The 57671-nt window shown below is 59.6% G+C and carries 51 protein-coding genes (2 of these 51 running past the window's edge); 27 read left to right on the top strand and 24 right to left on the bottom strand.

Going from position 1 to position 57671, the window contains the following annotated elements:
* The 5 genes from leuS to K1567_RS19920 all read left to right on the top strand — a co-directional run.
* Positions 1-792, top strand: the 3' end of a protein-coding gene (gene leuS / locus K1567_RS19940; RefSeq protein ID WP_034139416.1) for a leucine--tRNA ligase. 1815 nt of this gene lie to the left of the window's left edge; the window shows 792 of its 2607 coding nt (coding positions 1816-2607); its start codon lies off the left edge, out of view; it ends in the stop codon at positions 790-792.
* Positions 793-880: 88 nt separating this feature from the next.
* Positions 881-1492 carry an LPS assembly lipoprotein LptE gene (gene lptE, locus K1567_RS19935; RefSeq protein ID WP_034100904.1) on the top strand — a complete coding sequence of 204 codons (612 nt, stop codon included), beginning with the start codon at positions 881-883 and terminating at the stop codon, positions 1490-1492.
* 39 nt (positions 1493-1531) lie between these two features.
* A complete protein-coding gene (gene holA / locus K1567_RS19930) occupies positions 1532-2569 on the top strand; it encodes a DNA polymerase III subunit delta (RefSeq protein ID WP_220698792.1) in 1038 nt (345 codons plus the stop codon).
* Between the two features lie 112 nt (positions 2570-2681).
* Complete coding sequence (arfA, locus tag K1567_RS19925) at positions 2682-2846, top strand: alternative ribosome rescue factor ArfA (RefSeq protein ID WP_003176285.1); 165 nt, start codon at positions 2682-2684, stop codon at positions 2844-2846.
* Between the two features lie 61 nt (positions 2847-2907).
* Entirely contained in the window at positions 2908-4233 is a 1326-nt protein-coding gene (locus K1567_RS19920; protein ID WP_220698791.1) for a lytic murein transglycosylase, read from the top strand.
* Between the two features lie 129 nt (positions 4234-4362).
* Here K1567_RS19920 and K1567_RS19915 read toward each other — a convergent pair whose 3' ends face one another.
* The 13 genes from K1567_RS19915 to K1567_RS19855 all read right to left on the bottom strand — a co-directional run bounded on the left by K1567_RS19915 (position 4363) and on the right by K1567_RS19855 (position 16839).
* Complete coding sequence (locus tag K1567_RS19915) at positions 4363-5283, bottom strand: LD-carboxypeptidase (RefSeq protein ID WP_220698790.1); 921 nt, start codon at positions 5281-5283, stop codon at positions 4363-4365.
* A gap of 152 nt (positions 5284-5435) precedes the next feature.
* Positions 5436-6437, bottom strand: coding sequence for a lipoyl synthase (gene lipA / locus K1567_RS19910; RefSeq protein WP_181079878.1), 1002 nt, complete (start codon positions 6435-6437; stop codon positions 5436-5438).
* A gap of 26 nt (positions 6438-6463) precedes the next feature.
* Positions 6464-7111, bottom strand: a complete 648-nt coding sequence (lipB, locus tag K1567_RS19905; RefSeq protein WP_034100909.1) for a lipoyl(octanoyl) transferase LipB — start codon at positions 7109-7111, stop codon at positions 6464-6466.
* Positions 7111-7386, bottom strand: a complete 276-nt coding sequence (locus tag K1567_RS19900; protein WP_034100910.1) for a DUF493 domain-containing protein — start codon at positions 7384-7386, stop codon at positions 7111-7113. Before K1567_RS19900 ends, lipB begins: the two co-directional genes overlap by 1 nt.
* An 84-nt stretch (positions 7387-7470) precedes the next feature.
* Positions 7471-8628 (bottom strand): D-alanyl-D-alanine carboxypeptidase family protein, encoded by a 1158-nt coding sequence (locus K1567_RS19895; protein ID WP_034100911.1) that lies wholly within the window; start codon positions 8626-8628, stop codon positions 7471-7473.
* A gap of 185 nt (positions 8629-8813) precedes the next feature.
* Positions 8814-9812: a septal ring lytic transglycosylase RlpA family protein gene (locus K1567_RS19890; protein WP_034100912.1), complete on the bottom strand. Its 999-nt coding sequence runs from the start codon at positions 9810-9812 to the stop codon at positions 8814-8816.
* Positions 9812-10822, bottom strand: coding sequence for a lytic murein transglycosylase B (gene mltB, locus K1567_RS19885; RefSeq protein ID WP_034100913.1), 1011 nt, complete (start codon positions 10820-10822; stop codon positions 9812-9814). The genes K1567_RS19890 and mltB overlap by 1 nt, the downstream gene beginning before the upstream one ends.
* Before the next feature lie 17 nt (positions 10823-10839).
* A complete protein-coding gene (rodA, locus tag K1567_RS19880) occupies positions 10840-11943 on the bottom strand; it encodes a rod shape-determining protein RodA (protein ID WP_015886065.1) in 1104 nt (367 codons plus the stop codon).
* A 31-nt stretch (positions 11944-11974) separates the two neighbouring features.
* Entirely contained in the window at positions 11975-13873 is a 1899-nt protein-coding gene (mrdA, locus tag K1567_RS19875; RefSeq protein WP_034100915.1) for a penicillin-binding protein 2, read from the bottom strand.
* A 15-nt stretch (positions 13874-13888) separates the two neighbouring features.
* Positions 13889-14356 carry a 23S rRNA (pseudouridine(1915)-N(3))-methyltransferase RlmH gene (rlmH, locus tag K1567_RS19870; RefSeq protein ID WP_003176297.1) on the bottom strand — a complete coding sequence of 156 codons (468 nt, stop codon included), beginning with the start codon at positions 14354-14356 and terminating at the stop codon, positions 13889-13891.
* Positions 14357-14365: 9 nt separating this feature from the next.
* On the bottom strand, positions 14366-14860 hold the full coding sequence (rsfS, locus tag K1567_RS19865) for a ribosome silencing factor (RefSeq protein ID WP_034100916.1): 495 nt from the start codon (positions 14858-14860) through the stop codon (positions 14366-14368).
* Positions 14861-14929: 69 nt separating this feature from the next.
* Positions 14930-15574 carry a nicotinate-nucleotide adenylyltransferase gene (nadD, locus tag K1567_RS19860; RefSeq protein ID WP_034115210.1) on the bottom strand — a complete coding sequence of 215 codons (645 nt, stop codon included), beginning with the start codon at positions 15572-15574 and terminating at the stop codon, positions 14930-14932.
* Positions 15574-16839: a glutamate-5-semialdehyde dehydrogenase gene (locus tag K1567_RS19855; protein ID WP_034100918.1), complete on the bottom strand. Its 1266-nt coding sequence runs from the start codon at positions 16837-16839 to the stop codon at positions 15574-15576. Before K1567_RS19855 ends, nadD begins: the two co-directional genes overlap by 1 nt.
* Positions 16840-17013: 174 nt before the next feature.
* Between K1567_RS19855 and K1567_RS19850 the strand changes: the two genes are divergently transcribed.
* The gene (locus tag K1567_RS19850) at positions 17014-17697 is read left to right on the top strand and encodes a DNA-3-methyladenine glycosylase (RefSeq protein WP_034100919.1); all 684 of its coding nucleotides are present in this window, start codon (positions 17014-17016) and stop codon (positions 17695-17697) included.
* 30 nt (positions 17698-17727) lie between these two features.
* On the top strand, positions 17728-19044 hold the full coding sequence (locus K1567_RS19845; RefSeq protein WP_047882936.1) for a bifunctional DedA family/phosphatase PAP2 family protein: 1317 nt from the start codon (positions 17728-17730) through the stop codon (positions 19042-19044).
* Here the strand turns inward: K1567_RS19845 and K1567_RS19840 are convergent.
* Genes K1567_RS19840 through K1567_RS19830 form a run of 3 tightly spaced genes read right to left on the bottom strand, consistent with a single transcriptional unit; the run spans position 19041 to position 20728 of the window.
* Positions 19041-19631: an LON peptidase substrate-binding domain-containing protein gene (locus K1567_RS19840; protein WP_034100921.1), complete on the bottom strand. Its 591-nt coding sequence runs from the start codon at positions 19629-19631 to the stop codon at positions 19041-19043. The two genes, K1567_RS19845 and K1567_RS19840, sit on opposite strands and share 4 nt — an antisense overlap.
* A gap of 21 nt (positions 19632-19652) precedes the next feature.
* Complete coding sequence (locus K1567_RS19835; protein WP_034100922.1) at positions 19653-20369, bottom strand: LrgB family protein; 717 nt, start codon at positions 20367-20369, stop codon at positions 19653-19655.
* A complete protein-coding gene (locus K1567_RS19830; RefSeq protein WP_034100923.1) occupies positions 20366-20728 on the bottom strand; it encodes a CidA/LrgA family protein in 363 nt (120 codons plus the stop codon). The genes K1567_RS19835 and K1567_RS19830 overlap by 4 nt, the downstream gene beginning before the upstream one ends.
* A gap of 202 nt (positions 20729-20930) precedes the next feature.
* Between K1567_RS19830 and K1567_RS19825 the strand changes: the two genes are divergently transcribed.
* From K1567_RS19825 to K1567_RS19815, 3 genes are all read left to right on the top strand, one after another.
* Positions 20931-21386, top strand: a complete 456-nt coding sequence (locus K1567_RS19825; protein WP_034100924.1) for a MaoC family dehydratase — start codon at positions 20931-20933, stop codon at positions 21384-21386.
* Positions 21387-21491: 105 nt separating this feature from the next.
* Positions 21492-23210 (top strand): C13 family peptidase, encoded by a 1719-nt coding sequence (locus K1567_RS19820; RefSeq protein WP_034100925.1) that lies wholly within the window; start codon positions 21492-21494, stop codon positions 23208-23210.
* A 29-nt stretch (positions 23211-23239) separates the two neighbouring features.
* Positions 23240-23881 carry an oxidoreductase gene (locus K1567_RS19815; RefSeq protein ID WP_034100926.1) on the top strand — a complete coding sequence of 214 codons (642 nt, stop codon included), beginning with the start codon at positions 23240-23242 and terminating at the stop codon, positions 23879-23881.
* Between the two features lie 63 nt (positions 23882-23944).
* Here the strand turns inward: K1567_RS19815 and K1567_RS19810 are convergent, their stop codons facing one another.
* The 6 genes from K1567_RS19810 to K1567_RS19785 form a co-directional block, all read right to left on the bottom strand.
* Positions 23945-24229 (bottom strand): YceK/YidQ family lipoprotein, encoded by a 285-nt coding sequence (locus K1567_RS19810; RefSeq protein ID WP_034100927.1) that lies wholly within the window; start codon positions 24227-24229, stop codon positions 23945-23947.
* Positions 24222-24851, bottom strand: coding sequence for a flavin prenyltransferase UbiX (ubiX, locus tag K1567_RS19805; RefSeq protein ID WP_034100928.1), 630 nt, complete (start codon positions 24849-24851; stop codon positions 24222-24224). Before ubiX ends, K1567_RS19810 begins: the two co-directional genes overlap by 8 nt.
* Positions 24848-26197: a UDP-N-acetylmuramate:L-alanyl-gamma-D-glutamyl-meso-diaminopimelate ligase gene (mpl, locus tag K1567_RS19800; protein ID WP_034100929.1), complete on the bottom strand. Its 1350-nt coding sequence runs from the start codon at positions 26195-26197 to the stop codon at positions 24848-24850. Before mpl ends, ubiX begins: the two co-directional genes overlap by 4 nt.
* Before the next feature lie 288 nt (positions 26198-26485).
* Positions 26486-27463, bottom strand: a complete 978-nt coding sequence (locus K1567_RS19795; RefSeq protein ID WP_144419328.1) for a hypothetical protein — start codon at positions 27461-27463, stop codon at positions 26486-26488.
* Positions 27464-27644: 181 nt separating this feature from the next.
* Entirely contained in the window at positions 27645-30869 is a 3225-nt protein-coding gene (locus tag K1567_RS19790) for a hypothetical protein (protein ID WP_169903385.1), read from the bottom strand.
* Between the two features lie 155 nt (positions 30870-31024).
* Positions 31025-32917: a sigma-54-dependent Fis family transcriptional regulator gene (locus K1567_RS19785; RefSeq protein WP_034115220.1), complete on the bottom strand. Its 1893-nt coding sequence runs from the start codon at positions 32915-32917 to the stop codon at positions 31025-31027.
* Positions 32918-33189: 272 nt separating this feature from the next.
* On the opposite strand from K1567_RS19785, the gene K1567_RS19780 reads away from it, so the two are divergent.
* The 10 genes from K1567_RS19780 to ycaC all read left to right on the top strand — a co-directional run bounded on the left by K1567_RS19780 (position 33190) and on the right by ycaC (position 43702).
* Complete coding sequence (locus K1567_RS19780) at positions 33190-34710, top strand: aldehyde dehydrogenase family protein (protein ID WP_034115221.1); 1521 nt, start codon at positions 33190-33192, stop codon at positions 34708-34710.
* A gap of 146 nt (positions 34711-34856) precedes the next feature.
* Positions 34857-36290 (top strand): ethanolamine permease, encoded by a 1434-nt coding sequence (gene eat, locus K1567_RS19775; RefSeq protein ID WP_034100934.1) that lies wholly within the window; start codon positions 34857-34859, stop codon positions 36288-36290.
* Between the two features lie 62 nt (positions 36291-36352).
* Positions 36353-37747 (top strand): ethanolamine ammonia-lyase subunit EutB, encoded by a 1395-nt coding sequence (locus K1567_RS19770; RefSeq protein WP_034100935.1) that lies wholly within the window; start codon positions 36353-36355, stop codon positions 37745-37747.
* Positions 37744-38580: an ethanolamine ammonia-lyase subunit EutC gene (eutC, locus tag K1567_RS19765; protein WP_034100936.1), complete on the top strand. Its 837-nt coding sequence runs from the start codon at positions 37744-37746 to the stop codon at positions 38578-38580. The genes K1567_RS19770 and eutC overlap by 4 nt, the downstream gene beginning before the upstream one ends.
* Positions 38581-38669: 89 nt before the next feature.
* The gene (locus K1567_RS19760) at positions 38670-39128 is read left to right on the top strand and encodes an N-acetyltransferase (protein ID WP_034100937.1); all 459 of its coding nucleotides are present in this window, start codon (positions 38670-38672) and stop codon (positions 39126-39128) included.
* A 386-nt stretch (positions 39129-39514) separates the two neighbouring features.
* Complete coding sequence (locus tag K1567_RS19755) at positions 39515-40171, top strand: DedA family protein (RefSeq protein WP_034100938.1); 657 nt, start codon at positions 39515-39517, stop codon at positions 40169-40171.
* 6 nt (positions 40172-40177) lie between these two features.
* On the top strand, positions 40178-40993 hold the full coding sequence (locus K1567_RS19750; RefSeq protein ID WP_034115223.1) for a zinc-dependent peptidase: 816 nt from the start codon (positions 40178-40180) through the stop codon (positions 40991-40993).
* Between the two features lie 109 nt (positions 40994-41102).
* Complete coding sequence (gene ppa, locus K1567_RS19745) at positions 41103-41630, top strand: inorganic diphosphatase (protein WP_003176323.1); 528 nt, start codon at positions 41103-41105, stop codon at positions 41628-41630.
* Between the two features lie 214 nt (positions 41631-41844).
* Positions 41845-42618, top strand: coding sequence for a S24 family peptidase (locus tag K1567_RS19740; RefSeq protein ID WP_034100940.1), 774 nt, complete (start codon positions 41845-41847; stop codon positions 42616-42618).
* Positions 42619-43069: 451 nt separating this feature from the next.
* Positions 43070-43702 (top strand): isochorismate family cysteine hydrolase YcaC, encoded by a 633-nt coding sequence (gene ycaC, locus K1567_RS19735; protein WP_034100941.1) that lies wholly within the window; start codon positions 43070-43072, stop codon positions 43700-43702.
* Positions 43703-43762: 60 nt separating this feature from the next.
* Here ycaC and K1567_RS19730 read toward each other — a convergent pair whose 3' ends face one another.
* Positions 43763-44794, bottom strand: coding sequence for a YhcG family protein (locus K1567_RS19730; RefSeq protein ID WP_220698789.1), 1032 nt, complete (start codon positions 44792-44794; stop codon positions 43763-43765).
* A 483-nt stretch (positions 44795-45277) separates the two neighbouring features.
* Between K1567_RS19730 and K1567_RS19725 the strand changes: the two genes are divergently transcribed.
* The 7 genes from K1567_RS19725 to K1567_RS19695 all read left to right on the top strand — a co-directional run bounded on the left by K1567_RS19725 (position 45278) and on the right by K1567_RS19695 (position 56973).
* Entirely contained in the window at positions 45278-49912 is a 4635-nt protein-coding gene (locus tag K1567_RS19725; RefSeq protein WP_220698788.1) for an RHS repeat-associated core domain-containing protein, read from the top strand.
* Positions 49909-50241 (top strand): hypothetical protein, encoded by a 333-nt coding sequence (locus K1567_RS19720; RefSeq protein WP_034115239.1) that lies wholly within the window; start codon positions 49909-49911, stop codon positions 50239-50241. Before K1567_RS19725 ends, K1567_RS19720 begins: the two co-directional genes overlap by 4 nt.
* 409 nt (positions 50242-50650) lie before the next feature.
* Positions 50651-51790, top strand: coding sequence for a Fic family protein (locus K1567_RS19715; RefSeq protein ID WP_034115240.1), 1140 nt, complete (start codon positions 50651-50653; stop codon positions 51788-51790).
* A gap of 74 nt (positions 51791-51864) precedes the next feature.
* Positions 51865-52107, top strand: coding sequence for an exodeoxyribonuclease VII small subunit (locus tag K1567_RS19710; protein WP_003194556.1), 243 nt, complete (start codon positions 51865-51867; stop codon positions 52105-52107).
* Positions 52104-52991 (top strand): (2E,6E)-farnesyl diphosphate synthase, encoded by an 888-nt coding sequence (gene ispA / locus K1567_RS19705; RefSeq protein ID WP_220698787.1) that lies wholly within the window; start codon positions 52104-52106, stop codon positions 52989-52991. The genes K1567_RS19710 and ispA overlap by 4 nt, the downstream gene beginning before the upstream one ends.
* A 111-nt stretch (positions 52992-53102) precedes the next feature.
* A complete protein-coding gene (gene dxs, locus K1567_RS19700; RefSeq protein WP_034100957.1) occupies positions 53103-55001 on the top strand; it encodes a 1-deoxy-D-xylulose-5-phosphate synthase in 1899 nt (632 codons plus the stop codon).
* 82 nt (positions 55002-55083) lie between these two features.
* On the top strand, positions 55084-56973 hold the full coding sequence (locus K1567_RS19695; RefSeq protein ID WP_220698786.1) for a TonB-dependent receptor domain-containing protein: 1890 nt from the start codon (positions 55084-55086) through the stop codon (positions 56971-56973).
* Between the two features lie 8 nt (positions 56974-56981).
* Here K1567_RS19695 and K1567_RS19690 read toward each other — a convergent pair whose 3' ends face one another.
* A protein-coding gene (locus K1567_RS19690) for a cobalamin-binding protein (RefSeq protein ID WP_047882872.1) crosses the window boundary here: on the bottom strand, positions 56982-57671 show its 3' portion. Its footprint extends 99 nt past the window's final position; only the last 690 of its 789 coding nucleotides appear in the window; the start codon falls outside the window, past its right edge; the stop codon is at positions 56982-56984.

Raw genomic sequence — 57671 nt, 5'->3', positions numbered from 1 at the left:
GCCAAAGTCATCAGCGCCAAGCTGATCGCCGACGGCCTGCCGGTGGAAATCGGCGGCACCGAGAAGATGGCCAAATCGAAGAACAACGGCGTCGACCCGCAGTCGATGATCGACCAATTCGGCGCCGATACCTGCCGTCTGTTCATGATGTTCGCCTCGCCGCCCGACATGAGCGCCGAGTGGTCCGACTCCGGCGTGGAAGGTTCGCATCGCTTCCTCAAACGCGTCTGGCGTCTGGCCCATGCCCATGTCAGCCAGGGTCTGCCGGCCAAGCTGGACGTGGCCGCGCTGAACGACGAGCAGAAAGCCATTCGCCGCAGCATCCACCTGGCCATCAAGCAAGCCAGCCAGGACGTGGGCCAGAACCACAAGTTCAACACCGCCATCGCCCAGGTGATGACGCTGATGAACGTGCTGGAAAAAGCCCCGCAGGCTACCGAGCAGGATCGCGCGCTGGTACAGGAGGGCCTGGAAACGGTCACCCTGCTGCTGGCCCCGATCACGCCGCATATCAGCCACGAACTGTGGAGCCGCCTGGGCCACAGCGACGCGGTCATCGATGCGCGCTGGCCGGTACAGGATGACAGCGCCCTGGTGCAGGACACGCTGCAACTGGTCATCCAAGTCAACGGCAAACTGCGTGGTCAGATCGACATGCCAGCCAGCGCCAGCCGCGAAGAAGTCGAAGCGGCTGCGCGCAGCAACGAGAACGTGCTGCGCTTTACCGAAGGCCTGACGATCCGCAAAGTGATCGTTGTGCCAGGCAAACTGGTCAATATCGTCGCCAGCTAATCGGATCGGGCGCAGGGCTTGAGCCCTGCGCCGAACTAAACCTTCAGGGCCGCGATAAGGCCCGCCTGGTTTCAAGGGGAGCAACAAAATGATCAAACGCAACTTGCTGGTTATGGGCCTTGCCGTGCTGCTGAGCGCTTGCGGCTTCCAGCTGCGCGGCACGGGCACCAATGACCTGTCCATCAAAGAATTGGACGTCAGCGCCCGTAACGCTTATGGCGAAACCGTGACGCAACTGCGTCAGGTCCTGGAAAACAGCGGCGTACATGTCTACACCGGCGCGCCCTACAAGCTGGTACTGGTGGACGAGAAAGAAACCCAACGTAACCTGAGCTACGCCAGCGCAGGCCGTGCATCGGACATCGAACTGAGCAGCGTGCTCAGCTTTGAGGTGCAGGGCCGTGATCACCTGCCGTTGATGGGTGACAAGATTCAGATCCAGAAGGTAGTGAGCCACGACGGTAACAACCTGGTGGGTTCGGATTCGGAAGTCATTCAAGTGCGCAAGGAAATGCGTCGCGACCTGGTTCAACGCATGATGTTGCGCCTGCAACTGCTCACACCTGAGCAGCTGGAAGTGCTGCAACGCACCGCTGACGACAAGGCCAAGGCAGAAGCCGACGCGCTTAAAGCGGCACAAGAGTACGAAGACAACACGCCGAAACAATCGCCTGTCGAAGTACCGGTACCGGTTGAGTAAGCCAAATGGGGCGCCCCAGGCGCCCCGTTCGCCCTGCCTATGAAACTCGCTCCCGCCCAACTCGCCAAACACCTGCAAGGTGGCCTCGCGCCCGTCTACATTGTCAGCAGTGACGACCCGCTGCTGTGCCAGGAAGCCGCCGACGCCATTCGCACGGCTGCCCGCCAGCAAGGTTTCGATGAGCGCCAGGTCTTCAGCGCGGATGCCAGCTTCGACTGGGGCACCTTGCTGCAAGCCAGTGCGAGCATGTCGCTGTTCGCCGAAAAACGCCTGCTGGAACTGCGCCTGCCTTCAGGCAAGCCCGGCGACAAAGGCGCTGCGGCCCTGATGGAATACTGTGCACGCCCCGCCGAGGATACGGTGTTGCTGATCAGCCTGCCCAAACTCGACGGCAGTGCGCAGAAAACCAAATGGGGCAAGGCGCTGGTGGAAGGCGCGCAGACCCAGTTCATCCAGATCTGGCCGGTGGACAGTAACCAATTGCCGCAGTGGATTCGTCAGCGCCTGTCCCAATCGGGCCTGGCGGCGACTCAAGACGCGGTCGAGCTGATCGCTGCCCGGGTTGAAGGCAACTTGCTTGCCGCCGCCCAGGAAATCGAGAAGCTCAAGCTGATGGCCGAAGACGGGCAGATCACCGTCGAAACCGTCCAGGGCGCCGTGGCCGATAGCGCGCGCTTTGATGTGTTCGGGCTGGTGGATGCGATTCTCAACGGCGAACCTGCCCATGCCCTGCGCATGCTCGAAGGGCTGCGCGGCGAGGGGGTGGAGCCGCCGGTGATTCTCTGGGCCCTGGCCCGTGAGTTGCGGGTACTGGCCAATATTTCCCTGCAATACAGCCAAGGTACGCCGCTGGACAAATGTTTCAGCCAGGCACGACCACCGGTATGGGACAAACGCAAACCCCTGATGAGCAAAGCCCTGCAACGGCACTCGGCGCAACGCTGGGCGCAGCTTCTGCTCGAAGCACAGCGCATCGATGCGCAAATCAAGGGACAAGCGGCCGGTTCGCCGTGGATGAGCCTGAGTCGTTTAGCGCTGCTGATGTCCGGGCAACGCCTGACACTCCCCGCCGAATAGCCCTCCCATCTGTTGACCGCGTTAACATTTCAAAACCCTTGTCGGGCTTTACAGCGGCCAAACTTCGGCAGATGATTTGCGCCGTTGTAACCACCTACCGAGAGTACCGACCATGAGCAAAAAGCCATCCAAGCATGGCCCCAATAAGGCCAAATCCATCATCGCCCAGCCACTGTTCCGCAGCCGTCAGGAACGCGCCGGCAAGGGCAAAGGCAGCTACCGCCGCGAAGCCTTCCAGTCTAATAGCTGGGAGGCTTCTTACTTTCTGGCTGCCTGAAGGCAAGCGCCCCTCTGGCATGATAAGGTCTGCACCTGATTTGTAATCCCTGGACCTGTGCATGCCCTCTAGCCTTTCCCGTCGTTGGCACCTGCGCCAATTGATCGCTGCCTCCAGCCTCATTCTGCTCGTCGCCTGCGCGGAAAAACCTACCGCCGCCGACGCCCAGCCCTTGCAGACGCTTCAGCCCGCCCCTGTGGTAGCGCCCGCCGTTGTGGCTCCGCTGGCCGTGGACAACCTGGATATCCAACCGACCCAGACCTTCGCCGAATGGCAGGCTGGCTTCCGTGCAGAGGCGCTAAAGGCCGGTATCACCCCCGCTGTTTTCGATACTGCCTTTGCCAACGTCACGCCTGATATGGCGGTGATTCGCGCCGACCGCAGCCAGCCGGAATTTTCTCGACCGGTGTGGGAATACCTCGACGGCGCCCTGTCGCCGGTGCGCGTGCGCAATGGCCAGGCGTTGCTGATCAAGTACGCCGATATTCTGCAACGCATCGAGCAACGCTACGGTGTCGACCGTCAGGCACTGGTCTCGGTGTGGGGCATGGAGAGCAACTTCGGCCAGTTCCAGGGTAACAACTCGGTGATCCGCTCCCTGGCGACCCTGGCCTACGAAGGCCGCCGACCGGCGTTTGCCCAGGCACAATTGCTGGCGGCCCTGCAGATCATCCAGCATGGCGATATCGCAGCCGACCAGATGAAAGGCTCCTGGGCCGGGGCCATGGGCCAGACCCAGTTCATTCCCACCACCTACAACACCCACGCCGTGGACTTCGACGGTGACGGTCGCCGGGATATCTGGAACAGCCCGGCCGACGCCCTCGCCTCCACCGCGCACTACCTGCAAAGCTCCGGATGGCAGAAAGGCCAGCCGTGGGGCTTTGAGGTCAAACAACTGCCAAGCAATTTCGATTACGCCCTGGCCGACGGCGGCACGCGCAAGACCGTTGGCGAATGGCTGAAACTGGGCCTCCAGTTGCCGCCGGGCGCCAGCATGCCGCCCAACGTCGATCAATTGTCCGCCGCCCTGCTGCTACCTGCGGGCTACCGTGGGCCGGCGTTCCTGGTGCTGGACAACTTCCGCGCCATCCTCAAGTACAACAACTCGTCGTCTTATGCACTGGCGGCTGGCCTGCTGTCCGAACGGTTCGGCGGTGGCGGTGTGATTCGTGGCGATTGGCCCAAGGATGAACTGCCCCTGAGCCGTTCACAGCGCATTGAGCTGCAAACGGTACTCAGCGCTAAAGGCTACGACGCGGGCAACCCGGACGGCATCATCGGCGCCAATACCCGCAAGGCCATTCGCGCGGCGCAACAGGCACTGGGCTGGCCGGCGGATGGGTATCCGACGGTGAAGTTGCTGGAGTCGCTGCAAAACCGCTAGATCGGCTGATGGCGGCTAATGCTATCGGGGGCAAGCCCCCTCCCACAGTTGACCGAGTTGTCATGTCGATCACTGATCAATGTGAGAGGGGGCTTGCCCCCGATGGCGGTTTAGCGAGTGATCCCAGATTCAAAGTGTAACGACCACATCCTGCTCCAACACCACCCGCTGCTCCCCCGCATCCAGCCACACCAACGCGCCCATCGGCAGGGTCAGGTTCGGATCGCAATGTCCACTGCGCCAGCCGGCCAGGACCGGAATGCACAACGGTTCAAATGTCTGTTTGAGCAGGCGCTCCAGCGCGACGTTATCCACACCCGCCACGTCCCCGACCAGCACCCCAGCTACCTGAGCCAACTTACCCGTCAAGCGCAAATGCGTGAGCAGACGATCGATGCGGTAGATCGGCTCGTTGACGTCTTCGATAAACAGGATGATGCCCTGCGCGTCGATTTCGTAAGGCGTGCCCATCACCGCCGCAATCATCGACAGGTTGCCCCCCAGCAAGCGCCCACAGGCGATGCCAGGCTCAATGGTGGTCAGCGGGTAGGCCGCAGGGTGCGTGATGAGGTTGCCCGCGCCCAGTTGACCACGCAGCAGGCTGAACAGTGAGGACTCGGTGGGTTGCTGCTTGTCGCCCAACAGGTCGGCATTGAGCATTGGCCCATGAAACGTCACGAAGCCCGCGTAGCGGTTGATGGCCAGGTGCAAGGCGGTGATGTCGCTGTAGCCGACGAAGGGTTTGGGGTTGGCGCGCAGCAGGTCGAAGTCCAGACAGTCCAACAGCCTTGGCGTGCCGTAGCCGCCCCGCAGGCAGAAGATCGCATCGATTTCAGGGTCGGCGAAGGCGGCGTGCAGGTCATGCAAGCGCACCTCATCGCTGCCGGCAAGGTAGCCGTCGCGCTCATACACCCCAGGGAAAATCCGCAGGTCGTAGCCGCGGGTGCGCATCCATCGGCCGGCCTTTTCAACATCCAGCGCGGCGGGACCGGCGGGAGCGATCAGGGCGATGGTGCCTTCAGAACGAAGGGCTGGAACGGCGGTTGTCATACACAACTCTCCCTGGTTAACGCACAACGAAATGTGGGAGGGGGCTTGGCCCGATAGCGGTGGATCAAGCAGCACATGAGTGACTGGCCTTTCGCTATCGGGGGCAAGCCCCCTCCCACATAAGCCCCTCGCATTCCGGATTTAAACCCCAATCAGGAGATCAGGCTTGCCTTGACCAGCTTGGCCTGCTCGTCGGCGTGGTACGAAGAACGCACCAGCGGGCCCGATGCCACGTTTTTGAAGCCCATCTTGTAGCCTTCCTCAGCGAACCAGGCGAAGGTGTCCGGGTGCACGAAACGCTGCACCGGCAAGTGGTTACGCGACGGTTGCAGGTACTGGCCCAAGGTCAGCATATCGATGTCGTGTTCGCGCATGCGCTGCATGACTTCGATCACTTCTTCATCGGTCTCGCCCAGGCCCAGCATCAAGCCGGATTTGGTCGGGATGTGCGGCATCATCTGCTTGAACTTCTGCAGCAGGGTCAACGACCACTGGTAGTCCGAACCGGGACGCGCGGCCTTGTACAGGCGTGGCACGGTTTCCAGGTTGTGGTTGAACACATCCGGCGGCTCGGCGGCGGTGATTTCCAACGCCACGTCCATACGGCCACGGTAGTCCGGCACCAGGGTTTCGAGCACAACGTTCGGCGACAGTTTGCGAATTTCGCGGATGCAGTCGGCAAAGTGCTGGGCACCGCCGTCACGCAAATCGTCGCGGTCCACCGAAGTGATCACCACGTACTTGAGTTTGAGGTCGGCGATGGCGATGGCCAGGCTTTCCGGCTCGTTGACGTCCAGTGGCTTCGGCCGGCCGTGGCCGACATCGCAGAACGGGCAACGGCGGGTGCAGATGTCACCCATGATCATGAACGTGGCGGTGCCGCCGGAGAAACACTCACCCAGGTTCGGGCAGGAGGCCTCTTCGCACACACTGTGCAGCTTGTGTTTGCGCAGCAGGGCTTTGATACGGTCGACTTCCGGCGAGACAGGGATGCGCACGCGGATCCAGTCAGGCTTTTTCGGCAGTTCGGTGGTCGGAATGATCTTTACCGGGATGCGTGCAACCTTCTCGGCGCCGCGCAGCTTGACGCCGGCTTCCACCTTGGCACGCGGGGCCGGGGCCGGACGCTCGGTTACGTCCAGTGTCGGGATCATGGTTTGCACTGCATCAGTAGTCATAGTCAGTCGATTCCGCCCGTAAGGGTCGTCTGCTCAGCATAGTCGAGGTGTTTGACGAGCTGCGCGCGCAGCCGGGCACTTACCTCGGCAAATTTAATCGGTGTCACATGCTCGCTCAGCTGTGTCATCGCTAACCCGGCATAACCGCACGGGTTGATGCGCCGGAAGGGCGCCAGGTCCATGTCCACGTTCAGGGCCAGGCCATGAAAGGAACAACCGTGGCGAATCCGCAGCCCCAGGGAAGCGATTTTCGCGCCATCCACATACACCCCCGGAGCATCGGGCTTGGCCGCGGCGGTGACGCCGTAACTGGCCAATAGCTCGATCAGGCACGCCTCGATGCGGCTGACCAGATCACGCACACCAAACCCCAGCTTGCGCACATCCAACAATAGGTAAGCCACAAGCTGACCGGGGCCATGGTAAGTCACTTGGCCACCCCGGTCGACCTGCACCACCGGAATCTCCCCCGGCAGCAGCAGATGTTCGGCCTTGCCGGCCTGGCCCTGGGTGAACACCGGTGGATGTTCCACCAGCCAGACCTCATCCGGCGCCGAGGTGCCGCGCTCGTTGGTGAAGCGCTGCATCGCATGCCAGACGGGCTCGTAGGCCATCTGGCCAAGTTCACGAAAGCCCAGGACCTGCGACATCACAACACCATGTGTACGAAGCCGGTGGCCCGCAGTTCACTGTTGATGTTGTAGAGCTGGTCCTGATCCGTCGCCACGATGTGCAACTGGATCGTGGTGTATTTACCGTTGGTACTGGAGCGCTCGTCCACACGGTTGTCGTTGATCGTGGCGTGTTTACGCACGATGTCGAGGATCTTGTCTTTGTTGCCAACACCGGTATCGCTGATCACCTTGACGGGATAATCCGTCACCGGGAACTCGATCTTAGGCGCCTTCACTTCTTTATCGGTCATGGCAGAACGGCCTCGTAAGCGGTAAGCCGTGGCGACGGCAAAGCCCCGCGTCGGTTCAACGCGGGGCTTTGCAGGTGCACACAATCAGTTGAACAAGCCGTAGAAGAATAGACGGATGCTATCCCACACGCGGCGGAAGATACCACCTTCGTCGACGGCGTCCAGCGCGATCAGGTCGGCGCTGTGCACCACCTTGTCGTCCAGTTTCACTTCGACTTTACCGATCACATCGCCCTTGGCGATTGGCGCGACCAATTGCGGATTCATGGTCATGCTGGCAGCGAGCTTTTTCAGCTGGCCTTTAGGCATGGTCAGGGTCAGGTCTTCGGCCAGGCCGGCCTTGACTTGGGAAGCCGCGCCTTTCCACACCGGGGCGGTCGCAAGCTCAGCACCCTTCTGGTAGAAGGTCTGGGTTTCGAAGAAACGGAAACCGTAGGTCAGCAGCTTTTGCGTCTCGGCCGCACGGGCCTGCTCGCTGTTGGTACCGAACACCACGGCGATCAGGCGTTGGCCGTCACGTACCGCCGAGGACACCATGCAGTAGCCGGCCTCTTCGGTGTGACCGGTTTTCAGACCGTCGACGGTCTTGTCGCGCCACAGCAGCAGGTTGCGGTTAGGCTGTTTGATGTTGTTCCAGAAGAACTCCTTCTGGGAATAGATCGCGTAGTGCACCGGGTCGACGCGGATGATCGCGCGCGCCAGGATCGCCATGTCATGGGCCGACGAGTAGTGCTCTGGGTTCGGCAGACCGGTCGGGTTCATGAAGTGGCTGTTGGTCATGCCCAGATCGGCCACGGTTTTGTTCATCATGTCGGCGAACGCGTCTTCGCTGCCGGCGATGTGCTCGGCCAGGGCGACGCTGGCGTCGTTACCGGACTGGATGATGATGCCGTGCAGCAGGTCGCTGACGGTGACTTGGGAGCCCACCTTGATGAACATCCGCGAACCGCCGGTACGCCAGGCGTTTTCGCTGACGGTCACTGGGTCGTTTTCGCCGATCTGGCCGCGACGGATTTCCAGGGTCGCGATATAGGCGGTCATCAGCTTGGTCAGGCTGGCCGGCGGCAGGCGCTGGTCACCGTTGTTCTCGACCAGCACGTTGCCGCTGGCGGCATCCATGAGCACCCAGGCCTTGGCGGCCAGTTGCGGTGAAGCCGGCACCATTTCAACCGCCCAGGCGGCCGGGGTGATGATCAGCGAGATAAGCAGGCACGTGCGTTTGGCTAAGGTGGTGATGTTCATCCGTCTCTCGAAATTGCTTATGGAAACTTGCCCTCGCGGGCAAAACTTATTCAGACAGCCCGCTACCAGACTGTCGCGTGTTCGGTTGCCCGCTCACCCCTTGCTCCCGGGTTTTTATTGTTCAAACGAGCCAACAACCAAAGTTCAAGCCCGCGTACGTGCCTGAACTATCAATCCGTTACTGCTTACTCGGCGGTGACCACACTGGGTTGCCCCAGGTTGGCCAGACGCACACTGTTCTGCACTTGCGCCACCTCGCTCGGCGAGCCAATCGGGCCCATCCGCACGCGGTGCAAGGTTTGCTGGTTGCGCACGATGGAACTGATGAAGACCGGCGCATTGACCATGCTGCTGAGTTTGGACCTTAACAGTTCCGCCGCATCCGGGTTGGCGAAAGCGCCGACCTGCAGGTACTGCCCGCCCGCCAGGGAAGCACCCGGCGCGGCCTGGGGCACGGCCACGGTGTCTGGGGCGTGCTGTTGCGGTGGCGGCGTCCACTGTTCGACCTTACCGGCCGATGCGGTGATCTGCGGTTGCGGGGTCTGCGGCTCGTTGAGCATCAACGGCGCCGGCTTGCCACGCTGAGCCCAATACTGCGCCGGATCGATGCCTTCGACCTTGACCCGCGCAGTGCCGGTTTCGGCGTAGCCAAGCTTTTTGGCGGCGGCGTAGGACAAGTCGATGATACGGTCCGAGTAGAACGGCCCACGGTCATTGACCCGCAGGATCACCGTGCGGTGGTTGTCCAGGTTGGTCACGCGTACATAGCTGGGCAACGGCAAGGTCTTGTGGGCCGCGCTCATGCCGTACAGGTCATACACTTCGCCATTGGCGGTGTTCTGGCCATGGAACTTGGTGCCATACCAGGAGGCTGTGCCGGACTGCACGTAGGTCTTGGACTCTTGCAGCGGAAAGTAGGTCTTGCCCAGTACGGTGTACGGGTTGGCCTTGTAGGCGCCGGTGTGCAGGGTCGGCGTGGCGTCCGGGATTTTCGAGACATCCACGTCCCACCACGGCGCGCCGTCTTTGTGTGCGCGGTTGATGTCCAGGCCCGGTTGGGACCGAACCACCGCGCCGCCGGACTTCTGCGTCGGCGCGCGGCTGGTGGAACAACTGACAACCAGCAAGGACAACGCGGTGAACGCCACCAGCTTGAGCGGTTTATTGAACGGCGATGCCCGCATTACTTGTTGCCCCGTGCTTGGACCAGCATGTCTGACAGCTGATGCACGGCCATGGCGTACATCACACTGCGGTTATAACGCGTGATTGCGTAGAAATTCTTCAGGCCCATCCAGTATTCAGGGCCATTTTCGCCTTCCAGGCGGAATGCCGTTACCGGCGTGTCGTCGTGTGGCGCATTCTGACTCGACCAACCCAGCGCCCGCAACTCCCCGACGGTCTTGGCCGGCTCGATCCCCTGGGTCAGGCCTTCGTCGGCGCGCTCCCCGGTGACATCCGCGCGGACCACCACCGGCTCGCCGGCAACCCAGCCGTGGCGCTTGAAGTAGCTGGCCACGCTGCCGATGGCATCGTCGGGGTTGCTCCAGATATTGATGTGGCCGTCGTTGTCGAAATCCACCGCGTAGGCACGAAAGCTGCTAGGCATGAATTGCGGCAAGCCCATCGCTCCGGCGTAGGAGCCCTTTAGGGTCAGTGGATCGACCTGCTCTTCGCGGGCCAGCAGCAGGAATTCGCGCAGTTCCTTGCGGAAGAAGTCGGCACGGGGCGGGTAATCGAAGCCCAGGGTCGACAACGCGTCGATCACCCGGTAGCTGCCGGTGTTGCGCCCGTAGAAGGTCTCGATGCCGATGATCGACACAATCACCTGGGCCGGCACACCGTATTCCTGTTCGGCGCGGGCCAGGGCGGCCTCGTGCTCGCGCCAGAAGTCCACACCGCGGGCCACGCGGGCGTCGGTGAGGAACATCGGGCGATATTCTTTCCACTGTTTCACACGTTCAGCGGGGCGGGAAATGGCGTCGAGGATCGCCTGCTTGCGCTGCGCCTCACGGAACACGCCCATCAACTGCTCACCGGCGAAACCGTAGTCGCGGGTCATTTCACCGACAAACTCGGCGACCTGAGGTGAACCATCGTAGTCACCGGCCAGGGTCTCCTGCGTTGCCCCCAGCAGCCCGATCAGGCCCACCCAGGACGCATGCCGAGTCGCCCAGCCGCGCATTACTTGCATTGACATCTTCACCTTATTCAAACCTGTGCGATCCACTTGCGATGCGTATGAATCGACATCAAAACCCCAAACGCTGACAGCAATGTCACCAGCGAAGTTCCGCCGTAGCTAATGAATGGCAACGGCACCCCAACCACCGGTAACAGGCCACTGACCATACCGATGTTGACGAAAACGTAAACAAAAAACGTCATGGTCAGCGCGCCGGCAAGCAATTTGCCGAACAGCGTCTGCGCTTGCGCGGTAATCACCAGGCCACGCCCGATCAACAACAAGTAGATCAGCAGCAACGCGCAGATCCCCACCAGGCCGAACTCTTCGCCCAATACGGCGATGATGAAGTCGGTGTGGCTCTCGGGCAGAAAGTCCAAGTGCGACTGGGTACCCAGCAACCAGCCTTTGCCGAAGACCCCACCCGAACCGATTGCCGCCTTGGACTGGATGATGTTCCAGCCGGTGCCCAAGGGATCGCTTTCCGGATCGAGGAACGTCAGGATCCGTTGCTTTTGGTAGTCGTGCATAAAGAAGAACCACATCGCCACCGCCACCGGCACCGCAGCGGCCAGCACGCTGAGGATCCAGCGCCAGCGCAACCCGCCCATAAACAGCACGAACGCGCCGCCGGCCAGGATCAGCAGTGAGGTGCCGAGGTCGGGCTGGCGCACAATCAGGATAAACGGTACGCCGATCAGGATCAGGCTGATGCCTACGTGTTTGAGCTGCGGCGGCAGGGTGCGCTTTGACAGGTACCAGGCGATGGTCGCCGGCATCAGGATCTTCATGAATTCCGACGGCTGGAAGCGAATCACCCCGGGGATGTTGATCCACCGCGTCGCGCCCATGGCGTTGTGGCCCATCACGTCCACCACCACCAACAGCAACACCCCCGCCACATAGCCCAGCGGCACCCAGCGCGCCATGAAGCGCGGCTCCAGCTGAGCGATCACCACCATCGACAACAGGCCCAGGCCGAACGACGACGCTTGCTTGATCAGCAGGTCCCAGTTCTTGCCACTGGCCGAATACAGTACAAACAGACTGCCGGCCGCGAGGGTCAGCAACAGGATCAGCAACGGGCCGTCGATGTGCATGCGTTGCAGCAACGTCGCGCGGCGACGCATCACATCCTCGCTGGAGAGGATGCGGTCAAAATTACTCTTCACTGGCCGTAACCTCGGGGCTTGAAGGGGGGCCGCCATATTCAGGCTTGAGCCTGCCGTCCTCGGCCAGAAGCCAGGCGTCCATCACCTGGCGCACCACGGGCGCGGCGACACCGGAGCCGGACTCGCCGTTCTCGACCATCACGGCCACCACGATTTTCGGGTCGTCCGCCGGCGCAAAACCGACAAACAAGGCGTGGTCGCGGTGACGTTCCTGAACCTTGGAACGGTCGTATTTCTCGCCTTGCTTGATCGCCACCACCTGGGCGGTACCACTCTTGCCGGCGATGCGATATTGCGCACCGATCGCCGCCTTGCGCGCGGTGCCGCGCGCACCGTGCATCACCTGCTGCATGCCGTGGTTGACCTTGGTCCAGTCCGACGGGTCGCGCAGCACAATGTCCGGGATCGGGTTGTCATCCACCGGCTTCTCGCCTTCGATGGTCTTGGCCAGGTGCGGACGGTTCCACACGCCCTTGTTGGCCACCAGCGCCGTGGCCTGAGCCAGTTGCAGCGGCGTGGCCTGCATATAGCCCTGGCCGATCCCCAGGATCAGGGTTTCCCCCGGGAACCACGCCTGGCGGCGGGTCGCGCGCTTCCATTCCCGCGATGGCATCAAGCCTGGCGATTCTTCGAACATGTCCAGGGAAACTTTCTGACCGAGCCCGAACTTGCCCATGTAGGCAGACAGACGATCAATGCCCAGCTTGTGGGCAAGGTCATAAAAGTAAGTGTCGTTGGAGCGCATGATTGCGGTGTCCAGGTCGACATAACCGTCACCGGTACGGTTCCAGTTACGGTACTTGTGATCGTAATTGGGCAGCATGTAGTAACCGGGGTCGTACACCCGGCTGGAAGCGGTCACCACGCCAGCGTCCAGGCCGGCAATCGCCACCGCCGGTTTGATGGTCGAACCCGGTGGGTACAAGCCACGCAGCACACGGTTGAACAACGGCCGGTCGATGGAATCACGCAGCTCGGCGTACGCCTTGAAGCTGATACCGGTCACGAACAGGTTCGGGTCGAAGCTGGGTTGACTGACCATGGCCAGCACTTCGCCCGTCTTCGGGTCCAGCGCCACCACCGCGCCGCGTCGGCCGCCCAACGCCATCTCGGCCGCTTCCTGCAGCTTGATGTCCAGGCTCAGTACGATGTCCTTGCCCGGCACCGGGTCGGTACGCTTGAGCACGCGCAGCACACGGCCGCGGGCGTTGGTTTCAACTTCTTCGTAACCCACCTGGCCATGCAGCTCGGGCTCGTAGAAACGCTCGATGCCGGTCTTGCCGATATGATGGGTGCCGCTGTAATTCACCGGATCGAGGGTTTTCAGTTCTTTCTCGTTGATGCGCCCCATATAGCCGACGGAGTGAGCAAAGTGCGGCCCTTGCGGGTAGTGCCGCACCAACTGCGCCACCACTTCCACCCCCGGCAGACGAAACTGGTTCACCGCGATCCGCGCGATCTGCTCTTCGGTCAGCTCGAACAGAATCGGCACCGGCTCGAATGGCCGGCGCCCCTGCCTCATGCGTTTTTCGAAGATCACCCGGTCTTCCGGCGTCAGCTGCAGGACTTCGACGATCACGTCGAGCACTTGCTGCCAATCGCCGGAACGTTCGCGGGTCATGCTCAGGCTGAAGCTGGGCCGGTTATCCGCCACGACAACGCCATTGCGGTCGAAAATCAGCCCACGGGTCGGCGGAATCGGCTGCACATGCACCCGGTTGTTTTCCGACAGCGTGGAGTGATAGTCGTACTGGATCACCTGCAGGAAATACAGGCGCGCAATCAACACCCCGATCAGCGCCACCACCATGATCGCGCCAAACACCACGCGCGCACGTACCAGACGTGCGTCTTTCTCATGGTCCTTGATGCGGATCGGCTGAGTCATCGGGAGGGGCGCAGACTATTTGTGGTAAGGGTGCCCGGACAGAACTGTCCAGGCGCGATACAGCTGTTCACCGATCAGAATCCTTACCAACGGGTGCGGCAACGTCAGTGCCGACAGCGACCAGCGCTGGTCCGCCCGCGCGCAGACTTCCGGCGCCAGCCCTTCGGGGCCACCGACCATGAAGTTGACCGTGCGCGAGTCCAGGCGCCAGCGATCCAGCTCCACCGCCAACTGCTCGGTGCTCCAGGGCTTGCCGTGCACTTCGAGGGTGACGATACGCTCATTGGGGCCGACCTTGGCCAGCATGGCTTCGCCTTCCTGACGGATAAAGCGCGCCACGTCGGCATTCTTGCCCCGGGTGTTGAGCGGTATTTCCACCAGTTCCAGCGACAACTCGGCGGGCAGACGCTTGGCATACTCGTGCCAGCCTTCTTCCACCCACTTGGGCATGCGTGAACCGACAGCAATCAGACGCAGGCGCACAGCCGTTCCTTATTCCTGGTCTTTGTTGAGCTTGTCGAAGTGAGCGTGGCCCACTTCCGGGCTGTGGTGCTTGCCATCGGCGGCACGGCTCTGCTCGGCGCCTTTCCACAGACGCTCCAGGTCGTAGAACTGGCGAGCGTTGGAAGTCATCATGTGGACGATTACGTCGTCCATGTCCAGCAGCACCCAATCACTGTCGCCCTTGCCTTCTTCACCCAACGGCTTGACGCCCTGGGCTTTGACGGCTTCGCGCACTTTGTCCAGCATCGCGCCGATCTGGCGGTTGGAGGTACCGGTGGCGATGATCATGTAGTCGGTGATGCTCTGCTTGTCGCGCACGTCCAGCACCTGGATGTCCTGGGCCTTCACGTCTTCCAGGGCCGCCACGGCGACTTTCACCAGCTCTTCGCCGACCAGTTCCGGACCGGTGTGGGCTTCTACAGGCAGAGGGGCGCTTTTGAACGTGCCTTTGCGCTTAACTTTGCTTACGTCTTTGTTGGTCATATAAAACTCGTTTTGCTCGTATGTTCGGGCGCTCGCTGTACGACTGTTCGTACCCTCAAGCACGCCTTTTCAGTTCGACGCACGGTAAAGCCCGTGCGCATCGATGTAGGCCAGGACCGCGTCAGGCACCAGGAACCGTACCGACTTACCGCTGGCCAGCAGTTGACGGATCTGGGTGGCGGACACCGCAAGCGGGGTCTGCCAGACGAATGCAATATTCCCGTTCGGCCCGGTCAGGGCCAAGGGGTCACTTACCGACCGCGCGGCCAGCAGGTTGCGCAAGGCATCCGGCGGTTCGCTGTCGGCATCCGGGCGTTGCAAAACCAGGATGTGGCAATGCTGGAGGAGATCCTCCCAGCGATGCCAAGAGGGCAGGCCGCAAAATGCGTCCCAGCCCAAAAGCAGAAACAACTGGTCGTCCGCGGCCAGTTCGGCGCGCATCAGTTCCAGGGTGTCGACAGTGTAGGACGGTTTATCGCGCTTGAGCTCGCGGTCGTCCACCACCAACGGTGCAATGCCTTCCACCGCCAGGCGCACCATTTCCAGACGCTGCTGTGGCGACACTTGCGGCGTGTCGCGATGGGGCGGCCGGAAATTGGGGATCAGGCGCAGTTCATCCAGCGCCAGTGCGTCCGCCACTTCCAGAGCGCTGCGCAGATGGCCGATGTGCACAGGATCGAAGGTACCGCCGAGCAGCCCAATGCGCTTAGCCATCAAGTGCGCACGTGTCCGTCGCCGAACACCACGTACTTCTCGCTGGTCAGGCCTTCCAGGCCCACCGGGCCGCGTGCGTGGAGCTTGTCGGTGGAAATCCCGATCTCCGCGCCCAAGCCGTACTCGAAACCGTCGGCAAAGCGCGTCGAGGCATTGACCATCACCGAAGCGGAGTCCACTTCGGTGAGGAAGCGCCGGGCATCGCTGAAATGCTCGGACACGATCGCATCGGTGTGCTTGGAACCGTAGGTGTTGATGTGCTCGATGGCCTGATCCAGGTCGTCAACGATGCGGATCGATAGGATCGGCGCCGTGTATTCGGTGTACCAGTCCTGCTCGGTGGCTTCGATCACGTCGGCGCCCAGCAACGCGCGGGTACGCTCGCAACCGCGCAGTTCCACGCCCTTGTCGCGGTAGATCGCGGCCAACGGCGGCAATACGCGCTCGGCTATGCCGGCGTGCACCAACAGGGTTTCCATGGTGTTGCACGGCGCATAGCGATGGGTCTTGGCGTTGTCGGCGATGCGGATCGCCTTGTCGATATCGGCCGCAATGTCGATGTACACATGGCACACGCCGTCCAGGTGCTTGATCACTGGCACCTTGGCATCGCGGCTCACGCGTTCGATCAGGCTCTTGCCGCCGCGCGGCACGATGACGTCGACGAATTCCGGCATGGTGATCAACGCGCCAACGGCGGCGCGGTCGGTGGTTTCCACCACTTGCACCACTTCGGCCGGCAACTCGGCCACGGCCAGGCCCTGCTGGATGCACGCGGCGATGGCACGGTTGGAATGAATAGCCTCGGAGCCGCCGCGCAGGATGGTGGCGTTGCCGGATTTGAGGCACAGGCTTGCGGCGTCGATGGTCACGTTAGGACGCGACTCGTAGATGATGCCGATCACGCCCAGGGGCACGCGCATCTTGCCCACCTGGATGCCGGACGGCAGGTAACGCATATCGCGGATTTCACCGATGGGGTCAGGCAGCTTGGCTACCTGACGCAGGCCTTCGATCATGTCGTCGATACGCGCCGGGGTCAGTGCCAGGCGGTCCAGCAGGGCCGGCTCCAGGCCATTGGCACGGCCGTTGGCCAGATCCTGTTCGTTGGCGGCGGTCAGCTCGGAGCGCGAGGCATCCAGAGCGTCGGCGGCCGCCAGCAGGGCGCGATTTTTCTGCGCAGTGCTCGCACGGGCGATCAACCGCGACGCCTGGCGGGCAGCGCGACCCAGGCGGGTCATGTAGTCAAGAACGGACTCAGTCATGGTCGGGGAGTCTTGGCAAAGAGGAAAGCGGCAGATTATAGCCGTGACGCCGCCCGACTGACAGCGGTGAGGGGCGGATGGTCGAAATGAACTGTAAAAACATGAGCTTCAGCCGTAATTAAGGTGGGAGTTGTTATCATCCGGTCACATTTAGCCGTAATAACTGCCGACGCCATGCCCAGTTCCGCTCTTCCAACCCCCGCCAGCGCCCTGCCCGACAGCTTCTTCGACCGCGATGCGCAAGTGCTCGCGCGTGAATTGCTCGGAAAAGTCATTCGCCACCGAGTCGGCGAAACCTGGCTTTCGGCGCGAATTATCGAAACCGAAGCTTATTACGCGGCCGAAAAGGGCAGCCACGCGTCTCTCGGTTACACAGAAAAGCGTAAGGCTTTGTTTCTGGATGGGGGGCACATCTACATGTATTACGCCCGTGGCGGCGATTCTCTGAATTTCAGCGCCCATGGCCCAGGTAATGCGGTGCTGATCAAATCCGCCTATCCATGGGTCGACGCAATCGCCGGCCCAGCCAGCCTGGCGCAGATGCTGTTGAACAACCCGGACGCCAAAGGTCTGCCCCGCCCCTCGCACAAGCTGTGCGCGGGCCAGACGCTGTTGTGCAAGGCGCTGGGGCTGAAGGTGCCGATGTGGGACGCCAAACGGTTTGACCAAGAACTGCTTTACGTCGAAGACGTCGGCCAGACCCCGACGCAGATCATCCAGACCACCCGCCTGGGCATCCCCAGCGGGCGTGACGAACACCTGATGTACCGCTTCGTCGATGCTGGCTACGCGCCTTATTGCACGCGGAACCCGTTGCGCCGAGGCCAGGTCGAAGGCCGCGACTATTTTTTGCTGTGAATTCCCAAGAACACCGATGGAGTGGATTGTATGGGCCAATGGCTCGATAGCATTACCGGCTGGCTGAGCATCAACCCTCAATGGCTGGCCGTGGCGGTGTTCATCGTCGCGTGCGTGGAGTGCCTGGCGATTGCCGGCTTGATCGTACCGGGTACGGTGCTGCTGTTCGCTATCGCCGCCTTGGCCGGTAGCGGCGCGCTGTCCTTGAGCGAGACGCTGCTGCTGGGGTTCCTCGGCGGCTTGCTCGGCGATGGGGTTTCCTACTTTCTGGGACGACATTTCCATCAGAACATACGGCGTTTGCCCGGCTTACGTCATCACCCCGAATGGATGAACGGCGCCGAGACCTACTTTCACAAATACGGGATCGCCAGCCTGCTGGTCGGCCGTTTTATCGGCCCGCTACGCCCCATGCTGCCGATGGTGGCCGGCATGTGCGACATGCCGTTCCCGCGTTTCGCCGGGGTGAGCATTCTGGCGGCGGCGGGTTGGTCGGTGGCCTATTTGCTGCCGGGTTGGGCGACCGGCGCCGCGTTCCGCTTGCCGTTGCCGGAAGGGTTCTGGCCGGAAGCGGCGGTGGTCGCAGGGTGCCTTGCGGTCGTGATCGGGCTAAGCCTGAATAGCAGCCTGCGGGGGCATCGTCGCGCCACGTTATGGATAGGCGGCGCCAGCCTGACGTTATTGATCGCGCTGTTTATCGGCTATCACTCGCTGGACAATTTTGACCATGGCCTGAGTGCGCTGGTACAGGAGCATCGCAGCCCTTGGCTGGATGAAGTAATGGTGCGGATCACTCAACTGGGCGAATTCAAAAAAATGTTTTTCGCCAGTGCGGTGTTCACCGGCTTGCTGGTATTGGCGCGGCAATGGCGCCACGCGCTGTTTGTCGGTGCCACGCTGGCGGGGTCTGCGCTTATCAATACCGGGACCAAACTGTTTTTCGCTCGCGGCCGCCCGGAAATCCTCACAGACCCATTGACCAGTTTCAGCATGCCCAGCGGCCATGCGTCCGGCGCGTTCGCGTTTTTCCTGGCGTTGGCGGTCTTGGCCGGTCGCGGTCAGCCCACACGGCTGCGCCTGACCTGGATGCTGCTGGGCTGTATTCCGGCGGCGTTCATCGCACTGTCGCGGGTCTACCTCGGCGCCCATTGGCCCACGGACATCCTCGCCGGCACGTTGCTGGCAATGACGGTGTGCGCGTTCAGCCTGGGGCTTAGCGAATATCGAAGCCCCTTGCCCGCCATGCCACGGAAAACTTGGTGGCTGCTACTACCGGCGCTGGTGGCGGTGCTGAGTTTTATCGCGCTGGCGGGCACATCCCATGCCCTGTTGCGCTACGCCTATTAAGTGAACAGCTCGCCCTGAAGTTCGTCGAGCAGGACTTGGATCATATCCAGGCGCTGTTGCGGACTGTCCATTTCCAGCAGCTTGATCTTGTCGTCATCGGTGAACGGCAGCAAATACGCCAGCTGGTTGGCCAACGCTTGTTGGCCCTGAGCGTTGGTGTCCATGTCCAATGAGGCGACCATCGGGTGTTCGGCCAGGACCTGAAGCAAGGCCAGCAGGTCTTCGTCCTCTTCTTCAAGGGCGCTGTCCGGTTGCTCATCCAGCCAGCGCACCTCGCCCACCAGCAACTGGTCTTTCTGCACCGTGACGTCAGATACATGAAAACGTCGCCCGCCCTCAACCCGAATGCCCAGCAGGCCGTTGTCCTGCTGTTTGAAGTCGCGGATCAGCGCTTCACAACCGACCACCGCGTAAGCGTCCGTCATATCGTCGGCCCTGGCCTCTCCAAGGATGCACACCACCCCGAAACCTTCGCCCTTCTTCATACAGCGCCCGATCATATCGAGGTAGCGCGCCTCGAAGATCTGCAGGTCGAGCGTGCAGCCAGGAAACAGCACGGTATTGAGTGGAAACAGCGCCAGATTCATAAAGCGTTCCTTAAACCCGGTTTAAACAATGACCGACACGGCCAGCGGCAGGAACACCGCCGTAGCCACGCCCATCAAACTCATGGCAAGCGCCGCGAAGGCGCCACACTCTTCGCTTTCCTGCAAGGCCACCGAAGTACCGACGGCATGGGCAGTCATGCCCAGGGCCATGCCACGCGCCTCGGCACTGTGAACGCCCAGACGCGATAACAACGCCGGGCCGACCATCGCGCCGACCACGCCGGTGATCAACACAAATACCGCCGCCAGCGCCGCCACGCCGCCGATCTGCTCGGCCACCAGCATGGCGATCGGCGACGTCACCGACTTGGGTGCCATGGTCATCAGCACCATGTGTTCGGCGCCAAACCACCACCCCAGCAGCACGCAAAGACCGGTGGCGAAGACCCCACCTATCACCAGCGTAGTAAAAATCGGCCAGAACAATTGGCGAATCCGCCGCAAATTCAGGTACAGCGGCACCGCCAAGGCCACCGTCGCCGGGCCCAAGAGGATGCCCATGATCTCGGTGCTCTTGCGGTACTCGGCGTAGCTCAGGCCACAGCTGAGCAACACACCGATCACCAGCAGCATCGACACCAACACCGGTTGCAGGAAGATCCAGCGGGTTTTCTCGAAGCCCGCCAGCACCAGTTGATAGGCGCCCAGGGTGATACCGATCCCGAACAAGGGATGATGAATCACTGCCGTCCAGGCTCCGTGCCAGTCGAAGATCATTGGCCCTCCTCCTCACTGGCATGCCGCTTGGCCAAACGCTCCATCATCACGCCGATCACGGCCATGGCAATTACCAGCGACAACACGAGGGCGCCGACAATAGCCCAGAAATCCGCAGCAATAGCCTTGGCATACACCATCACCCCGACTGCCGGCGGCACCAGCAGCAACGGCAGGTAGCGCAACAGGCTGCTGGCGGCCAGGCTCAAGGGCTCACCCACCTCGCCGCGCCACACCAGAAAGCCAAGCATCAGCAGCAGGCCAATGATGGGCCCCGGCAGAACCGGCAACAGCAAATGATTGAGCGCCGTGCCGATGAGTTGAAACAGCACCAGCCACGTCAGGCCACGTAACAGCATCCGTCCTCTCCCCTTTAAAACCCGTCCGCATTATAAGCACGCTGGCGCTATGCCTAGGCATTCGCCATAAGCATGGTGGGTTGACCGAGCTGATGGGCCATGATGATCTACAGTGGTTCTCTGTCACCCATAAAAGCCCCGCCGCCACTGGATAAATACATGGCTGTGCCGGGATAAAACCGATGAACCAAGGAGAGACGCAATGCCCTATGTACCCGTAGCGCAGCTCAACGATTATGTCGGCAAGGAACTGGGACGTTCCGAATGGCTCACCATCGACCAGGCCCGTATCAACCTGTTCGCGGAGGCCACCGGCGATCATCAGTTCATCCACGTCGACCCGGTCAAGGCCGCGCAGACGCCGTTCGGCAGCACCATCGCCCATGGGTTTCTGTCGCTGTCACTGATGCCGAAGTTGATGGAAGACATCCTGATCGTGCCTGAGGGCCTGAAAATGGCGATCAATTATGGCCTCGACAGCGTGCGCTTCATCCAGCCGGTGAAAGTCAATTCCAAGGTACGCCTGAACGTCACGCTCACTGACGTCACCGAGAAAAAGCCCGGCCAATGGCTGTTCAAGGCCACCGCCACCCTGGAGATCGAAGGCCAGGAAAAACCCGCTTACATTGCCGAGTCCCTATCGCTCTGCTTCGTATAAGGGTTTGCCTGTGGTGAGGCACGCACACTCACCACAGGGTATGTAAATTTATGTATGAAACTCGCAGCTGCGGCATACTCGGCGCTCAATTATCCGGATCCCGCTATGCGCCCACTCGCCCCCCTTGCCCTTGTCCTGTTGCTCACCGCTTGCGGAGATGGCGAATCGCTGTTGCCGCCGGATGCGCGCCTGCCCGATGGCGGCCGTTACCGGGGCGATGTGGTCAATGGTTTGCTGCAAGGCCAGGGCCGCGTGGATTACCCCAACGGCAGTTGGTACGCCGGCACGTTCGACAAGGGCCAGTGGCACGGTCAGGGTGAATGGCATGGCAGTAACGGCGAGGTCTATAAAGGGCAGTTCAAGCAGGGCCTGTTCGACGGCCAAGGCAGCCTGACCACCGCTGGCAGCCAGTATGTGGGCGGGTTCAAGAACGGTCGTCGCCATGGCGAAGGCACCCTCAAAGAAGGGCAGATGACCTACCGTGGCGAGTTCAAGGACGACCAATATTCAGGCCTCGGTCGCCTGGAACTGGCCGACGGCAGCCAGTATCAAGGCCAGTTCGCCCACGGTAAACCCAATGGCGAAGGCCAGCGCAACGACGACAGCGGCAACCAGTTCAGCGGCCACTTCGTCGATGGCCAACTGGAAGGCAACGGCACCTTCAACAGCGCCGATGGCGACATCTACATCGGCCAATTCAAACAGAACCAGCTCAACGGCAAGGGCCGTTACGAAAACGCCGATGGTGACGTATGGATCGGCCAGTTCAAGGAAGGCGCGCTGACCGGTAAGGGCGAGTTGATCGGCGCGGATGGCAGCCACTATGTCGGCGAGTTCGCCGACTGGCGCTTTAGTGGACAAGGCCGCTTGAACCTCACCGACGGCAGTTTCTATATCGGTGGCTTCGACAGCGATAACTACCAGGGCCGTGGCACCCTCGTACTCACCGACGGCACCGTACAGGCCGGCACCTGGGTCAATGGCATGCGCGTACGCGACGCGGAGGGCAAGTTATTACCCGACCCGTTGGAAATCGGCGTTCTGGCCCAAGGCCATCTGCTAGATGCCGCTCTCGCGGCCGTACCGGCCTCCACCCCCGCCGTCGAGCTGTACACCCTGGTGTTGGCCGGTGACGGCAAACAGAGCGTGTTCCTGCGCGAAGCCGATTACGTCAGCAATCTGCTGGCGGTCCGCTTTGGCGCACGCGGGCAGATTCGCCTGGTCAATCACCGCGACCACATCGCGGACCGCCCGCTGGCCACCCGCGAGAGCCTGCGCCGCTCCGTGCAAACCCTGGCTGATCGCACTGGGCCGGAAGACCTGGTGTTCATCTACCTGACCAGCCACGGCACCCATGAACATGAACTGGTACTGGACCAACCGCGCATGGAGCTGGCCGACCTGCCCGCCGACGAACTGGCGGCCGTAATGGCGCCGCTGAAAAACCGCGACAAAATTATTGTGATTTCCGCCTGTTACTCCGGCGGTTTCATCCCTGTGCTGAAAGACGACCGCACCCTGATCATGACGGCGTCGCGCGCCGACCGCGTGTCCTTCGGTTGTTCCGAAGAAGCCGACTTTACCTACTTCGGCGACGCCCTCTTCGCCCAGGCGCTCAACCAGACCGACGATTTGCAACAGGCCTTCAAGCTGGCCCAAGGGCATGTGAGCGAACGTGAGCAGGCGGACAACTTCGAAGCGTCCGAGCCGCAGATATGGGCCCCCAAAGGCGTGATCACCCATTGGCAACTATTACGTAAACAGCAGGCACGAAAGGCGCTCGAAAGCGTCTCAATGAATAGCAAGGAAGCCAAAGGCAACTAAGCTGAACCGTGTAACAAGGGGGAAACACCATGTACCTGACACCTCAGCATATTTTGCTTGCCGGAGCCTCCGGCCTAACGGGCGAACACCTGCTCGACCGCCTGCTCAACGAACCCACCGTCACCCGTGTACTTGCGCCCAGCCGCAAACCGTTGGCCGAACATCCGCGCCTGGAAAACCCAGTGGGCGACCCGGCGGTGTTCCTGCCCCGGCTCAGCGGCCAGGTAGACATTGCTTTCTGCTGCCTGGGCACCACCATCAAGCAAGCAGGCTCCGAAGAAGCGTTCCGCGCGGTGGACCTGGACATGGTGGTGGCTTTCGCCAAGCGAGCCCGGGAAATGGGCGCGCGACACCTGATCGTGATCAGCGCGATTGGCGCCGATCCGAAGTCTTCGATCTTCTACAACCGCGTGAAAGGGGAAATGGAAGAAGCGCTCAAAGCTCAGGACTGGCCACAACTGACCATCGTGCGCCCATCGTTGCTGCTGGGCGAACGCCTCAAACCGCGCCTGGCCGAACAACTGGCCGGCCCGCTGTCGCGTCTGATTCCGGGTAAATACCACGGCATCGAAGTGTGCGAACTGGCCCGCGCCATGTGGCGCTTGGCACTGGAAGAGCAAGACGGGGTGCGGGTGGTGGAGTCGGACGAACTGCGCAAGCTCGGTAAATAACCCCAAATATGGGAGGGGGGGTTGCCCCCGATGGCGGAGGGGCAACTGACCTGTAAACCCAGGTTAAAGCCCGCCCGTGGCGTTGAACCCCACCCCCAGCACCGTCAACACCGACAGTGGCAACAGCAAGGTGTCGAGCAACGCACTGGCCGGCAGGTCGACGCCGGGATAGCTCGGCGCCTCGGCCCCAAACCGGTCCTTGGCGCAGCAGCCGCCATTCATCGCATATAAATCCAAACGCGTGCCGGCATACACCACCGGCGCGTTCGGCTTGGCTGCGTCCAACGTGCGCGCCGTGGCGCAGCCGGTCAGGTGCAACGCCAGCAGCACCAGCAGCGCCTTATTCATCGCTGCTCAAATGGTGCTCGCCCCACCGCGGCAGCATGTCTTGGGGGATATTCAACAGATTGAGAATGCGCGCCACTACAAAATCCACCAGATCATCGATGGTTTGCGGCTGGTGATAGAAGCCTGGCGACGCCGGCAAAATCGTCACGCCCATATTCGATAGCTTGAGCATGTGCTCCAGGTGAATGCTCGAATACGGCGCCTCGCGCGGCACCAGGATCAGTTGGCGCCGCTCCTTCAAGGTCACGTCCGCCGCGCGCTCGATCAAATTGTTGCAGGCGCCGGTGGCAATCGCCGACAAGGTGCCGGTAGAACACGGCACCACCACCATCGCCGCCGGGGCTCCGGAGCCCGAGGCCACCGGCGACATCCAGTCTTCCTTGCCGTAGACCTTGATCTGCCCCGCCGCCGCACCGGTGTACTCGGTGAGAAAGGCTTGCATCGATTGCACCTTGGCGGGCAGCGCCACATCGGTCTCGGTGGCCAGCACCAATTGCGCGGCTTTGGAAATCAAGAAGTGCACCTCCCGGTCCTCGCGCACCAGGCAATCGAGCAAGCGCAAGCCATAGGGGGCGCCGGATGCGCCGGTCATCGCCAGGGTGACGCGTTCCGGCCCGCTCATTTCAGGGCCTCGGCCAGTTTGCCATGCAGGCCGCCGAAACCGCCGTTGCTCATGACCACCACATGGGTGCCCGGCGTGGCTTTTTGTTTGACGAACGCAATGATGCCTTCGATGGAGTCGCACACTTGCGAAGGCACTGTGCACTGCGCGGCAATGGCCGGCAGGTCCCAGCCGAGGTTGGCCGGGGCGTACCACACGGCCTGGTCGGCATCATTGACGCTTTCCGGCAAGCCGTCGCGGTGGGCGCCGAGCTTCATGGAATTGGAGCGCGGTTCGACAATGGCGATGATCGGCGCATCACCGACCTGTTTGCGCAGGCCGTCGAGGGTGGTGGCGATGGCCGTCGGGTGGTGGGCAAAGTCATCGTAGATGGTAATGCCATTCACGTCGGCGACTTTTTCCATCCGGCGCTTCACGCTTTTAAATGCGCTCAACGCCACAATGCCCATGGCCGGAACCACGCCCACATGCCGCGCCGCCGCCAGGGTCACCAATGCGTTGGCCACGTTGTGCTGACCGGTCATGTCCCAATCGACAACACCTTGGGCCTCGCCTTCGAACAGCACCTCAAATCGCGAGCCGTCGTCACTGAGCAACTTGACCTGCCACTGGCCGCCAACACCGGTGGTTTGCACCGGGGTCCAGCAGCCCATGTCGATCACTCGCTGCAGGGCCGGTTCGGTGGTCGGGTGGATCACCAGGCCCTCGCTCGGAATTGTGCGCACCAAATGGTGGAACTGCCGTTCGATCGCCGCCAGATCAGGGAAGATATCCGCGTGATCGAATTCCAAATTGTTCAATATCGCTGTGCGCGGGCGGTAGTGCACGAACTTGGAACGCTTGTCGAAGAAAGCGCTGTCGTATTCATCCGCCTCGATCACGAAAAACGGGGTCTCGCCCAGACGCGCCGATACCGAGAAGTTCTGCGGCACGCCGCCGATCAGGAAGCCCGGGCTCATGCCCGCATGCTCCAACACCCAGGCCAGCATGCTGCTGGTGGTGGTCTTGCCGTGGGTGCCCGCAACAGCCAATACCCAGCGACCTTGCAACACATGATCCGCCAGCCACTGCGGGCCGGACACATAAGGTAAGCCTTTATTGAGCACGTACTCGACCGCCGGGTTGCCACGGGACATGGCGTTGCCGATCACGACCAGGTCCGGGACCGGATCGAATTGCGCCGGGTCGTAGCCTTGGGTCAACTCAATGCCCTGAGCTTCCAGTTGCGTGCTCATGGGTGGGTAAACATTGGCATCGGAGCCGGTGACATGATGGCCCAGCTCTTTGGCCAGAACCGCCATCGAGCCCATGAACGTGCCGCAAATACCGAGAATATGAATGTGCATAGTTGACCTCGTAAAACATCGAGGCAGGTTAGCGCAGGGGGCGGGAAATCGCACCTTTTATACAGCAGACGCCCAGCGCAGTAGCGGGGGCCTGCACCTAGCGTGTGCGCCTCGGCGAATACAGGTAACTGCTGAAAAAACACACCCTAGGTGAGGACAGTTATAGTGCCCCTACTTAGGGTGTGCTATTGCTGAACAACAGTGAAAGCAGTTGCCCCGTTTAACCGAGCAACTGCTTATGAACAGTTCCTTCGGAACAGCCCACTACACGATGCGTATCGCCAGCATTCACTGTTGCTTGGACTTTATAACGTCCAACAGCCCTTTAAGGTATGCGATTCTCGTCTGCATACCAATGGCCCGACCCTTGATATCATCTGCTTGTGCGCCTAGTTTCGGAGGCTGAGATTCAGGGCCATCCTTTCCTGCTAATTTAGCAAACTCCACCTCAAGGAAATTAAGCATCTCATCAAGGTAGTCCATACGTTCATCATTTGTCTTGGACAACCACTCTACACTGGGTTCAATGCCCTTTTGTGAACCAAGAGCAGCATACGTATTCATTAACATAAACACGTTCCTCTGAGCATTTTCGACCAATTGCGACTCCATAACATGCTGCTCTGTGGCCGGAGTCGCCGGTGGATTAATTTTGGGTTTTAGATACTCGTAAGCGACGTTGGAGGCAAGTGTCGCGGGAGCCGCGAAGAGCGCGGTGATCGGCGCATTAATCAATGCGGTCTTGACCATATTGCGTATCTGAAGTGGTAGCGCTCGGCCTTCTTTCCCCGCCTTCAATACCGTCTCGACGCTTTCTTCAAGGCCGCTCTGCGAAAATGGTTCAGGCGTCTTTCCGTCTATGTGACCTGAGGTCGGCTGTGCAAATAACTGATCCCGCTTTTTTGCGTCTTGTTCAGCTTGCCACTTCTTCTGCTGTGCGTCTCTATATTCAACCTGTTCTGGAGTAAGAGTGGTCTCTGTAGTGGGAGCAGACCCAGGTTCTTTCTGACCAAGGACCTGTCCTTCCCCTTCAAATTTACCCACTTGTTTATCAATGTAGGTTTGATCGTAATCGGTCTTGCCACCGTCTCCCGACTTTGGTGTTGAAACGTCTCCTGGCTTAGGCCCATCCACTTTCCCTCCCCCAGGCACATCCACTTTAGGTGGTTTAGGTGGTTTAGGTGGTTTGGGGGGGAGAATTATTGAACCAATATCCCCAATAATTCCAAAAACGACAGGCCGCGCAACCGAATTTAAAAACATCATAATATTCTACCTAATGATTGATTTACATTAGGAAGTCGTCCCTTACTCCCAATCACTAAGTAACCCAAAGAGCTAAAACAGTTCCGCACTACTTCAAGTAAAACTACACAACCATCCCGCCACCCACCAGCCGAAATATTTAATATTCACACGATAACCTCCCCCACTTATCCCATTGCAATCATTGCTGGCTAGGCATCGTTTGGCTCAGAACACCAAACTGCACTAACTGGGGACCAAACGGTGTATTCTTGACGGTACTGTATGCATACCACGCCCCCTTGCGAAATATAGCGATCACCGGCATACGCACTCCATCAGACTCCACCTGATGGAAACCCTTGACGACATCACCTTCTTTATAAACTCTTGTCACATCATAAGTTCTATAATTCCCTTTTAATCGAGGCAGTATCTCGTCTGCATGCTTGTACAGTTTCTTCGCATCCTTACCAAGTGCCCCAAGCCCTCGGTAAACGTTTTTCGGGAGATCTATCGCATCGGTAACGCCTACGGAAGCGCCAACCCCAGCCAATATAGAACGCTTGAGTATCTTGCCTAACGACTTACCGGCCTTCGCCGCTTTTTTCGCGGCGCCGAGCCCGGGAATAAGAAATCCTAAAATATCGAACACGATATTAGTAACCGCCCCTACAACCTGACCTTTGATCGCCTCATCAATTCCGTCATAAAAAGGAATAAGCGAAAGAAGAAAATCATTGACAGCTTTGTTACCCTTAATATTTTTTTCAATTATTGTTTCTCCGTAAGCCGCCCCTTTTAACTCACCGAAATTTTTCGTGAAAAAGTTCCCCACCACTGACGCCAGCGCGCCATTTCGTCGAGAAAAATAAGGAACTTTTTCTTCCTCGCTAACACCGGTTAAATCCTGCTTATGATTGGTCTCACCAAATTTCTTGAAAACGTCATACGTGCCTGATACACGCGCCTTGGTACCCGAAGGAAAATATTTACTATCATCAAAATCTACTCGTTCTTGCGGTACACCCTGTTCCTTAATGAACTCTCCTGAAGTGGGATAATAACTGTAATATTCGACCTTGCCATCCGCCCCCTCAACTTTCATAAGGACACCATGCCCCCCTTCTAACGCCATGAGTTCACGCGGGGTTGGTTCTCGCAGCACTTCAGCGGGGTGCAGGCTCAGGCCAGTATTACTCTTTAACTCTGTCTCCAAGAATGGACGAGACAGTCCCATGAACGTTACATCTGATTTTTTTATACGCTCTTGCACAGCAAAAGGAAGCAAAGAAAGATGATATTTGAATAAAACAGCCCTCGCTGCGGTTTGACTTTTTGTGTACTCGCCAAACCTGTCAGAAAACTTTTTATCAATATCGGTTGCCAGCTCAGAAAAGCGCGACTTTATTGATTTCCAAGGGAGTTCCTTTTCATCTTTCGACACCCAGAAATCCAACCAATCTGGAAGACTGGACTTCGTCATGTAGACATCTAGGGGAGAGACGACATAGTTCTTGTCATTGATACTGCGCAAGCTTGCCTTAGTCGGATCGACATCCGGGAACACCCGCTTGAACTCCGCCAGCGCCACATCCCGTCGAGTCGGAGCCGGCTTCATTAGTTCAGCACCTGCCCACTTCAATTCCTTTTTCTGCTTTTCCAGTACCTCTTGTGATTTTTCAACCTCCTCGATCGTGTACTGCCCGTTGGGGTTGCTTTTAATCACCTGATTAACAATGCCCCACGCAGTAACTGCATCCTTTGATGCTGCTGCTAACTCGAAGTCACCGTCGAGAATTCCAAGCTGCGCCTCCGCGTACCTTATGACCTGACTGAACGTCATGTTCGCCGATGCGCCAGGCGCTTCCTGCTCTACCAATGCAACCGCTGTAGAGAAGGTCGTCCATGTATGAGAGCTATTAGCAAGATCAGGAGGAATGTCTTTCACCAGAAATTCAGGAGCAACGGCTGAGAGTAATAGCCGCGCAGCAAGCGGTGCTGCTGCAACTCCCACCTTGGTTTCAAGGTAAGCGGTAAAACGTTTAACGATTTCAGCAGCGCTAACCCCTGCATTGTCGAGTTGATAGAGGTTATAGCCTGCCAAGTTGAAACGGGACCTTCCAGAATTAGGATCAAGCTCTTGCACGAGCGCCGCAGTTAACGCCTCGATTGCAGCGGTCGGCGATTCGGCTAATCTGAGTTTCTCTTGTATGGCTTTACCCAATGCCTGCGCCTCGGGCGACCGAATGAGCTGGTCCAGTGCCGATGATGGATTGTGCGCAATATCCTTCTTTGCAGCCGGAGACAGCCCGGTGATCAGACTATGCAACAAACTACCTGCCCCGGCCCCTGCTTGAGGTTCTAGTGCTTGGTTTGCATGCTTGAGCTTCCAATCACCCACCACCGCTTTCATCTTGCGTACTAAGGTTTTGTTCAGTTGCCCGACAATATGCCTCACTCCCCCGGCGTCAGTTCCAGGCGACCGATGGACAAGGTCAAAGGACAGTGCATCAGCCAACGCATGCGCTTGCGTACTGTCGCCGGGAAGTTTATGCCCCTGCTTTTCAAGTAATTGCGCAAGACTCATTTCCTGACGCTGTTCGGTGAGATACAAACTTGACCGTCGGTCAATCGGTACCCTGGCGTTATTCAGATCGATCTTCCCGTCGGCATCGCCTTTCAGCGATCTCAGCGCCTCAAGAAGCGCATGACGGTTAGCGTCATTACCCAGCGCCTCATTCTGCTGCGCTAAAGCCTCTATAGAGCGCTGCGATGCATGCTGCAAAGGTGCAAACTCAAACGTGGCCCCTGCTTTCAATTTCTCCCGGTGCGCGGCGGCTTGCGAAGGAGAGAGGTCGATAGGTTCTCCATAAAATCGCCCCACTGTGTATGACGGCACCTTACCTTCCGGCCATGGATAATTGAACGCCTGTCCGGGCATTGGAGCGATCACCCTTGCAATCGACAACAGCACTCGAGAAATATCTGCCCAACCCGAATCGTCTTTAAGGGAGAACGTCTTCATCTTGCCATTGACTATCCCCGTCAACTCCCCGAGGTACGGATCCAGCTTGACACTTTTGAGATCAAGCCCCTGCTCTTTCGCCCACGCTAAAAATCCAGGGCTTTTAAATGCACTGTCCAATAAGGTGCGCCAACGTCCAAGTGTCGACTCTGGGGCAACTTGAATATCAGACTGCGCTATCGAGGTTTGATAGGAGCGCGTCGCTAATGCGATCGCATAGGGTTTGCCCAACTGAGCGTCAGCCTTTGCACGCGCTTCAGGAGTGTCAGGCACTTGCGCGAAAGTTCTGTTGCCAACAACTGCACCAGTGCTGCCCGGCTCGGTGGTAATAGAAGGATATTGCCCAGCCACGTCACTCGCAAAGTTTGACGTTGGCCTGGTACTTTCTAAAGTTTTCATTTTCCACACCAAAGGACGATTTCAGATTAATAGCTGCTCGTACCCTGAGTGGCGAAACCCCATATAAATAATACAAATAAAATTCGAAAAACCTTATCAAAACGCTTCAAGCCTGAATATTGCCTTCACCTTACGCACCCCGTTAATCATGCAGGTCACATTTGCAAACAACGTTCGATTCCGTACTTTCGCAACTTCCGATAAAGCGTATTGCGGCTTATTCCCAAACTTTCTGCCGTGTGGGACATATGCCAACGGTGCTGCTCCAAGGCGTTGAGCAACACCCCACGCTCTGCATTGTCCAGCGCGCGCTCCTGACGCGGCCCGACAGCCGCGCCCGCTCTCGCCTGACGAATGAAATGCGGCAAATCTTCGAACCTGATTTGCCCGTTCTCGCACAAGGCCACCAACGTGCGAAGGACGTTGCGCAATTGCCGAACGTTGCCAGGCCAGGCGTAGTCGAGCAAAGCGTGATGCGCCTTTTCCTCAAGCGCCACAACCTGTCCTGGCGCTTCATTCGCAAGCAAAAACGCCAGCAATTGCGCTTTGTCGCTACGTTCACGTAAGGGTGGCAGGGTAATTTCAACGCCGTTGAGACGATAGTAAAGATCTTCGCGGAAGCTATCGTTGGCCACACGTTCTGACAGGTTGCGATGGGTGGCGCTGATGATTCTGACGTTCACTGCCTGCGGGGCACCGCCGATGGGTACCACCACGCGATCGTCCAGCACCCTTAAAAGACGGGTTTGCAACGCAAGAGGCATGTCTCCAATCTCATCGAGAAACAGCGTGCCGCCGTCGGCCTGTAGTAATTTGCCGCGCATGCCTTCTCTCAACGCGCCGGTAAAGCTGCCGCCGCGATAACCGAACAGCTCACTTTCGATCAGGTTTTCGGGGATGGCAGCGCAGTTGAGAGCGACAAAAGCCTTATCGGCACGCGCGCTGGCCTGGTGCACTGCTTTGGCGAAAGCTTCTTTACCGCAACCCGTTTCGCCATTAATCAATAACGGCACGTCGCGTTCAAAGATGCGCAGTGCTCTACGGAAATCAGTTTGAAGGGCCGGGTCGACCAGGCATACACCTGAATGCGGCGCCACAACTTTTGCTGGTGGCGTCGGCAAGCTGCGGGCCTGGCCGCGCAATGCAGCGTATAACTGCCGACCATCGCAGCTACGCAATGGCCAGCTGGCTGTGGCGTTGGCACTGGCGCGACCGAGCAACTGGTCCAAAGCGCAATCGAACACTGCCTCCACCGAACGGCCCAGCAAGCCGCCACGCACCTGCCCCAACAGGTTCAGCGCACTTTGATTGACCGCACAGATGCGCCCCTCGCCATCGAACGCCAGCAACCCTTCGCTGAACAGCCCCACCGACTCGGCCTGCAGGTGAAAGCGCAACAGCCAGTGCTGTTCAAAGTGACGCAGGAAGTAACAGCTTTCGATCATCTTGGCCGACAGGTTCACCAGCGCCATGGTGTGGAACTGGCTCTGGCGCGACACCGCCTCACGAGCCGATGACACATCCAACACGGCAAGCAGCTCGCCATGGGGGTCGAATACCGGGCTAGCCGAACAGGTCAGCCCGGTGTGCCGGCCGCGAAAATGCTCATCGCGATGAATCGTCAAGGGTTGACGTTCAACCAGGCAGGTGCCGATGCCATTGGTGCCTTCGCTGGCCTCACTCCAATCGGCACCGAGCCACAACCCGGCGCGCTCGAAAACCCTACGCTCGGAGGGCGCGGTGACACAGTTGAGGATCACTCCGCGCGCATCGGTCAGCAGCACCGCGTGGCCGGCACCTGAGAGTTGTTGATGCAGGCTGTTCATCTCGCTGCCGGCGATTTGCAGTACTTGCTGCAGACGCTCACGGCTTTCGAGCAGGCGGCCGTGTTCGAGCACGGTGGGAGCGATGGTTTGCGCAGGGTCGAGGTGGTAATCCTCCAGGCACCGCAGCCAGGAACGCGCGATGGACGGATCGCTCGATGGGTCGCGGCCACGCGCCACTGTCAGGACTTGCTGGGCATGGCGACTGAAATGATCGTTGTGCATGTTCTTATTATTCTCCCGGCGTGAGAGCGTCCAGCATCCTCCAGGCCTGTGATGGATGCAATCCCGAGTGGGCCCACTGGCCATACGCTGTACCGCTTATGGCACAAACTGTCACACCCGCTGTATCGCGCGTGTCACAGCAACCCTTTGCAACAAAGCCCAACCCCTTGATTTATCTGGCCCACAACGCAGTGGCCCAACCTTTGCTCTACGCTTTACCAAGCGCTTGAGCGCTGCACTCCAATAAACATAAAAGCCAGGAGATACCCACCATGCGTTACGCACACCCCGGTACTGAAGGCGCGATCGTTTCGTTCAAGGCCAAGTACGGCAACTACATCGGTGGCGAGTTCGTTGCGCCGGTCGATGGCAACTATTTCACCAACACCTCGCCGGTCAACGGCAAGCCTATCGCCGAATTCCCCCGCTCCACTGCCAAAGACATCGATAAAGCGCTGGACGCCGCCCATGCCGCCGCCGACGCCTGGGGCAAAACCTCAGCCCAGGACCGCTCGCTGGTGCTGCTGAAAATCGCCGATCGCATCGAGCAGAACCTCGAACTGCTGGCCATCACCGAGACCTGGGACAACGGCAAAGCCGTGCGTGAAACCCTCAACGCCGACATCCCCCTCGCTGCCGACCACTTCCGTTACTTCGCCGGCTGCATCCGCGCCCAGGAAGGCACCAGCGCCGAGATCAATGAGCACACCGCGTCCTATCACTTCCATGAGCCGCTGGGCGTGGTCGGTCAGATCATTCCGTGGAACTTCCCACTGCTGATGGCCGCCTGGAAACTCGCCCCGGCCCTGGCCGCCGGCAACTGCATCGTGCTCAAGCCGGCCGAGCAGACGCCGCTGGGCATCAACGTGTTGATGGAAGTGATCGGCGACCTGCTACCACCGGGCGTGCTGAACGTGGTGCACGGGTTCGGCAAAGAAGCCGGCGAAGCCCTGGCCACCAGCAAGCGCATCGCCAAGATCGCCTTTACCGGTTCCACCCCGGTGGGCTCGCACATCATGCACGCGGCGGCCACCAACATCATCCCGTCCACCGTCGAACTGGGCGGCAAGTCGCCGAACATCTTCTTCGCCGACATCATGAAAGCCGAACCGTCGTTCATCGAAAAGGCCGCCGAAGGCTTGGTGCTGGCATTCTTCAACCAAGGCGAAGTCTGCACCTGCCCATCCCGCGCGCTGGTGGAAGAGTCGATCTACGACGATTTCATGAAAGTGGTGATGAAGAAGATCGAGCAGATCAAACGCGGCGACCCGCTGGACACCGACACCATGGTCGGCGCCCAGGCGTCCGAGCAGCAGTTCGACAAGATCCTCTCGTACCTGGACATCGCCAAAGGCGAAGGTGCGCAACTGCTGGCTGGCGGCCAGGTCGAGAAACTCAGCGGCGACATGGCCGGTGGTTACTACATCCAGCCGACCCTGCTTAAGGGCACCAACGAAATGCGCGTGTTCCAGGAAGAAATCTTCGGCCCGGTGGTGAGCATCACCACGTTCAAGGACGAAGCCGAAGCCCTGGCAATTGCCAACGACACCGAGTTCGGCCTGGGTGCCGGCGTGTGGACCCGCGATATCAACCGCGCCTACCGCATGGGCCGGGCGATCAAAGCAGGCCGCGTATGGACCAACTGCTACCACCTGTACCCGGCGCACGCCGCGTTCGGCGGTTACAAGAAGTCCGGCGTGGGCCGTGAGACTCACAAGATGATGTTGGATCACTACCAGCAGACCAAGAACTTGCTGGTGAGTTACGACATTAATCCATTGGGCTTCTTCTAACTCACAACACCCTCCCATCTTTGAAATGCCATCAACACTGGGAGGGGGCCTGCCCCCTCCCATATTTAGATATTTATAAGTACTTGCGAATACATCCGGCCCACAGAGGCCGAGTTAAAAACAATAACAATGAAAGGTACTTTTCCATGCCTAGCGAACCCACTGGATCTTCTGTCGACTTCGAAAAAGTCGACACCGACTACTTCCAACAACGCGAACTGAAAAAAGGCGCCGCCGGCTGGGTACTGCTGGTGGGCCTCGGCGTTGCCTACGTGATCTCCGGCGATTATGCCGGCTGGAACTTCGGCCTGGCCCAAGGCGGCTGGGGCGGCATGTTCCTCGCAACTTTACTGATGGCCACCATGTACTTGTGCATGTGTTTTTCCTTGGCCGAACTGTCCTCGATGATCCCCACCGCCGGCGGTGGCTACGGCTTTGCCCGCAGCGCTTTCGGGCCCTGGGGCGGGTTTCTCACCGGAACGGCCATCCTGATCGAATACGCAATCGCCCCGGCCGCTATCGCGGTATTTATCGGCGCCTATTGCGAGTCGCTGTTCGGCATTGGCGGCTGGATGATTTATCTGGCGTTCTACATCCTGTTTATCGGCATCCATATTTTCGGCGTCGGCGAAGCGCTGAAGCTGATGTTCGTGATCACCGCCATTGCGGCGATTGCCCTGGGCGTGTTCCTTGTGGCTATGGTGCCGCACTTCAACATGGCCAACTTGCTGGATGTGCCGGTGACCGAAGCCAAGGGCGCCAGCACCTTCCTGCCCTTCGGCTACGTCGGGGTATGGGCGGCAATCCCTTATGCGATCTGGTTTTTCCTCGCCGTGGAAGGCGTACCGCTGGCCGCTGAAGAAACCAAGAACCCCAAGCGCGACCTGCCCCGTGGCCTGATCGGCGCCATTGTGGTGCTCACCAGTTTTGCCCTGCTGATCCTGGTGATCGCACCGGGCGGCGCCGGCACCTATGCGCTGGTCAAATCGGGTAACCCGTTGGTGGAAGCACTGGCGTTGTCCTACGGCGGCTCGACCTGGATGGGCAGCTTCGTCAATCTGGTCGGCCTTGCCGGTCTGATCGCGAGCTTTTTCTCGATCATCTACGCCTATTCGCGGCAGATTTTCGCGCTTTCCCGCGCCGGCTACCTGCCGCGCAAGCTGTCGCAAACCAACAAAAGCAAGGCGCCGGTACTGGCGCTGGTGATCCCCGGCATTATCGGGTTCGGCCTATCCCTCACTGGCCAGGGCGATCTGCTGATCTTGGTGGCGGTGTTCGGTGCGACGATTTCCTATGTGTTGATGATGGCTGCGCACATCACCCTGCGCGTCCGTCGCCCCAAAATGGAACGTCCTTACCGCACGCCCGGCGGCATCTTCACGTCCGGCGTCGCGCTGGTACTGGCCTGTGTGGCCGTGGTGGCGGGCTTTCTGGTGGATCCGCGGGTGGTGATTGGCGCGGCGATCATCTATGGAGTATTAATTGCTTACTTTGCTTTCTACAGCCGGCATCACTTGGTAGCAGGCACGCCCGAAGAAGAATTCGCCGCGATCCAGGCCGCAGAGGCCGCCTTGCACTAAGCCGTAAACCTCGACGCGGGCGCTGTTCATTCATTTGGCCCGCGTCGTCAAGGAGACACTGTATGGCAAGCTTTTCCCACGCGGTCGGTGCACAAACCTACCGCTTTGATAGCCTCAAAGACGTAATGGCCAAGGCCAGCCCCGCCCGTTCCGGGGACTTCCTGGCCGGCGTGGCCGCGCAGAACGACGGCGAGCGGGTGGCGGCGCAAATGGCGCTGGCGAATATCCCGTTGAAACACTTCCTTGAAGAAGCGCTGATTCCCTACGAAAGCGATGAAGTGACCCGTCTGATCATCGACACCCACGACAAACAGGCATTTAGCGCAGTCAGCCACCTGACCGTCGGCGGCCTGCGCGACTGGCTACTGAGCGACGCCGCCGACGAACAATCCCTACGCGCCCTGGCGCCCGGGCTGACGCCGGAAATGGCCGCCGCCGTGTCGAAGATCATGCGCGTGCAGGACCTGGTGCTGGTGGCGCAGAAGATCCGCGTCGTCACCCAGTTTCGCGGCACCATGGGCCTGCGCGGGCGCTTGTCGACGCGCCTGCAACCCAACCACCCCACGGACGAACCGGCGGGCATCGCCGCCAGCATTCTCGACGGCCTGCTCTACGGCAACGGCGACGCCATGATCGGCATCAACCCGGCCACCGACAGCATCGCCTCCATCTGCGCAATGCTGGAGATGCTCGACGCGATCATCCAACGCTACGAGATCCCCACCCAGGCCTGCGTGCTGACCCACGTCACCACCTCTATCGAAGCCATCAACCGTGGCGTGCCCCTGGACCTGGTGTTTCAGTCGATTGCCGGCACCGAGGCGGCCAACGCCAGTTTCGGCATCAGCCTGAGCGTGCTGCAGGAAGGCTACGAGGCGGGCTTGAGCCTCAAGCGCGGCACTCTGGGACAAAACCTGATGTATTTCGAAACCGGCCAGGGCAGCGCCCTGTCGGCCAACGCGCACTTTGGCGTCGACCAGCAAACCTGCGAAACCCGCGCTTACGCGGTGGCGCGGCATTTCAAGCCGTTTCTGGTCAACACCGTGGTCGGCTTTATCGGCCCGGAATACCTGTACAACGGCAAGCAAATCATCCGCGCCGGCCTTGAGGATCATTTCTGCGGCAAGCTATTGGGCGTGCCGATGGGCTGCGACATCTGCTACACCAACCACGCCGAAGCCGACCAGGACGACATGGATACCCTGCTGACGCTGCTGGGCGTGGCCGGGATCAACTTCATCATGGGCATCCCCGGCTCCGACGACATCATGCTCAACTACCAGACCACCTCCTTCCATGACGCGCTATACGCCCGGCAGACCTTGGGGTTAAAACCGGCACCGGAATTTGAACAGTGGCTGGCGAAAATGGGCATTTTCACGCAGGCCGACGGTAAGGTGCGCTTCGGCAGCAGCCTGCCTCCGGCTTTTCGCCAAGCCTTGGCGCAACTGGGATGAAGGAGCCTACCGTGCAACCCGACCTGCCCGACAACCCCTGGCTGGAACTGCGCCGCCTCACCCCGGCGCGCATTGCTCTGGGCCGCACCGGCACCAGCATTCCCACCAGTGCGCAACTGGATTTCCAGTTCGCCCACGCCCAGGCGCGCGACGCGGTGCACCTGCCGTTCGACCATGCGGGCCTGAGCCAGCAACTGGCCGAACGCGGGCGTGACAGCCTGTTGCTGCACAGCGCCGCCACCGACCGCCACAGCTACCTGCAACGCCCGGACCTGGGCCGCCGCTTGAGTGATGAATCGGCCCAGGCCCTGCGCGCGCATGCCCAGGCCAATCCGGGAGGCGTGGACCTGGCAGTGGTGGTGGCCGATGGCTTATCGGCATTGGCGGTGCATAAACACACGTTGCCGTTTCTGACGCGCCTGGAGGAACAAACCCACGCCGAGGGCTGGTCGTTATCGCCGGTGATACTGGTGGAACAGGGCCGTGTGGCCGTGGCCGACGAGATCGGGCAATTGCTCGGCGCCAAAATGGTGGTGATCCTGATCGGCGAACGACCGGGGCTCAGCTCACCGGACAGCCTGGGCCTGTATTTCACCTACAACCCCAAGGTCGGCCTCACCGATGCCTACCGCAACTGCATCTCCAACGTGCGTTTGGAAGGGCTGAGTTACGGCATGGCCGCGCATCGCCTGCTTTACTTGATGCGAGAGGCGTGTCGACGGCAGCTGTCGGGGGTCAATCTCAAGGACGAGGCGCAGGTTCAGACGATCGAGTCGGACGATCCGGACCTGATGAAAGGGAATTTTCTGCTCAGCTCACCGGATGACCAATAGCCGCACGATTGCGCTTTTTGGCGCCATTAGGCAGCATCCGGTCACGGCCGCTTGTGTGGTCATACCCCATTTGGAAGTTGAGGCCTGGCATGCGGATTACTCAAGCGACCCTGGAACACTTGGACCTGTTGACCCCCTTGTTCGTCAAATACCGCGAGTTCTATGGGGCGCTGCCCTACCCGGACTCGTCCCGGGCCTTCCTGGAAAAACGCCTGCGGCGCAAGGAGTCGGTGATCTACCTGGCTCTGGCCGATGACGACAACAACAAGCTGCTTGGGTTTTGCCAGCTGTACCCGAGCTTTTCGTCGCTGTCGCTCAAGCGGGTGTGGATCCTCAATGATATTTATGTGGCCGAAGACGCACGTCGCCAATTGGTGGCGGACAACCTGATGCGCATGGCCAAGAAAATGGCCAAGGAGACCCACGCGGTGCGGCTGCGGGTGTCCACCAGCAGTGATAACCAGGTGGCGCAAAAAACCTACGAGTCGATGGGTTTTCGCGAGGACACCGAATTCAAGAACTACACGTTGCCGATCAGCGAAGACTGATGCCCGGATAGACACACCGTTATCGAGGGCAAGCCCTCTCCCACATTGATCTTATTGTCATGGCGGTTTTGCGACCGGTTCTGCGGGTGTAAATGCAGGGAAACGCTCCGAGCCAGGTGCCTTGACACTACTCCAATGTGGGAGGGGGCTTACCCCCGATGATGGTCTGACTGCTCCACCACTTTCGCGAGCACGCTGGATTGGCGGCGATCTGCAGACCGGGTTCAACGACATCCCCCGCTACAAAAGCCACACGCTTTTCACCTCCCGATCCGTATAATGCGCACCTTTCAGGGTTGTAAGAATCGCGGCATACACTTGTAGCCTTACTTACCCGAGCTTCCGCACAGGCCTGCTGAGTCGGGCCGTTCACACAGGTGCCATCCATGGATTTCAACCCGCTCGACCTTATCCTGCATCTCGATGTTTACCTCGATCTGCTGGTCACCAATTACGGTCCGTGGATCTACGCCATTCTGTTTCTGGTGATCTTTTGCGAGACCGGCCTGGTGGTCATGCCCTTCCTGCCGGGTGATTCGCTGCTGTTTATTGCCGGTGCGGTGGCAGCCGGCGGCGGTATGGACCCGGTGTTGTTGGCCGGCCTGTTGATGCTGGCGGCGATCCTTGGCGACAGCACCAACTATGTGATCGGGCGAACCGCCGGCGAGCGTTTGTTCAGCAACCCGAATTCGAAGATCTTCCGCCGCGACTACTTGCAAAAAACCCACGATTTCTATGACAAGCACGGCGGCAAAACCGTGACTCTGGCGCGCTTCCTGCCGATCCTGCGTACCTTTGCGCCGTTCGTCGCCGGCATCGCCAAAATGCCGTACGCCCGCTTTTTCGGCTTCAGCGTGCTGGGTACCGTGCTGTGGGTCGGCGGCCTGGTGACTCTGGGGTACTTCTTCGGCAACGTGCCGTTTATCAAGAAAAACCTGTCGCTGCTGGTGGTGTTCATCATTCTGCTGTCCTTGGTGCCGATGATCATCGGCGTGTTTCGCAGCCGCTTTGGCCGCACCAGCTCCGAAGCCAAACAGCAGTAACCGGCGATGTGGTCCCTCAGCGCCTGGCGTCGTCGGCGCCTGCTGGCCAAGCACCCGATTGCCGACGAAACGTGGCAGCGGGTGCGCCATCACCTGACCTTCCTCGACGGCATCAGCGCCGAGCAGGACCAGTGGCTGCGTGAAGCCTGCGTGGTGTTCCTCGCCGAAAAACACCTCACCGCCCTGCCCGGCGTCGACTTGCATCAGGAACAACGCCTGCTGCTCGCCGCCCAGGCGCAACTGCCGCTGATGAACCTTGGCGACCTCGATTGGTATCAAGGCTTCCACGAAATCGTGCTGTACCCCGACGACTTCCTCAGCCCGCAGCGCCATCGCGACGCCAGCGGCGTCGAGCACGAGTGGGATGGCGAGCACAGCGGCGAAGCCTGGCAACAAGGCCCGGTGATCCTCGCCTGGCCCGGCGTGCTAGCCAGCGGCCAATGGGAAGGCTACAACCTGGTGATCCACGAACTGGCGCACAAGCTCGACATGCTCAACGGCGACGCCAACGGCCTGCCGCCGCTGCACAGCGACATGCGCGTGCAGGAGTGGGCCAGCGTGATGCAAAGCGCGTTTGATGACCTCAATCGCCAGTTGGACGCCCACCCCGATGCCGAAACGCAGATAGACCCGTACGCGGCGGAAAACCCGGCGGAGTTCTTTGCCGTTACCAGCGAATATTTCTTCAGCGCCCCGGATTTGCTGGTCGACAGTTATCCCCAGGTATACGCCCAACTCAGCCGCTTCTATCGCCAGGATCCCCTGGCACGCCTCACCCAACTGCAAGCCGCTGACCCGCGCTATCAGCCACAAGGCGAATGACCGTACGACGTCTGGCGCATGGCATCGGCGTCAGAATGTGCCTATAATCGCGGCCACTTTTAGGCCAATCCGGCCAAGTTTCTTGGCCAACTAACGGGGGCAACGCCCAATGAGCTACAGCAAGATTCCGGCTGGCAAAGACCTGCCGAACGACATCTACGTCGCCATCGAGATTCCGGCCAACCACGCGCCGATCAAATACGAAATCGACAAAGACAGCGACTGCCTGTTCGTTGACCGTTTCATGGCCACCCCGATGTTCTACCCGGCCAACTACGGTTTTATCCCCAACACCCTGGCTGACGACGGTGACCCCCTCGACGTACTGGTCGTAACCCCTTACCCGGTTACCCCTGGCTCGGTTATCCGCGCACGCCCAGTCGGCATCCTGAACATGACCGACGACGGCGGCGGCGATGCCAAAGTCATCGCAGTGCCTCACGACAAACTGTCCCAGCTGTACGTGGACGTGAAGGAATACACCGATCTGCCGCCACTGCTGCTGGAACAGATCAAACACTTCTTCGAGAACTACAAAGACCTCGAAAAAGGCAAATGGGTGAAGATCGACGGTTGGGGCAACGCAGACGCCGCCCGTGCCGAGATCATGAAGTCGGTGGCTGCCTACAAAGGCTGATACCGAATCCTCATTGTCTGAGGCCATCAAAAAAAGCCCCGTTCATTCGGGGCTTTTTTTTGGAAAAAATAAACGCACAGTTCAACAACCAGCAACTAACGTTTAATCACGCAATAAAAATGAAAAAATAGGCCACAACTAAGCAAAAACCTACAAGTGCAAATCAACGCATGGTTTATTTGATTAGTTTTCTCGGCCAGTAAACTCTGCGTTTATGAATAAATCAGGTGATCGTTTAAAAGCGCTACTGCGGGAAGTTCATCTTTCCGCTTCCGACTTCGCCAAGAACCGCGGTGTCACACCTCAACATGTGAACAACTGGTTCAAACGCGGCGTGCCCATGGGCCGACTCAATGAGATCGCAGAACTGCTCTGTGTCTCCAGCCGTTGGCTACGCACCGGCGAAGGCCCCAAACACCCACCGGCCAACTTCCTGCTGGAAGGCCCCGGAACACGGAAAGGACTCCCCACCCGCGAAGAAAGTGGCAAATACCTTACAGGCCCCGCCTGCCCGCCGGAAAAACTGGATGTGGAGATCCCCCTCCACCCCACCTTCACTTCAACCGAACGTATTCGCATCTCTGTGCACGCTCTCAAAACCCTCAACATCAACCCCGACCGCGCGCTGGGCGCCTATATGGTCGACAACAGCATGATCGACATCATCCAGCAAGGCGCCACCCTCGCCATCGACAAAGGCCGCACCCAAATCATTGACGGCGAAATCTACGCCGTCGAACACGACGGCATGCTGCGCATTAAATACCTCTACAACCGGCCTGGCGGCGGTTTGCGCATGCGCAGTCACAACGCCAGCGAACACCCGGATGAATACCTCACCCACGAGGAACGCTTCGAACAGAACTTCGAGATTGTAGGCTGGGTGTTTTGGTGGTCCACCCTCAACAACCGCCGCCCTCCGGTACCGCTAGATGAGCATCTATTAGGCTGGGAAGGCTCTAAATCGGACACGGAGGTGGGCAACTGAGAGGAATGTGGGTATCATCCGCCGCACATTTGGCAGGGGGTGGCCCAAGGCTACCCACCCTGCTCGGCGAAGCGGAGGAGTTCCCGCGGATGCCCCTACTATTCAGCCCGACGCCATGTGGGTTGAGCGATTTGAAGGCTGGTAAGGTTTGTCAAAAACAAATTGAAGCAGTCCCCGAGAAGCCGGCCACAAGCCGGCTTTTTAATGCCCGTAAGAAACTCCATCCCATGGTCGCAACCACCGCGACGCCGCCACTGCTAATACCTTTCACTCAGTCTCAATTCAACGCTCGACTCTTCATCGGCAGCACAGACGAACAACATTTGCCATCGTCCTATTTAAGTTGACAGAAAGACATATTCCAGCCGATTTATCACATTCCACGCACCCATTAATCTGTGCCCATGTTGAACGCAACGCCCAACCAACCTAAACAAAAAAGGATTCAACCATGAGCACTGCAACCTACAACCGCCTCAACAAAGACGACGCCATCGTACTGCTGGTCGACCACCAGACCGGTCTGATCTCCCTGGTGCAGGACTTCTCACCCAACGAGTTCAAGAACAACGTGCTGGCTTTGGCCGACCTGGCGAAGTTCTTCAACCTGCCGACCATCCTCACCACCAGCTTCGAACAGGGCCCCAACGGCCCGCTGGTGCCGGAGCTGAAAGAGATGTTCCCGGATGCGCCTTACATCGCCCGTCCTGGTCAGATCAATGCGTGGGACAACGAAGATTTCGTCAAGGCAATCAAAGCCACCGGCCGTAAGCAAATCATCATTGCCGGTGTGGTCACGGATGTCTGCGTAGCGTTCCCGACCTTGTCGGCGCTGGCGGAAGGGTTTGAGGTGTTTGTGGTGACGGATGCGTCGGGCACCTTCAACACCACGGTGCAGCAAGCGGCGTGGAGCCGGATGACACAAGCCGGTGCACAGTTGATGAACTGGTTCTCGGTGGCTTGTGAGCTGCATCGCGACTGGCGTAACGATATCGAAGGGCTGGGCAATCTACTGTCCCAGCGTATCCCGAACTATCGCAACTTGATGAATGGGTATGCGGCGCTGACAGCGCATCAGAAGTAAGTCAGCCTTAGCGTGCGATAAGCCTGCCCTGAAAAGCAGGCTTTCGTTATTCAACCGAGCTTAATCCGCCAGTTCCCGCTCAATTTGCTCGATGCTTGGCAAACTGGTTTGCAGCTCTGCGGGTAATGCCCCTACCAGTTGATATTCCGCCACTCCGATAGGTCGGTTGTTATCGCGCAGTGCATACTCAGCTACCACCGCATTCTTGCTCTTGCACAATAATAGGCCAATCGTTGGCCCATCTTGCGGATGCCTAAGCTGAGCATCTACAGCAGCAAGGTAAAAGCTCAGCTTGCCTAGGTGTTCAGGCTTAAATTTTCCCGCCTTGAGCTCGATCACCATGTAGCAACGCAGCTTCACGTGGTAGAACAACAGATCAACGAAGAACTCATCGCCCCCTACATCCAAGAGAACTTGTTGGCCGACGAACGCAAAGCCAGCGCCCAACGCCAACAAAAAGTCGGTGACGTGTTTGATCAGGGCGTTTTCTATGTCGCGCTCCTGCGCATCCAGGGCCAGACTGAGAAAATCAAAACGATAAGGATCTTTCAGCGACTCACGCGCCAGGTCGGATTGTGGCTTGGGAAGGTGGTTTTCGAAATTGCTGACTGCTTTACCCGTGCGCTCCAGTAGGTGAGTTTCGATTTGCATCACCAGCGTGTTGCGGGACCAACTGTGTTCAATCGCCTGCGCGATGTACCAACGACGGGGTTCTGGGCCCGGAAGTTTGTCGAGTAGGACCACATTGTGACCCCACGGCAATTGTGCAGCAGCCTGTTGCACAAATTCCAAATCCGGCCAAGCTTCAGCAAATGCACGCATGTACTTCAGGTTGCGGGGCGAAAAACCTTTCATGCAGGGAAAACTCGTACGCAAATCTTGAGCAAGACGATCAATAACCTTGCTCCCCCACCCCTGTTGGTTCTGGCGGGTCAAAATCTCGTGACCGATATTCCAGTAAAGGAGCACCATTTCTCGATTGACTGCCAGTGACGCACGCTGTTGTGCCACGTGGATGCGCTTTTTAAGGCCGGTCAGCCAATCGCTGTAGCCCGTCGGAGGCGCCGTCAAACGGATAGACCTTTCGCTCATGCCTGTTTCACTCTTGAGTTTTCGGCAGGCTAGTCAGAGGCCTTTGCAGTAACAAGGGGTCGTAAGCGCTTCAGGAGCTGCCCGACACATCTTACGGAACGGCCCTACTGGCAATTGCAAATCAGCTTATTGCAACACTCTCTGAAGCAGGTCGGCGGACATTTGGAAAAGGGAGAGGCAAATGCTTCGCCCTGGGATCGAGCAGAACACGCTATTGCCAATTTAAGAAGCGAGACCTGGCTAAGCAAATCGCCGTATTGCAGAGGATGCAGGCTGGTCTGATTGAATTTGAACCCCAACTTAAAGAAGCACAAAGCACTGCTCGTCATTGAGCATGATCGCCATTTGAAGTAGCCCCCAACTGTGATTGGAGCTGACTATTACGCGACCTTCGTAAGCCCTTTCTGATTTTCCCCGCCGTTCATCCAGCCGCTTTTTACTGCGGCAGACTCAGACGCCTTGCCCTTTGTCGAGACGTCACGGATGACCCACGCTTCCCACATTGCCTCTATCGAACATGAGCTGGATGGCTTTCATCAGAGCCTGGTGACTTATCGCCAGCAGATGGGCGCCTGGTATTCGCGGGCGCTGGATTCGGTGAGCCATGCGGCAGATATGCCGTCGTTGCTGGAGATGGATCGGGTGTTGCGCGTCGGTGACTCGCAGACAACCGTGAGCATGAGCGACCCGAACTTTATCGGCAGTGTTGCCGTGTGCCAGTTGGGCGGCGAGCTGAAGATAGAGAGCAAATTCGACTCAGTGTATGACGTGCCGATTGGCGACATTCCGGTCGAGGTGATCGGGCTGGATGACGGCAGTTCCACGCGGGTCATGTTGGATGAGCACGGCAGGGGCTCACACCACTGCGCCGCTGGCGGGCGCTATCAGGTGCGGGTACAGGGTGGTGTTTCCCAGGAGCAGGTTGACGCGTTGTTCGCCTCCTACGCCGGGCTGATGGCGGACCTGGAGCGGTGGCTTCGCGAACAGTGGCAAGGCTTCAAGCCGCATTGGCAGCAGTCCACGGCCAGTGCGATTGGCAGCGGCGTGCTGGCGGGCAGTTGGGCCGCGATCCGGGACGTGTGGGACAGCATCAAGCTGGTGCAGGCGATTCTTGAAAACCCGTTGAAGTACGTCGAACAGCTGGGAGCCGAAGCGGCCAAGCTGGCACAAGTTGCCACCGATGCGCCCAAGGTCATGGAACAGGCAATGTTGCTCGCCAGTGATGAGGCGGCGCTGTTCCTGCTGATGCGCACGGCGATGATCTGGTTGGACGCATTGCCGCCCAGTGAGATTGCGCAAGTGGCCACTGGGTTTGTGGTGTCGCTGCTGATTGACCTAGTGATTGGCGCGGTGCTGACCATCGCATTGCCGGCGGCAGCTGTGGCGTATTTGAGCCTGCGGTTGGCCAGGTATGGCGCACAGATTGTTAAAGCGGCTGTTGGTTTTGTTCAGAGCGTGCTGGCGATTCTGACGAGGTTCATGCAGGCGGTGGATCGCTACAAGGCGGTGGCGGTTCGCGGTGTGGTCGGCAGAGTGAAGCAAGGCACGCTGCAGATGCGCTGGCGGGCGCGGCAGAACGCGGTGCTGAAGCAAAAAGAGCCTGTGGATGATGTGCCTGCTGTATCAACGAACCCGAAGGGCGATGCGACGGCTTCTTCGGATAAGACCGTCACCAATGGCTGCCCCGTGTCGATGGTCACCGGCGAGGAATTGCTGACCCTGACTGACGGTGTTCTGGATGGGGTGTTGCCGTTCGAGTGGACGCGCCTGTATCGCACCAGCGCGGTGGAAGTCGACGTTGGGCTGGGGTTTGGCTGGAGCCATGGGCTGGCGCAGCGGCTGGTGGTTTCAGGCGATTCGGTGGTGTGGACCGACCATGAAAATCGCTCTATCTCGTTTCCAATCCCCACCGTTGCGAGGCCGGCAATCACCAATAGCCTGGCCGAAGCGGCGATCTATCTGGGCGCTTCGCCGGATGAGCTGGTGCTGGCCCAGGCATCGCGGTTCTACCACTTTCGCGACGGTGTGCTGACGGCGATCAGCGATGCGTATGACAACCGCCTGCGAATTTTCCGCGATGTGCTCGGACGTATCGAGCGGGTGGATAACGGGGTGGGTCGCTCGTTGTTTCTGCGCTATGGGGCTGGGCGCATTGTCGCGGTGGATTATCAAATTCAGCGCGCTAAGGGTTATGAGCCTTACGAGTGGATTACTGAGCAGAACGTCGTTTCCTACACCTATGACGACCTGGGCCGACTGGTCTCGGCGACCAATGCCGTCGGCGAGAGCGAGGTGTATCGCTACGACGAGCAGCACGTCATTGTGGAGCGCGGCCTGGCCGGTGGGGCGAGTTTCTTCTGGGCGTGGGAACGCTCCGGCAAGGCGGCACGCTGTGTGCGGCACTGGGCCAGTTTCTCGCAGATGGACACGCGCTATGCCTGGGGGGATGACGGCCGCGTCACGGTGCACAACGCCGATGGCAGCCAGGAAATCTATGTCCACGATGACCGTGCGCGATTGGTGCAACGCATCGATCCCGATGGCGCGCAGCACTTCAAATCCTACGATGCCCAAGGGCGGTTGACGGTCGAACAAGACCCGCTGGGCGCGGTGACGGCCTATCAGTACGACGAAGCCGGACGCTTGGTGGCGTTGTTTCCTGGGGAAGATGAGCCCACTACGTACGAGCATGACCACGGTTTCGTACGCGTGATGCGCCGGGGTGAAGCGGTCTGGAAATACGAGCGCAATGACCAGGGCGATATCACCCGTAGCATCGATCCCGACGGTCACGTTACCGACTACAGCTACAACAAACATGGGCAACTGACCGGCGTCTGGTACCCGGATCACAGCTGCCATCGGCTGGTGTGGAATGAGCGCGGGCAACTGGTTGAGGAGCAGTTGCCCAATGGTGGCATCAGGCGCTATCGCTACGACGACCTGGGCCGCGAGGTGGCGCGCGAAGATGAACACGGCGCGCTGACCCAGTATCAGTGGGACGCTGTGGGTCGGCTGACTCGTCTGACCCTGCCAGGCGGTGCCACCCGTGAATACAGCTACAACCCCTACGGAAAAATCACCGCCGAACGCGACGAACTCGGCCACGTCACCCGCTACGACTACGCTGACGGCCTGCACCTGATCAGCCGTCGCCTGAATGCCGATGGCACTCAGGTCCAGTACCGCTATGACAACGCCCGATTACTGCTCACTGAAATTGAAAACGAAGTCGGCGAGACCTACCGGCTCGACTACCACCCCAACGGCCTGATCCAACAGGAAGTCGGGTTTGATGGGCAGCGCACCGCTTACGTTTACGACCTCAACGGCAACCTGCAGGAAAAAACCGAACACGGCGACGACGGCAGTCAGCTCGTCACTCGTTACGAACGCGACCATGCCGGACGCCTGGTACGAAAAATCCTGCCCGATGGCCAAACCGTCGATTACACCTACGACCGCCAGGGCAATCTCCTCAGCGTCGACGACGGCCACTGGGCGTTGGCCTACGAGTACGACCGCCAAAACCGCCTCACCGCCGAACACCAGGGCTGGGGCACCCTGCGCTATGGCTACGACGCCTGCGGCCAGCTCAAGCACCTGCGCCTGCCGGATAACAACCGCGTGGCCTTCAACCGCGACAAGGGCGGGCACCTTGCGACTGTTGAATTGAATGGCAAAACCCTGACATCGCACCTGTTCAACGCCGGTCTGGAACACCAGCGCCAACAAGGCCAACTGCTCAGCCACTACCACTACGACGACCAACAGCGCCTGCACGCCCACGCCGTCACCCACCAGACCCATCCGCTCTACCAGCGCCAATACGACTACGACCGAGCCGGCAACCTCACCCGCCTGCTCGACACCCGCAAAGGCGAACACCACTACCACTACGACCCGCTGCAACGCCTGACCCGCGCCGACCATTCCCACGACGTGCAGGAACGTTTCGCCCACAACCCGGCCGGCAACCTGCTGATGCAAAACCGCCACGGCCCCGACATCGTCGCCGGCAACCGCCTGCTGATCCAGGGTGACCGCCACTACACCTACGACGCCTTCGGCAACCTGACCCAGGAACGGCGCGGCAAAGGCCAGCAACTCGTCACCGAATACCGCTATGACAGCCAACACCGGCTGATCGAAATCACCCGGCCCAACGGCCAAACCGCCCGTTACCGCTATGACCCGTTCGGCCGACGTATCAGCAAAACCGTCGACGGCATCACCACCGAATTTTTCTGGCAAGGCGACACACTTATCGCCGAACACCAAGCGGGCCGCCACCGCAGCTACCTCTACGAACCCGACAGCTTCCGGCCGCTAGTCCTACTGGAAGGCTTCGGTCCAGACCACACCCAGCCCTACCACTACCAACTCGACCACCTCGGCACACCCCAGGAACTCACCACCCCCGAGGGCGATATCGCCTGGTCCGCCCACTACCGCGCCTACGGCGAAATCGCCCGCCTCGACGTAGGCAAACTCGACAACCCACTGCGCTTCCAGGGCCAATACTTCGACGAAGAAAGCGGCCTGCACTACAACCGCCATCGCTACTACAATCCGGATATTGGTCGCTACCTGACGCCGGACCCGGTGAAGTTGGCGGGTGGGATCAACTCCTACCAGTACGCTCTAAACCCTACAGGATGGGTAGATCCGTTAGGCTTAAACACCTGCCCCGGGGGAGACGGTTGTAAGCCAGAGGTAGCTGCTAATGAACCGGCCAAAACTGTAAAAGCTGATGAAGGAGATGCTGTATTACCCAAAACAGGAGGAGCTGAGCGATCAGCTAAATACTCAGCGAATTGGAAAACAGCTAGCCTGAGTGAAAACATTGTCAAATTTGCCGGCACCGATCCAACTGTAACCACAACAGACAAAGGCAAAAAAATATATAAGAACCCTCTAAATGGAATTGAAGTTGTAGAGGACATCAATGGAAACTACTTTAGAATCTACGACCCATCATTGCCGGGATCGAGACGATACTTAAGCCTTGAAGGCGTCGTGCCCAACAACAAGACATCTCCTTCAGGAAAGCAAATGGGCAGAACACAAAGTGAATACAATGAAGCAACCCATTTCAATAAGGAACTAAAACAATGAAGATGATTTGTGTCCCACTCACGCTAGAGGCCATGAGGTTATTGGACATAAATGATTGCCCGGACTCTCTGCTTGAAACCATTCACCTCACCGATGAAGATTATAAAAAACTACTGATCTCTGGCGCAGTGGAAACTATAAATAACACCCTGGGAAAAATAATTGACGACTACGAAGATGAGAGTATCAATACCAACGAGGACCTCATCAAGGCGCTAGCGATATTTAAAGACCACCTGACGCCTGAAAACTCATCAGTAATGAAAAAATTGATCCACCTGAACACAATCGCAATCAAGAACCACACAGGGCTATTTTTCTTCTTTTAGCTTGATACATGTACTTGGTAAATGGTCAATTTCTACCATTTCTCCATAGCGCAACTAAAACATTGAGTTTGATGAGCTAATCACTCGCTAATCCAGCTTTTTTCGAAGTGAGCTCAACTGACATTTGTCTTTATCCAACAAATATCTGAGCAGAACGTCACCTAATGGCTTGGTATAGAGACACACTCATTCGACTTTGATGTCGGGACGCATCATGGATGACTGCTCCTGAAAAATCGGAGAGTACAGCATCCGTCACTAGATTTCGGCCTAGAAGGTGGACTTTATGGCGTGCTCACGAAAACACCCACCACCAGCCTAGACCCTGAGCCAAATCCGCAGCACAATCGGCTCACCAAATGAGCCGAATAACCCCTTTATTCGGCTCACGCACCCCAGGCATTCCACCATGGCTCATCCGCACTGGATCTGGCAACACGCCGACTGGCCGCACTTCCACTGGCAACCCGGTCGCCTCGCGGCGTTGCTGCGCGATTGCGGACAAGCCCAGGGCAAATTGCTGGGCATGCTCGGCTCCGTCAGCCAGCCAGTCAGCGCACAGAATGAACTGGATGCGCTGCTGCAAAATATCCTGACGTCCTCGGCGATTGAGGGTGAACAGTTGAATGTCGGCTCGGTGCGCTCGTCCCTGGCAAGGCGGATGGGCCTGGAAGCGATGGAAGACGGTCAGGTAAGCCGCCGCAGCGAAGGCCTCGCCGAGTTGATGATGGATGCCACTCAACAATTCACCCAGCCGTTTACCCTCGCCCGCCTATTGAAATGGCATCACTTATTGTTCCCGGTCCCGGAAGCGGGCTATACCGCTCGAGCGCTCAATATTGGATCCTTGAGGGGAGATGAGCCAATGCAAGTCGTGTCGGGCCGGCTTGATCGGCCGACCGTGCATTTCGAGGCCCCGCCACGTCTGGGACTGGAGCAGGCACTGGCGGATTTTCTGGAGTGGTTCGAAACCAGCCGCGATCAGCCGGAACTGGACCCATTGGTACGCGCCGGCGTCGCGCACTTCTGGTTTGTCACACTGCATCCCTTCGATGACGGCAATGGTCGCCTGACACGCGCTATCACCGATTTGGCACTGGCCCAGGGTGAACACCAGGCCATCCGTTTCTATGCCATGTCAGCCAGCATCCTCGAAGACCGCACCGGCTACTACAACGCACTGGAATCCAGCCAGAAGGCCTCACTGGATATCACTGACTGGCTGGAGTGGTTCCTTAAAACCCTGTTACGCAGCGTGCAGCAGGCAATGGCGCGGATTGACCGAGTGCTGGGAAAGAGTCGGTTCTGGCAGCAACACCGCGACCTCCCTTTGTCTGCTGAACAAATCAAGGTCCTCAATCGCCTGCTCGACGGTGATGAGAAGGGCTTCGAACACGGCATCAGCGCAGCGCAGTACCAAGCGGTGGCAAAGGTATCCAAGGCGACAGCGACGCGACACCTGGCTGACCTGCTGGAAAAAAACTGCTTGGTTCGTCTGCCCGGAGGCGGCCGCAGCACGCGTTATCAGGTCAATACAGCAGGCAAGTGACACCCCGCTCATTTGCCCAGAATCCCCATGTCTGCTAGTGTCGCGCCGGTTTACCGTCTACCGGAATAGCCGCCATGGCCCGCAAAAAAGTTGCACTCGATTTCGAACAATCCCTCGCTGACCTGCAAGCTCTGGTCGAGCGTCTGGAGAACGGCGAGTTGTCGCTGGAGGACTCGCTGACAGCGTTTGAGCAAGGCATCGGCCTGACCCGCGACTGTCAGAGCGCGTTGGCGCAGGCGGAGCAGAAGGTGCAGGTGTTGCTGGAACGTGACGGGGAGTTGGCCGAAGAACCTTTCGACGCGGAACAGCCGGAATGATCGACGCGTATCAGGCCAGTAGCCAAGCCCGGGTGAATGCGGCGCTGGAACCCTTGTTCGTAGCGCCAAGCCCGGAAATGAATCGCCTCTATGAAGCCATGCGTTACAGCGTGATGAATGGCGGCAAGCGCGTGCGCCCTTTGCTGGCGTACGCAGCCTGTGAAGCGCTGGGCGCGCCGGCCGAGCAGGCCAATGGCGCCGCGTGCGCGGTGGAGTTGATTCACGCGTATTCCCTGGTACATGACGATTTGCCGGCCATGGACGACGACGATCTGCGTCGCGGCCAGCCCACCACTCATAAAGCCTTCGATGAAGCCTATGCCATCCTGGCCGGTGATGGCCTGCAAAGCCTGGCGTTCAGCGCATTGCTGGACCCGCGCCTGAGCAGCGTCAACGCCGAGATCCGCCTGCGCATGGTCACCACACTGGCGCAGGCTGCGGGCCCGGCCGGGATGGTCGGCGGGCAGGCCATCGACATGGGCTCGGTCAGTCTCAAGCTGGATCAAAAAGCACTCGAACACATGCATCGCCACAAGACCGGTGCGCTGATAGAGGCCGCCGTGCAGTTGGGCGCGCTGGCCAGCGGCCATGCGCAGCCTGCGCAATTGGCGGCCTTGCAGACCTACTCCCAGGCCATCGGCCTGGCTTTCCAGGTGCAGGACGACATTCTCGACGTGGAAAGTGACACCGCCACCCTGGGCAAACGCCAGGGCGCCGATATCGCCCGGGACAAGCCGACCTATCCTGCGCTGCTCGGGCTCGATGCTGCCAAGGCCTACGCCCTGGAACTGCTCGACCAGGCCCTGGCGGCCCTGCGACCTTTCGACGCGGCGGCCGAGCCGTTGCGTAACCTGGCGCGGTATATCGTCGAACGCCGCCACTGATAACCACGGCCATTACGGCCGCATATCGGCCAAGTTCGGCGCTCCGCGTGGGCAGTTTGCGATGCTTGAGGTAAACTGCCGCCTCTTTCTATACCTATAACGATTCGCCTGATGCCCACGACGTTTCAAGAGATTCCCCGCAAGCGCCCGTCCACGCCCCTGCTCGACCGTGCTGCCACGCCGGACGGCCTGCGTCGTCTGGGTGAAGCCGAGCTGGAAACCCTGGCCGATGAATTGCGCCTGGAATTGCTCTACACGGTCGGTCAGACCGGTGGGCATTTCGGTGCCGGCCTGGGCGTCATCGAGCTGACCATCGCCCTGCATTACGTGTTCGACACCCCGGACGACCGGCTGGTGTGGGACGTGGGCCATCAGGCGTATCCGCATAAAATCCTCACCGGCCGTCGCGAGCGCATGAGCACGCTGCGCCAGAAGGACGGCGTCGCCGCCTTCCCGCGTCGTTCGGAGAGCGAGTACGACACCTTTGGCGTCGGCCACTCCAGCACGTCCATCAGTGCGGCACTGGGCATGGCGATTGCCGCCCGCCTGCAAAACAGTGATCGCAAAGCGATTGCCGTGATCGGCGATGGTGCACTGACCGCCGGCATGGCGTTCGAAGCGCTGAACCACGCGCCGGAAGTGGACGCCAACATGCTGGTGATCCTCAACGACAACGACATGTCGATCTCGCGCAATGTCGGCGGCTTGTCCAACTACCTGGCCAAGATCCTTTCCAGCCGTACGTACGCCAGCATGCGCGAAGGCAGCAAAAAGGTACTCTCGCGTCTGCCCGGCGCGTGGGAAATTGCCCGGCGCACCGAAGAATACGCCAAGGGCATGCTGGTGCCCGGCACCTTGTTCGAGGAACTGGGCTGGAACTACATCGGCCCCATCGATGGCCACGACCTGCCGACCCTGATCGCCACGCTGCGCAATATGCGTGACCTCAAGGGCCCGCAGTTCCTGCATATCGTCACCAAAAAAGGCAAAGGCTTCGCCCCGGCGGAAGTCGACCCGATCGGTTATCACGCGATCACCAAGCTCGAACCGCTGGACGCTCCCGCCGCCGCGCCGAAAAAGGCCAGCGGGCCGAAGTATTCCGGGGTGTTCGGCGAGTGGCTGTGCGACATGGCCGCCGCCGACTCGCGCCTGGTGGGCATCACTCCGGCGATGAAGGAAGGCTCGGATCTGGTGGCGTTCAGCGAGCGTTTCCCGCTGCGCTACTTCGACGTGGCGATTGCCGAGCAACACGCGGTGACGTTCGCCGCCGGCATGGCCTGCGAAGGCGCCAAGCCCGTGGTCGCGATCTACTCCACCTTCCTGCAGCGCGGTTACGACCAATTGGTGCATGACGTGGCCGTGCAGAACCTCGACGTGCTGTTCGCCATCGACCGCGCCGGCCTGGTGGGCGAAGACGGCCCGACCCACGCCGGCAGTTTCGACTTGTCCTACCTGCGCTGCATCCCCGGCATGCTGGTGATGACGCCGAGCGACGAAAACGAATTGCGTAAGATGCTCAGTACCGGCCATCTGTACAACGGCCCGGCTGCGGTGCGCTACCCACGCGGCAACGGTCCGAACGCCGTGATCGAAAAAGACCTGGAGCCCATCGAGATCGGTAAGGGCGTCGTGCGTCGCCAGGGCAGCCAGGTGGCGTTCCTGGTATTCGGCGTGCAATTGGCCGAAGCCTTGAAAGTCGCCGAGAAGATCGACGCCACGGTGGTCGACATGCGCTTTGTCAAACCTCTGGATGAAGCGCTGGTGCGCGAGATCGCCGGCAGTCACGAGTTGCTGGTCACGGTGGAAGAAAACGCCATCATGGGCGGCGCCGGTGCAGCGGTCAGCGAGTACCTGGCGCGGGAGAATATCCTCAAGTCGGTGCTGCACCTGGGCTTGCCGGATGTGTACGTCGAGCATGCCAAGCCGGCGCAGATGCTGGCCGAATGCGGGCTGGATGAGGCCGGGATTGAAGCCTCTGTGCGCAACCGCATGGCGCTGTTGGGCCTGTAGAAACCGGGACCAAAAGAATGTGGGAGGGGGCAAGCTCCCTCCCACATTTGATTTGTGCCCTCCTCAACGCCATGGACAGCCCATGAAACACCTGTACCTTGCCTTGCTGCTCCTGCCCTCCCCGCAATTGCTCGCCGACACCCGCGACGATGCGCTGAAACTCCCCGATATCGTCATCAGCTCCAACCGCCAGGTCCAGGCGCGCAATGACAGCAGCGCCGCCAACACGGTGTTCACCCGCGACGATATCGACCGCCTGCAACCGACCAGCCTTACCGACCTGCTCAACCGCGTGCCTGGCGTGCAAGTGGCGCCCACCGGCGGGCGTGGCAGTTTGCCGGGGATCTACCTGCGCGGCACCAAGTCCGCTCAAAGCCTGGTGCTGGTGGACGGCCAGCGCATCGCCAATACCACCTCCGGCGATAGCGGCCTGCAATACATCAGTGTCGATCAGATCGAGCGCGTGGAAGTGCTGCGCGGCTCACGCTCGGTGATCTACGGCAGCGATGCAATTGGCGGGGTAATTCAAGTCTTCACCCGACGCAACGCCGAGCAAGGCTTGCAGCCACGTCTGACCTTGGGCTTTGGCAGTCTTCAGACCTGGCAGCGCAGCCTCGGTCTGTCAGGCGGGGATGAACACACGCGGTTCAACCTGGGCGCAAGCCTGGATGAAACCGCTGGCATCAACTCGACCCACACGTCCTTTCCCACTGACGGCGACCACGATGCTTACCGTAACCAGTCCCTCAGTCTTAACCTCAGCCATTCATTCAGCGAGGCGCTGGAGGCGGGTTTCAACCTGCTCGATAGTCGGGGCAAGTCGGAGTACGACAACAGTTTCGGCCGCTACGACGCCGCCAGCGGCCAGACGCTGGGGCAAAAGCCCTACACCGATTACACCGTCAGCAGTGCCAGCGGTTACCTCGATGCCACGTTCAACCCGCGCTGGCAGTCACGCCTGGAACTGGGCTACAGCGAGAACCGCGACACCAAGCGCGACACCCTCAGCGACGACTTCAGCGTGTTCAACACCTACCGCGACTCGGTCAACTGGCAGAACGACCTGACCCTGGACGAACACAACAGCCTGATCCTCGGCGGTGACTGGTATGAAGACCGCTTCCACGGCTCCACCGCGTTCAGTGAAAACAGCCGCTGGAACCGCGCGGCCTTTGTGCAGCATCGCTTTCACAGTGAGTGGTTTTCCACGGAACTGGGCCTGCGCCGTGACCAGAATCAGCAGTTCGGCGCGCAGAACAGTTGGAGCGGCACGCTGACCTTGCCGATCAACCCCGACAATGATGTGTTGCTGAGCTACAGCGAAGGCTTTCGCGCCCCCACCTTCAACGACCTGTATTACCCCGACACGCGGTACAGCAACCCCGACCTGCAACCCGAAACCTCCAAGAGCTACGAATTGCAGTGGCGCAGCCAGCTCAGTGACAGCACGCGCCTGGAGGCCTCGCTGTACCGCACGGACTTGAGCGACGCAATCATCCTCGACAGCACGGGCAAGCCGCAGAATGTGGCGTCGGCGCGTATCAACGGCATGGAAGCGGCGCTCAAGCAGGACCTGTTCGGCTGGCAGGGCAATCTGGGGTTGTCGATTATCGACCCGCGCGACCGTAGCACCGGCCATACCCTGGCCCGGCGCGCACGGCGAACGTTGAGCCTGGACCTGGACCGGCAATTCGATCAACTCGGCCTCGGCGCCAGCTGGCAGGCAATCAGCAGCAGCTATGACGATGCCGACAATGCACAACGCCTGGGCGGTTATGCGTTGCTGGGGCTGCGCAGCCGTTGGGCGATCAATCGGGAAGTGGCGCTGTCGCTGAAGGTCGACAACCTACTGGACAAGTCCTACGCGCGGGCGCGTTACAGCTATAACGATCCGATGTTTATCAACAATCAGGATTACCGCGAAGAAGGTCGGGTATGGCTGTTCGGTGTGACCTGGACTCCGGAAATCTGAGGCTCCAGTCACAGGTCCGGCGCAATTACCTGGCACAACCGCCCCACCGCCTCCAGCATCTGCCCACTGGGCCGCTCCAGGCCTTTATCGGGCACCTGCCGTACGCGATCGGCCATGGTTGGCCAGGCTTTCCAGGCGTCCATTTGCGCTTGATCGCTGACCAGAATCAGCTCGGGATTGCGCTGCAACACCGACTCGATACTGACTTGCGGCGCCGGCAGTTTGAGGTCGTCGAACACATTGCGTGCGCCGCAGACCGTCAACGCGTCGCTGATGATCTGCCCACCGCCCACGGTGTACAGCGGCGAGTTCCACACCTGGTAAAACACTCGTAAAGGTTCGGCACGTCGGTAGCGCTGACGCAGTTCGGCCAGGCGCTGGCGCAACTGCTCGGCCAATTGCCGGCCGGCGTCGGCACGCCCAAGCCGCTCGGCGATGGCCTGAACCTGGGTGGTGAGTTGTTCGAGATTGTGGGGTTCGGCGACGTACACCGGGATATTCAAACGCTGCAACTGCGCGCGCTGGGCCGGGCCGACGCTGCCGGGCCACAGTAGGATCAGGTCCGGCTTGAGGCTGAGCAGGCGTTCCATGTCCAACTGCCCGTAACGCCCCACGGAAGGCACCTGCGCCAATGCCGCTGGGCGCTCGCCACCGTCGAGCAGGCCCACCAGCAGGTCGGCGGCACCCAGTTCCATCAC

Origin of the sequence: Pseudomonas sp. S5F11, from assembly GCF_019641515.1 — a bacterium.
GTDB classification, from domain to species: Bacteria; Pseudomonadota; Gammaproteobacteria; order Pseudomonadales; family Pseudomonadaceae; genus Aquipseudomonas; species Aquipseudomonas rhodesiae.
The sequence above is the reverse complement of the archived record's forward strand: the minus strand, read 5'-3'. Positions and strand labels throughout refer to the sequence as shown.

What these genes read in the sequence shown, in the direction of transcription:
- lptE (WP_034100904.1), top strand. Translation starts at nt 881, where the DNA reads ATGATCAAACGCAACTTGCTGGTTATGGGCCTTGCCGTGCTGCTGAGC.
- holA (WP_220698792.1), top strand. Translation starts at nt 1,532, where the DNA reads ATGAAACTCGCTCCCGCCCAACTCGCCAAACACCTGCAAGGTGGCCTC.
- arfA (WP_003176285.1), top strand. Translation starts at nt 2,682, where the DNA reads ATGAGCAAAAAGCCATCCAAGCATGGCCCCAATAAGGCCAAATCCATC.
- K1567_RS19920 (WP_220698791.1), top strand. Translation starts at nt 2,908, where the DNA reads ATGCCCTCTAGCCTTTCCCGTCGTTGGCACCTGCGCCAATTGATCGCT.
- K1567_RS19915 (WP_220698790.1), bottom strand. Translation starts at nt 5,283, where the DNA reads ATGACAACCGCCGTTCCAGCCCTTCGTTCTGAAGGCACCATCGCCCTG.
- lipA (WP_181079878.1), bottom strand. Translation starts at nt 6,437, where the DNA reads ATGATCCCGACACTGGACGTAACCGAGCGTCCGGCCCCGGCCCCGCGT.
- lipB (WP_034100909.1), bottom strand. Translation starts at nt 7,111, where the DNA reads ATGTCGCAGGTCCTGGGCTTTCGTGAACTTGGCCAGATGGCCTACGAG.
- K1567_RS19900 (WP_034100910.1), bottom strand. Translation starts at nt 7,386, where the DNA reads ATGACCGATAAAGAAGTGAAGGCGCCTAAGATCGAGTTCCCGGTGACG.
- K1567_RS19895 (WP_034100911.1), bottom strand. Translation starts at nt 8,628, where the DNA reads ATGAACATCACCACCTTAGCCAAACGCACGTGCCTGCTTATCTCGCTG.
- K1567_RS19890 (WP_034100912.1), bottom strand. Translation starts at nt 9,812, where the DNA reads ATGCGGGCATCGCCGTTCAATAAACCGCTCAAGCTGGTGGCGTTCACC.
- mltB (WP_034100913.1), bottom strand. Translation starts at nt 10,822, where the DNA reads ATGCAAGTAATGCGCGGCTGGGCGACTCGGCATGCGTCCTGGGTGGGC.
- rodA (WP_015886065.1), bottom strand. Translation starts at nt 11,943, where the DNA reads ATGCGTCGCCGCGCGACGTTGCTGCAACGCATGCACATCGACGGCCCG.
- mrdA (WP_034100915.1), bottom strand. Translation starts at nt 13,873, where the DNA reads ATGACTCAGCCGATCCGCATCAAGGACCATGAGAAAGACGCACGTCTG.
- rsfS (WP_034100916.1), bottom strand. Translation starts at nt 14,860, where the DNA reads ATGACCAACAAAGACGTAAGCAAAGTTAAGCGCAAAGGCACGTTCAAA.
- nadD (WP_034115210.1), bottom strand. Translation starts at nt 15,574, where the DNA reads ATGGCTAAGCGCATTGGGCTGCTCGGCGGTACCTTCGATCCTGTGCAC.
- K1567_RS19855 (WP_034100918.1), bottom strand. Translation starts at nt 16,839, where the DNA reads ATGACTGAGTCCGTTCTTGACTACATGACCCGCCTGGGTCGCGCTGCC.
- K1567_RS19850 (WP_034100919.1), top strand. Translation starts at nt 17,014, where the DNA reads ATGCCCAGTTCCGCTCTTCCAACCCCCGCCAGCGCCCTGCCCGACAGC.
- K1567_RS19845 (WP_047882936.1), top strand. Translation starts at nt 17,728, where the DNA reads ATGGGCCAATGGCTCGATAGCATTACCGGCTGGCTGAGCATCAACCCT.
- K1567_RS19840 (WP_034100921.1), bottom strand. Translation starts at nt 19,631, where the DNA reads ATGAATCTGGCGCTGTTTCCACTCAATACCGTGCTGTTTCCTGGCTGC.
- K1567_RS19835 (WP_034100922.1), bottom strand. Translation starts at nt 20,369, where the DNA reads ATGATCTTCGACTGGCACGGAGCCTGGACGGCAGTGATTCATCATCCC.
- K1567_RS19830 (WP_034100923.1), bottom strand. Translation starts at nt 20,728, where the DNA reads ATGCTGTTACGTGGCCTGACGTGGCTGGTGCTGTTTCAACTCATCGGC.
- K1567_RS19825 (WP_034100924.1), top strand. Translation starts at nt 20,931, where the DNA reads ATGCCCTATGTACCCGTAGCGCAGCTCAACGATTATGTCGGCAAGGAA.
- K1567_RS19820 (WP_034100925.1), top strand. Translation starts at nt 21,492, where the DNA reads ATGCGCCCACTCGCCCCCCTTGCCCTTGTCCTGTTGCTCACCGCTTGC.
- K1567_RS19815 (WP_034100926.1), top strand. Translation starts at nt 23,240, where the DNA reads ATGTACCTGACACCTCAGCATATTTTGCTTGCCGGAGCCTCCGGCCTA.
- K1567_RS19810 (WP_034100927.1), bottom strand. Translation starts at nt 24,229, where the DNA reads ATGAATAAGGCGCTGCTGGTGCTGCTGGCGTTGCACCTGACCGGCTGC.
- ubiX (WP_034100928.1), bottom strand. Translation starts at nt 24,851, where the DNA reads ATGAGCGGGCCGGAACGCGTCACCCTGGCGATGACCGGCGCATCCGGC.
- mpl (WP_034100929.1), bottom strand. Translation starts at nt 26,197, where the DNA reads ATGCACATTCATATTCTCGGTATTTGCGGCACGTTCATGGGCTCGATG.
- K1567_RS19795 (WP_144419328.1), bottom strand. Translation starts at nt 27,463, where the DNA reads ATGATGTTTTTAAATTCGGTTGCGCGGCCTGTCGTTTTTGGAATTATT.
- K1567_RS19790 (WP_169903385.1), bottom strand. Translation starts at nt 30,869, where the DNA reads ATGAAAACTTTAGAAAGTACCAGGCCAACGTCAAACTTTGCGAGTGAC.
- K1567_RS19785 (WP_034115220.1), bottom strand. Translation starts at nt 32,917, where the DNA reads ATGCACAACGATCATTTCAGTCGCCATGCCCAGCAAGTCCTGACAGTG.
- K1567_RS19780 (WP_034115221.1), top strand. Translation starts at nt 33,190, where the DNA reads ATGCGTTACGCACACCCCGGTACTGAAGGCGCGATCGTTTCGTTCAAG.
- eat (WP_034100934.1), top strand. Translation starts at nt 34,857, where the DNA reads ATGCCTAGCGAACCCACTGGATCTTCTGTCGACTTCGAAAAAGTCGAC.
- K1567_RS19770 (WP_034100935.1), top strand. Translation starts at nt 36,353, where the DNA reads ATGGCAAGCTTTTCCCACGCGGTCGGTGCACAAACCTACCGCTTTGAT.
- eutC (WP_034100936.1), top strand. Translation starts at nt 37,744, where the DNA reads ATGAAGGAGCCTACCGTGCAACCCGACCTGCCCGACAACCCCTGGCTG.
- K1567_RS19760 (WP_034100937.1), top strand. Translation starts at nt 38,670, where the DNA reads ATGCGGATTACTCAAGCGACCCTGGAACACTTGGACCTGTTGACCCCC.
- K1567_RS19755 (WP_034100938.1), top strand. Translation starts at nt 39,515, where the DNA reads ATGGATTTCAACCCGCTCGACCTTATCCTGCATCTCGATGTTTACCTC.
- K1567_RS19750 (WP_034115223.1), top strand. Translation starts at nt 40,178, where the DNA reads ATGTGGTCCCTCAGCGCCTGGCGTCGTCGGCGCCTGCTGGCCAAGCAC.
- ppa (WP_003176323.1), top strand. Translation starts at nt 41,103, where the DNA reads ATGAGCTACAGCAAGATTCCGGCTGGCAAAGACCTGCCGAACGACATC.
- K1567_RS19740 (WP_034100940.1), top strand. Translation starts at nt 41,845, where the DNA reads ATGAATAAATCAGGTGATCGTTTAAAAGCGCTACTGCGGGAAGTTCAT.
- ycaC (WP_034100941.1), top strand. Translation starts at nt 43,070, where the DNA reads ATGAGCACTGCAACCTACAACCGCCTCAACAAAGACGACGCCATCGTA.
- K1567_RS19730 (WP_220698789.1), bottom strand. Translation starts at nt 44,794, where the DNA reads ATGAGCGAAAGGTCTATCCGTTTGACGGCGCCTCCGACGGGCTACAGC.
- K1567_RS19725 (WP_220698788.1), top strand. Translation starts at nt 45,278, where the DNA reads ATGACCCACGCTTCCCACATTGCCTCTATCGAACATGAGCTGGATGGC.
- K1567_RS19720 (WP_034115239.1), top strand. Translation starts at nt 49,909, where the DNA reads ATGAAGATGATTTGTGTCCCACTCACGCTAGAGGCCATGAGGTTATTG.
- K1567_RS19715 (WP_034115240.1), top strand. Translation starts at nt 50,651, where the DNA reads ATGGCTCATCCGCACTGGATCTGGCAACACGCCGACTGGCCGCACTTC.
- K1567_RS19710 (WP_003194556.1), top strand. Translation starts at nt 51,865, where the DNA reads ATGGCCCGCAAAAAAGTTGCACTCGATTTCGAACAATCCCTCGCTGAC.
- ispA (WP_220698787.1), top strand. Translation starts at nt 52,104, where the DNA reads ATGATCGACGCGTATCAGGCCAGTAGCCAAGCCCGGGTGAATGCGGCG.
- dxs (WP_034100957.1), top strand. Translation starts at nt 53,103, where the DNA reads ATGCCCACGACGTTTCAAGAGATTCCCCGCAAGCGCCCGTCCACGCCC.
- K1567_RS19695 (WP_220698786.1), top strand. Translation starts at nt 55,084, where the DNA reads ATGAAACACCTGTACCTTGCCTTGCTGCTCCTGCCCTCCCCGCAATTG.